The organism is Mycobacterium uberis, from assembly GCF_003408705.1.
Taxonomy (GTDB): Bacteria; Actinomycetota; Actinomycetes; order Mycobacteriales; family Mycobacteriaceae; genus Mycobacterium; species Mycobacterium uberis.
Map to the genome: position 1 here is coordinate 57672 of NZ_QAYL01000009.1, position 54495 is coordinate 112166.

The following is a 54495-nucleotide window of genomic DNA, read 5'->3' on the forward strand; positions in this document are numbered from 1 at the left end:
GTTGACCTTTGTTCCTGGGGTCGACACGACTGTGGACTAAGCGTACGCCGACGAGCGTGTCCAACATCGATTTGGTGTCGTGTAGCAGCTACCTCCTAGGATAAGAGCCAGTTAGACGCTTTTGGAGCCGATGAAATCGGCGTTAATGGCTGGGTGGCCTGTGTAGGTTCGGCGCTGTGATGGGACGTTCACTAGCTTCGACGTCAAACTGATTGAAGCATCGGTCGCGCGTGCCAACCGCCAGGTGGGTTATGACGACCCCGACGTGTCGGCTACTCTGGCCAGAGGTGTTGCTGATGTGTTCTAGCCCAAAATAGTATCCAATCGAATGGGTTCAAGTTTTTGTTTAAGCACGGCTCGGTGAACCCTGACTGGAGGGGCGTAAGCTGGGTTGATCTTGTTTGTCGGCAGCGGCCCAACGAGCTAAGACTAGGGACCGTAAAGCTCTGTTCGAGGTGTGGACGAGATGAAGCTGGGCTTATCCGCCGTGGTGGTGCTGCGGAAACGCTACTCCTTATTCGACAAGCAAGGCTAGGGCTCCAATGGTGGGTACTGGTGCGGCACCTCGGCTTCCGTGACTCTTGCGGAGATGCTGCTGACATCCCAACCCGCACTGGCGAGGGTGTTGGTTGCCCCTTGAGCCGCCTGAGACCCGTCGGGGGTCGAGTGTCCAATACAAGCCGGCACCGTGAGCGGATCCAATCTGTTTCTTCGACTGTTTGACGCTGCGGCGGATGTGGTTTCGATCGGTGGTTATTGCCGCAGTGCATGCATGGCGGACCTTGGTGCGTTACATCGGTCGGTGGCTGGTTGGTTGCGTCACTGTGGTTGCCGGTTGTCGCGGTGGTGTGGGGTGTCGGGTTGATCGTTCGAGTTGTCACTGGCCAGGTGTTTGGTCTGGTCGATAGTTTGATCGAGCACACGACTGTGCAGCCTTTTGGGCAAGCCAGCCAAGTGATGCAGCGGATGGCGGGTCGGCACCCTTGACATCATGGTCGGGTATCTGGATAACTTTGAATCCAAAGATTGCCGTATGTTGTGCTTTCTCTTGCAGCGCCGTGCGTGACTAGATTGAGCGAATGAGTAGCCCGAAGTAGAAATTCTTGACTGTCAGCAACCTCCGTTCAACGATCTGAAGGCATTTGCCAGCAACGGATTGCGGCCGTAAAATCTACGCCAAGGTGGCGGTATTCCACGACAAGCCGTCTGTGGCGGCTGAGTAACGCTCGGCGATCACGTCAATCGTCTGTCTCAACCCACCGCTGTGAATGGCAAGAAGGTCGGAACGCGAACACAGTTCACTAACCTCGACAACCTTGGGGTCGCTCAACAACGACGAAAGCAAATGTGACCCAAATTTGGACGGTAATATTGCCGGGTAAAGCCAGCGTGTGGGATACTCCTGACTCAGGAACTTGATCCAACATTGGGGCAGCCCACGGTGGGCGGTACCATCGATGATTCTTGGCAGATAATCCGGACTAGGGAGGATCGGTGGTCGGTGTACATTCACCTCGGCGATGGTCCAGTGCCAGCGTGCATGGTAAGCCAGTCATGATCCCTCAGTATCGTAGGCTGTGGATCGGCGTAGTCGGGGACAACGCCGCACCATCTGCCTCACGCATAGGCTTGACCTAATATGCGAAATACGTGTGCTGGCCGGATGGTATTTAGCTGGTTACGGTCAGATAGATCAGTACCACGTTAAGCAGGCTAACGAGTACCGCGACAGCCCAGCCAAGAACAGTTGTGGCGGGATGGTTGGTATCGTTACCCATCAGTGCGCGGTTGCTGGTCAATCTGACCAACGGACACACAGCGAACGGTATACCGAAAGACAACATGACCTGGGACAGCACCAATGAGTGGGTGGGGTTGAAGCCGAGAGCCAGGGTCACGACCGCGGGGCACAACGTGATCAAGCGTCGCATCAGCATGGGAATAGACCGCTTCAGCAATCCTTCTATGATCAAGGCGCCGGCATAAGCGCCTACCGATGAGGATGCCAAGCTGGAGGCGAGCAACCCGATCGCAAACAGTACCGCGATCGTCGCTCCCAAGGTGTCATGTATGGTGGCGTAAGCGCTCTCGATAGAAGCGGCTACCTGATGGTGCTGGAGGCTAATCGCGGCTACAAGCAGCATTGCCGCGTTCACGGTTCCGGCGATCGCCATCGCTAAGGCCACATCTAAGCGGGTGACGCGGAGTAGTCGACGCCGGTCACGGCCCGCGTGGAGGTGCCCATGCCGGTCTAGGGCAAGACCGGAATGTAGGTACACCGCGTGCGGCATCACGGTGGCGCCCATGATCGCGGCGGCCAGCAGCACACTTTCGGTGCCCCGGAAGCGTGGCAGTAGGCCGTTAACCACTTCCTTAAGCGGAGGTGTCGCGACGAAGAAACTGGCCGCGAAACCGACGGCAATAACGAGTAGCAGTCCAGTAATGACGCGCTCGAACAAGAGTTGTCCTCGCCAGTCCTTCACTGTCAGGAGCAGCAATGACACCGCCCCGGTGATCATCCCGCCGAGTAGCAGCGGTAAACCAAACAGGATGCGCAAGGCGATTGCTCCGCCGACCATTTCAGCGACATCGGTTGCCATCGCTACCAGTTCGGCCTGCACCCAAAAGGCCAACCGGAGCGGACGACTCATTTGTTGGCCGATTGCCTGAGGCAGTGACTGTCTGGTCACCAGCCCAAGCTTCGCTGACAGGTATTGCACCAGGCCGGCCAGCACATTGGCCACAACGACCACCCACAGCAGCAGATAGCCGAATTGCGCGCCGGAGCTGACGTTGGCCGCCACATTTCCGGGATCGACATAGGCGATGGCGGCGACGAAAGCCGGTCCGAGCAGATACCAGCTTGCCTTGAGCTCTGCCTGGGTGCCCTCCGCCAATGTTTTGTCCCTCGATCAGTTACCCCGCTAGGTAAGCGAGGTTAACGAACAAGTCTTGCTACGGCGAAGCGGGTTAATGCTAGTTGAGGATTGGCGCTGGGCGCATGCCGAGAGTCTAACGGGACAAGTTGACCACCACGTTGCCGGGGTCATAGCGCCCCGACCGGATGGCCAGGGGCAGATACAAGGCCGTCACGATACCCGGCGGGGCGTCCACCACCGCGGCGTGGTTGTGATCGCCCTAGAGACTGTGGGCCGATGTCCATCGCGTAGTATGGCTTGTCGGTGACTTCGATGCGGTACAAACTGCCAGGCTGAGCGGGTTGCGGCCAATCGGGATACAGTTCCTCGTGTAGCCGGGTGACGTAATTTTAAGGCCACGGCGCGCTCACCGCATGACTATCCCAGTACTTCGAATCGCACTGCTCCGGTATTAGCCCTTCTTCAGGGACGGGGTCGCAGACGTACTTCCCGGTGACCCCCTTGAGCGAAATACCCAGGCCCGCCGCAAGGCAAACTATCTAATTATCGCTCCCCACGTCAAGCTCACTACGCCGTGTTTCAGCAACATCAAGACTGCGTCGAACGGCTTACCAAACCCCCTCACATCGAACATGACAACGACGCTGTCAAGGATAGTGCAATCGATAATTTTCATACAGCGCACCTATTAGATACTTTAACAGGTGCCGGTCAATGCCGGCGGCAGCAGGTCGTTCGCAAAGCCTGGGTAGATACCAGTGACGTACAGGCTCGAATGACCTTAACGCACGGCGTCTTCCAAGGTTTTTATGATATTTCTGAGGATTATTGCCACGGATACTGCAGTAAGACAGGACCGCTGCCAGCAATGTTAATTCCGATGGTTAGTACGCGCCGCCTAGTCTTCTAAGACTTCGGACGGCCAGTTATCGGCTATCGCGTTGTAGACGGCGCATCGTGGTTCGGTGGTGAGCATTGCATCCAGATCGGTACCGGCTCTCACGTCTGTCACATCGGCAAACCCGGCAAGCTTTGCTGTGTCCTTAACCTGCCTTGATATCCGATGGCACTCAGATATCGGTGCGCTCGAACTCCGGGTTGGTTATAAACGTCCTGAGCACATGGATGCCAACGTTGCCAATGTCCAATTGGACGACGGGTATGACTGGTTCCCTAGCGGTCGGAGTTAACAGGGTCGGGATTGGTTAGGTCAAGATTTGGGAAGATGAGGCCTTCGTCGACTTTCAGAGTTTTGCCGGTTAGATGCCTGCCGGTAAATGACATCAAATACACCGACACGATCGCAATGTCGACGGGATCTTCGCTGTGGCGCATCCATGCTACCTGCTCCATGGGTGTTCGCAACGTCTCGTTGAAGGTGAGTGCATCCAACGAGGAGGTGAGGATGGACCTAGGTGAGATAGCGTTGACTCGGATGCATGGACATGGGTCCAGCGGTTGCTGGTCGAGTGTAGTGCGAAAACGTGGCTTTGGCAGTGCCGTAGGTGGCGAAACCATGTCCGGCCGGCTCATGGTGGAGCTGATGTTGATCACGTTGTCTCCGCCGGAGTGTTTGAGCATCACCCGCACTGCGGCGACGGTCGACGCGTGGGGGTGCCGACATTGAACGTGAGTGCGTCTTTGGGGTCCTTAGTCGAGGTGGTCAGCAGTATGTTCGGCATGGTCCCGCTGACGTGGTTGACAACAATAGTTTAGTTTTCCGAATGCTTCGACCGCGTGGACCAGCCAGCTGTGCGGTGCTGTCGGGATATCCCCAGGCCGCCGGCGACGGGGTGAGCGCGGCGGCTGGCGGAGAGGATCTGTTCAATGAAGGTGTCTAGTTCGGATTGCGTTCGCGATGCGACAATGATGTCGGCACCGGCCTTGGCGAAAGCCAGCACGATGATCACACTGAGGCCGCGGCCGCCACTCGTCGTGACGGCGATTTTGTCGTCGAGACGGAACCGGTCAAGGAGCATTATGGCCCTTTTCGTTATGTTGTCGGTCGGCAGGGCAGTAAGCCTTGCCGTCTTGGCCGGCGACTTTTCTAGAACAGGTTCTAGTTTGTCGTTATGGGTGTGACTATGTAACGCCTCAGTCTTGATGACCGCTCACCCTGGCAAAAGTTGACCGAAATTATGTTCGAAACGAGTGTTCTGTAAGCGCGGTGGTCGTTCCGCTGTCCATCAGCAGAACGGCTAGTCAAAATTTGCCGCAGGTAAACATTGTTAATGTAGCCTCATGGCTCCGGGGAAGACGGCTAGTTGGCGTGCCGCCGCTACTGGAGGCGGCCACATTTACGCTACCGTTAGGAACTAGATTGAAGCTCAACCAGTTTGACGCCGTGATTGGGCTCCTGGCTACTGGTGCACTGATGTTGTCGGGCTGTGGCAGCGACAACAACGCAGCTGCAGGAGGTGCAAGGACAGGCCCATCGTCAGGTCAGGTGAGTTGTGGAGGGAAGCCGACACTGAAAGCCAGCGGCTCGACAGCCCAAGCCAACGCGATGACCCGCTTTGTAAACGCGTTCGAACGGACATGCCCAGGTCAGACGTTGAACTACACAGCTAATGGCTCGGGTGCAGGGATTAGTGAATTTAGTGGCAATCAAACAGATTTCGGTGGATCAGATTCACCGCTAAGCAAGAAGGAGTACGCCGCAGCAGAGCAACGCTGCGGCTCGCAGGCGTGGAACTTACCGGTGGTCTTCGGTCCCATCGCGGTCACCTACAACGTTAACGGCCTGAGTTCACTGAACCTGGACGGTCCGACAACCGCGAAGATTTTCAATGGCTCTATCACTAGTTGGAACGATCCCGAGATCCAAGTGCTGAATGCGGGCGTCGCCCTTCCAGCTGGGCCGATTCATGTTGTGTTCCGTAACGACGAGTCCGGAACTACGGATAATTTCCAGAGGTACCTTGATGTCGCATCAAACGGCGAGTGGGGCAAGGGTGTCGGCAAGACGTTCAAAGGCGGTGTCGGTGAGGGCGCTAAGGGCAATGACGGTACGTCGGCAGCTATCAAGGCCACCGAAGGGTCGATCACTTACAACGAATGGTCGTTCGCTCAGGCGCGGAAGTTGAACATGGCCAAAATCGTCACGTCGGCCGATCCAGAACCTGTCGCGATCAGCACCGATTCGGTCGGCAAGACGATTTCCGGAGCCACGATCATTGGGGAGGGTAATGATTTGGTGCTCGATACAGTCTCGTTTTACAAGCCAGCGCAGCCCGGCTCCTACCCAATCGTGCTGGCAACTTACGAGATTGTCTGCTCGAAATACCCCGACGCCCAGGTCGGTAAGGCCGTTAAGGCGTTCCTGCAAAGCACCATCAGTAGTGGACAGAATAGCTTGGGGGACAACGGATATGTTCCTATTCCAGATTCTTTCAAGTCTAAATTATCGACTGCGGCTAATGCCATCGCTTGATATGAAGTCGTCATGGCCCCAAACTCGCTAGCGCCTGCGACCGTGATCAAGCCCACGCAAGCAGCAGTCGGTATACGTGTAGCCTGGGCCGATCGACTGTTCAAATTAGCGGCTGCCGCAGCTGGTTCAGCAATTGTGGCCGCGGTCCTGCTTATCGCGATATTCCTGTTGCTGCGTGCTGTGCCGTCGTTGCGCGCGAACCATGTGAATTTCTTCACCAGCGCAAAATTCGATACTTCCGGCGGTAAGAGCCTCGCTTTTGGTATCCGCGACCTGTTCATGGTGACGGCGCTGAGTTCGGTATGTGCTCTGGTGTTGGCCGTGCCGGTGGCGATCGGAATCGCATTATTCCTAACCCAATATGTGCCGACAAGGCTCTCACGTCCATTCAGTGCGATTGTTGATCTGCTGGCTGCGGTGCCATCGATCATCTTCGGGTTATGGGGAATCTTCGTGTTGGCACCAAAACTTGAGCCGATCGCGACTTTTCTCAACTGTAACCTGGGATGGCTGTTTCTGTTTAAACAAGGCAATGTGTCATTGGCTGGCGGTGGCACCATCTTCACCGCCGGCATCGTCCTCGCAGTGATGATCTTACCGATCATCACTGCGGTGTCGCGAGAAGTGTTTCGCCATACTCCGCGTGTTCAGATCGAGGCGGCTCAGGCGCTGGGCGCGACCAGATGGGAGGTGGTGCAGATGACTGTGCTACCGTTCGGCCGTAGTGGCGTTATAGCGGCGGCAATGCTCGGCTTAGGCCGCGCTTTAGGGGAAACCGTGGCGGTGTTGATCATCCTACGTTCGCCCGCCCGCTCGGGCAATTGGTCGCTGTTCGACGGTGGTTATACGTTTGCTTCCAAGATCGCCTCCGCGGCGCCAGAATTCAGCCAACCGCTGCCGACCGGAGCCTACATCTCCGCAGGATTCGCACTGTTCATCCTGACGTTCATTGTCAACGCAGCCGCTCGCGCAATCTCCGGCGGAAAGGTGAATGGGTAAGCTGCGATGAGCCCTCGATGAATCGTGACGTTCTTGACCAGCCGGTCAAAGCGGTAGTGTTGCGCCCCATTAGCACGCGACGGCGGATCAAAAATAATGTTGCGACAATACTTTTCCTTACCTCGTTTCTCATCGCGCTAATGCCGCTATTCTGGTTGCTGTCGGTTGTGGTTGCGCGAGGCTTCTACGTTGTCACTCGGTTCGATTGGTGGACCCACTCGTTGCGCGGTGTGCTGCCAGAAGAGTTTGCTGGTGGGGTTTACCACGCGCTGTATGGATCGCTGGCGCAGGCCGGAGTGGCCGCCATCATGGCTGTGCCGCTGGGGTTGATGACCGCGGTATACTTGGTGGAATACGGTTCCGGACGGTTTTCACGGATGATTACGTTCATGGTTGACGTACTTGCCGGGGTACCCTCGATTGTGGCGGCGTTATTTGTTTTTAGCCTGTGGATCGACACCTTAGGATTCCAACAGTCTGCTTTCGCTGTGTCGTTGGCGTTGGTTTTGCTGATGTTGCCGGTGGTGGTGCGGTCTACCGAGGAAATACTCAGGTTGGTACCTGACGAGCTGCGAGAAGCCGGTTACGCGTTAGGTATTCCCAAATGGAAGACAATTGTGCATATTGTCTTTCCCATTGCAACGCCAGGCATCATATCCGGTATCTTATTGTCTATTGCGCGCGTCATAGGTGAAACTGCGCCAGTGCTCGTCCTGGTTGGGTACAGCCGCTCCATCAACCTCGACATCTTCGACGGCAATATGGCTTCGTTGCCGCTGCTGATCTACACCGAACTCACCAATCCCGAATATGCGGGTTTTCGGCGGGTTTGGGGCGCGGCACTGACTCTGATCATTGTGGTGGCAGCGATCAATCTTTTCGGCGCGACGTTCCGCTTCCTGGCTACCCGACGGCGTAGCATGGCCCGGTGACGCCGGGAGCGTTAGAGCCTGGTCGCTTCGCTGGGCAATCGTGCGAATGCGATCCGGAAAATCCATCAGATAAACGACATCCTTGTTAGTGAGCAGGATGTTGAACCGTATTTCCGATAACAGGTCCGGCAAGTCAGAACTTTTAAGCCGCTTTCGAGCCGGCCTTCTTGGCAACAGTCTTCTTCTCGGTTGTCGTTTTCGCTGGGGATTTCCGTTCACTGGAACACGCCTTCATGCTTGCCTCCAGTTTGGTTGAGTGGGTCGGAAACATCCTCCGTCTCGTCAAGCTCTGCTAGCTGCTCCTCTACGGTAAATGCTTTTCCTCCCTAGAGCTTTGCGTCGATTAGCTCCTGCATTTGTTTCTGGTAGGTGTCGCAGTAGCTGTCCGGGTTGAACTCGTCGGCTATCAGATTCCACCGCTTGTCCTGCTATCTCGAGCTCTGTGGGTTTGATGTCAACCTTCCTATCTAGTACCGGGAAGTCAGAGTCGCGGATTTCTTCTGGCCACAGCAAGGTGTGCACCACCATCACCTCAAGCTTGCCGAAGCTCTTGACTCGCAATGCCGCTAGTCAGATCTTGTTACGCAGCGTGAAATGCATGATCGACATCCAGCCGGTTTCGGTAAGTGTCTTCGCGAGCAACACATATGATTTCGACGATTTTGAACTCTGCCCCAAGAAATACCTGCGATAGGATATCATTAAGGTCAGCGTCGTTGGCCGGGACGCACCTCAGTACCGAGATCTCGCGGCTGCACTGCCTCGGGTAGCGTGGCGGTGTCGTCGTCGGTGATCACCATTATTTAACCGTCGCCGGATTTGTGGGCCCGGGCAAGATCACCATATTCGACAACTGCGCCACACATCTCGCACACTCGCTTGTATCGGATCTGTACGTTGTCTTTAACGTGCACCTAGCGGAACTTGATGTCGTAGTCCTGGGGTGCGTGATGTACGTCTTGACTGGGACGTTCACCAGCCGAACTCGTCCAGATAGAGCGCATACAGTTAGTATGCTCACATTCTCGGTCGCATAACGACACGCCAGGACGCAACCTGCGAAAATAGTGCACTTTACCGGTGGGCAATACGCTCCTCTCCATTTTTGTTAATGCTGGGTAAAACCCACTGAAGGATAGGGTGTTATAGTTGCTCAGTCGGATAGGTCGGTACCGGTGTGGGCTATAGTTAGCGCCGACGACCGAGCCTCTACGTCCGGTGCGGCCGACAGTGAGTCAAGCCCGATTCACTGAAGACCGGTTTCGCCAGCCGGCGTCTAATGAGCTCTGTCCCTATAACGTACGGCATCCAGGACCTGGACCTTCCTGATGGCAATCCGGGCTTCGCCGGCTCTAGCGTGCCCAGCTTTTCCATGGTCACCGCAACGGTCGCCGACCCAGCTGTCAACCAAGTTCGGGAGGTCCACTCCGGTGTGGAGTTGGGATCGATCTACCGTAGATACTAGTCGCTGCGCTCGACGCAATGTTCGATGCATTCGCGGGACAGATCCTGGTTCACGATCGGTGACAGAAGCACATTGGGGTCGAAACTGACCGTGGCCGACAGCTGGTAGGCATCCGGGCAGGGCCCGCGACTGCCAAGCAGCCCAGCTCGCGTACGGCGGCGATAGATCCGGTGTACACAAAACAGCGGCGGCGTGGCAGGAGGCGTACAGGAGAGCTCCCATTCCAGGCCGAACGTGTCTGTTGCCGACCGGTCATCGGAAACTGTGACCACGGCAATCAGCGTCCTGGTAGCGTCGGCACTGTCCGGAACAAGTTGTGCGCCAGACACCTTGACGTAGTCAATGATGCGTTGGCCAAGTTCGTAATCTCCGATTGTGGGTCGGAAAATCGATGTCGCGGCCAAGCCTGAGCAGTCCGATGGCAACATTGAATGAACTGCCACTTACATGCTTGGTGGCGTCCTGGCGTTCTACGGTGTCAATCAGCGCCCCATCGACTACTAGGCCACGTGTCGTGGACTCAACTTTGTCATGTCACCGCATAGTAACATCTCGTCAATCAATTTGAAGGCAGACCTAGGGTGTGGTGAACCAACGGCATAGGCGATAGTGTCACCCGACGATGCCAGTGCGCGACAACATACGTTCATTCCATGGGTTCGATGGCGCACCAGGTGATATTGACCAAAGTGGGCAAAGTACTGTATTGCTGTATGAGGCTTGTAAAATCACCGAGCAAGACGTTCTCGATATATTATACACGGATCACTAAGCCGATGGTACACTATCTCGCCTGGCTTCCGGCGGCCTGTAAGCACTGACCCAATGTGGTCGATCAGGTTTCGTTCTTCGGAAAGCAGTTGGCGTCGTCAACGCCGGACTGGCTGTCGCACGTTAGCGTGACTCACCGGTCGAAAATCACGACCTATCTGCTTATTGGTAGTCCAGCCGCGCTGGCCTGGATCGCACAGCAGGTGCTGCTGGAGGTTCACGTGCCGCAGTGGCAGTTTGTCGGAGATCTCGGCAGATTATAGCCTGGCCCGGCAACACGATTGGTGTTCGACACGGATTCCGGTGCTGGCGTGATAAGGGCTGAGCTGGTCGAAGTGAACCACGTGGCCCGGGATCTGATCGCCAGTATTAAGAACACCTTCCCAGTTGATCCCGGCTACGTCGATTATGACGCGAAAGTTCCGGGCAGGAAAGGTGTTTTTGGATTGGAACTAAAACAGCGGTTCGAAGACCACCATTGTGCTGTACTTGCCGCGTGGCCGAGAACATCCGGCAGTAATGATGCTACGCAGTTGGGAGAAATTCGACGGTCTTGCCTTGTGTTAGCTGCGTTACGACGAGATACTTGGCCGGGTTGCTCGTGATGGTGACTTGCTGGCGCGGCTGGACACTACCCCGGAAGTCTGAACACTTAGCCCAGATCGGCTGACCAAGTAGCCAAGTAGCGCAGTATGCGCGACGTATCGAAAATTCCCGAGTTGGCTCCTTCAATGGAACCAGCGAAAACTACTATTGATCCAGGTCATACGTTCTTTGTCCAGGAGAATAACGCCCGTCGGGTGCATTACGATTTCCGGCTAGAACGAAACGGGGTCTTGGTACTGAGGCGGTGCCGAAAAACTTCCAGATACCACATCGGTGAGCCATCTGGCGGTACACATTGAGGAGAATCCACTGGACTACGCCACATTCGAGAGTGAGATTATCAAAAGGGAATGTAACACTGGCAAGTGTTTTCCTCTGGAAACCGAGAACCTATGACACTGAGAAGGTCCGTGACAACGAGGTCATCTTCACCTTGCTCGGCAGCCGGATCTCCGTGCGTTATGCATGGATTCAAACCAATGGTTACCAGTTGCTGGCGGGACCAAAAAGATTTCGCGTTCGACGAGGTCGTACCTAGGCGCGCGACGCATGGTTCGGTAATGGCGTTAAAAGCAAGTCAATGGGCCTTCAAAAACTGGGTCACCGCGTGCGAGGCGATGACTGCGTTCGACACGCCTACGATGGTACTCTGCTGCGGTCCGGTCATTGATCCGGATGGGATACGTGCTTTCCGTGGCTATCTCGTTCATATCGACGAACAAGCCGAAGCTGCCTATAGCAATAGGTCTATCGTGGGCTGAGGCCGTGTAGACCACCGCCCTGGTCCAGTGTGCAACCTGACTGGACGGCGAACGGGTGGTCGTTAATGTCTATCAGCGTTACCGCTAACTCGACCCGGAGGCCCCGCAGCTACAAATGTTGGCACTGCTAGTGATGGAGGCTCAATGGTTGGTCAAACGATGCTCTTGACCGCGAAAGCCCAACTAAAAATAAGAATAAACGAGGATGGTCCGCGCAAAACTGATCGTGTTGTCTTGGCCTTGTCGGTCGGCAGCTTTGACTTCAGGCAAGCCCGCAGCCGTGACTAGTTAAATGGGATTGAGTCATACCACCGCCTATCCATCAGCTTGCAGGTGTGTGGCAACGTCTGTGGGTTTGCCCGGGTAGGTCAAGCGGTCGATGTCCATGTCAAGTCCGTGCCATCGCCAGCCTGCGGTCATGTCCCGGACTTGCTGCTGTGCCTCCGGTGGGTCCCTGTAGATCGTACCGTAGTTCGGCGGCTAGCCGGCTGTCCGTGGCGATAAGCGCGTGTAAGGGAGCGTCGAGCGTCATTCGATGTCGCAATATACGCGCAGCGCAACACTGTTAAGCCTGGCTCCATCTGTTCCAAGCACTGACGGCGTGGCTAGTCGCGATGAGTACGTACTCATCGTGCTCGATGGTATTCGGCTAGCCGACCTCAATCATGCGGACGTGCGCCCCTACTCGTGTACTCGTGTATGCGTTCATCATGTATGCATCTATTGAGACCTGAGTCATGATTGACCGATGAGAACGAATCCGCAATAGCTTGTCGAGGCACAGATGCTGTCGCTGCGGTTGATAGCCCTGGGTATCTGTGTGGATCCGTTTCCTGTGTATCGTGCGTTACTTGTCTACGAGACAATGCCTCTACTGGGCATGCCGTTGACAGTGTTCTCGTCATTTTCTGACTGCGACGAGGTATTGCGCCACCTGTTGTCGACCAGTGGCTGGTTCAAGGCAGCATTAGCGCAACAAGTCATAGTTGCTGTTGCAGAGCTGCGACCGTTCTGGTCCTTGTCGTTTATGTTTCTAGATCCGCAGGATCCCACTCGGTTACGCAAGCTTGTCAGTAAGGCGTTCGCACAAAAGGTCGTTTCGGCGCTAGAAGAAGATAGTTATTGCACTGGTCGGATTCCCTGTTGGATGAGGGGGCTGTGAGCCGGCCAGCTTGACTAGCCGTTCTACTAGCAGTGGCTGTGATTTGTCGGCTGTTGGGATGCTGTATGAAGACGTGCCGGAGTTCGGTCGTTTCTCAGCGTTATTGGTGCAGTCAATTGACTCGATTTATTGTCATTACCGGTAGACTACCGAAGCCCACTGAGGAGGGAGTGCTAGCTGGGAGATTACTTGGAGTAGCTAGTTAAGCGTTCACGTGGCACACCCGGTGATAATTTGATCTCCAGGCTGCTTGAGCGTGGACGAATCGGGTGATCAGCTCACTGAGGAGGAGATTGTCGCAACGTGTAGTTTGCTGCTCGTTGTTGGTTATGAGACCACGATGAATCTGATTGCCAATGCGGTCCTGGCGATGTTGCGCAACCTGTCACAGTGGAGTGTGCTAGGTAACAACCCGCAGTGTGCGCCACTGGTGGTTAAGGAGATGCTCCGTTATGACCCGACAATCCACCTAATTGGTCGGGTTGCTACTGAGCGATATGACGATCGTCCAGACGGCTTTAATTAAGGGTGACAAAATGGTATTGTTTCTTGTTGCCGTCAACCGTGATCCAGCGGTCTACTCACAGCATTGAACATTTACTTTAAGCTCACACTTTTTCCTGGAAACAGTACTGGCCGGGTTGGAAACGATGACAACATTATCTGTAATCAGTGTGCGTTTCCCACAGGTGCAGCTGAACGGTGAACTAGTCTACTATCTTAACGTAGCAATGCGTGGAATATCGGCACTGCCTGTACAGGTTTGATCTGACTCTAGTTGCACACTAAGACTGCTCTCAACGAGCTTGAGGATTGTACTAACGCTCACCAATAGCCAGACTGGAGTCGTCAAAACTGCGTAAGAAAAAGCGGCTCTAAAGTGTGATAATTTTACAAAAGCTGATACTTTCAAGCTAATTTTCGTAGTGTAGTTTTATATGTGTTATATATGGCGAATCTTTGTCTCTAGCAGCTCGGTATCGTGTCCCTTAGTATAGGATCACAGGAAGCTCACGATGGCGTCGGTGACGCTTTTGTCCTCCAGGCGTTTGATGCCGTCGACAGTTTAGGTTTCCATTGAAATCGCGTAGATTTCGAACGGTCCGGTCTTGCTCTCCTTCTCGCGAAACTTCTTCACCAGAGTGATGATCCGGTCGATCTTTTCAGGGTCAGTGCCGCAACCTTACATCCAGCCGTCGAGGCTCCCCGCGCATCGCAGCGTAGTATCGGCGTGACCGCCGACCAAGATCGGGATCGGCTGGGTCGGGACCGGGTTCATCTTGGTATTGGGGATATTGTAGAACTCGAAGTAGTTACCGCTGTTAAGGCCGTGAACGATCTCACTATATTCGTCGATCAGCTTGCCACGCTTGGCGAATGGGGTGCCCATTAACTCATAATTTTCAGAATACGGTGTGGTGCTGACGTCGAGTCCCATCCGGTTGCCGATCAGCGCGGACAATGACCTCACCTGTTTGGCCACCATGGTGGGCGGTCGAACGGGAAATTTGAGGACGAAGAAGTTGAACTTTAGTGTTGACGTCATCCCACCCAATACTGCTGTTAAGACAAAGACTTCGATAGTTTCTTTGCCATAGAGGAATGCTCAGCTGCCGTCAGGTGTATACCGGTACTTGGAGTTGGACTCGGCTGAGTAGGCGAGGTTGTCGTCGATGGTTATACTACTGCAGTAGACTGTCTCGGCAGCTCGGGCCAGAGATATATAGACTTTCGTGTCAGTCAGTGACTCCGCAAATGGTGAGTCACACATGATATACTTTATCTTGCAGGGACCGTTACACCAGGTTGAAATACATTTTTAAGATGTGTTCTAAGATTGATCAACGTTCGGGCTTCCACACAGCAGGGTGCACCGGGTGAAGCTGGCTAGAGTTGGCTTTCGGGACTGATCACCGGTCCATACCGTCTTGCCCGATGATGTGAGAGTGCTGCCCCAGGCCAGTGATAACGCGACGACAATCGCCAAACCAGGTATGTCGATGTCAGTCAGAGGTGGCGTCAGCACCTGAATGGGCGCGCCGCCTCTGTCTGACACCGCGATAGTTGCTATCGCGCAGTCATTTTCGATCTGCATCAGTGGTTCTCTTCCGGCCTGTTTCAGTCCGGTATATTTCAGCACGTTTCCTATGAACATGTTGACAACCACCAACGAGACCGGGATAAGTGCCGTTTGCGATCAAGTGGTGAGCTACTCGCGGACCAGCCGGCGCGACTCGCGCAGACTGGTCAGATTCGTGAACAACTGGGAATTGGCGCGCAAGACAGCACGATGGACGAGCCGATATATGGCCTTAATTGCACTTTTCTCGGTTGAGTATATCGGCATGAAGCTGTTTGACCCCGCTGAGGCGATCACCTCGTTGGCTGCACGGTGACCGCATGCAAGCATGATTGGAACGTCAGGCTGGGTGCCGACTTCCCAGAGCATTCTGATGAAAGTTGACCACGCCGATTCCGCTGCTACTTGAAGTCCGGTGATGTCGACGATGATAGCCAAAGGCTGGTCGAGAGTGGCCCGTCATGACGTAGTTGCGCAACACCGCGGAGTTGCTAGTGTCCAACACGCCCCGGAGAGGTGACGGTCATTGATTGCTCCGCGCGTGCGGCAAAGGTCAATAAGCCCGGCGACTTGGCCACCGCGCTCACCGTTAGTTGTCCGTCAGTCCGCAACCGACTGCGGTGCGGGTGCGGACTTCTCATCAACAGCCTGGAGCGTCCCTGTTGCTAATTTGACCGAAAAGTATATTGGAGGTCATAACCCGGGTTTGCTACTCCATCCTGCCGCCTTCCTTCGGCTGCTTTCGGAACTCCATGTCCGGCCAACTTTCGTGAGGATGCCATTCTCCGGCGGCAAACCATCCAGCGTCTACTGCCAAGCGAGTGGCAGGGCGGGTCGCACAGTAAGGGGTCGGCCGCAGACTCATGGCTGTGCCACAGACCGGATGCGCATCGGGTAAGTTCCCAAGTCCCACCGGTCAGAAGCATTAACTGCTAACCACGTCGTTATCTCCTGTCGCAGCACGCACACCCACCAGAAATACCTAATTTCATGTGTATAGCTTCCTCGTCGTGTGAGCTCGATTTCAGTGTATCGGATTATCCTGATGTCAATCGCTAACAAAACCGAAGGATGACGCAACAAGCGTCAAACTATCTCGATTATGCGTCCGGGGCCTATTCAGGGGCAGTACAGCGCGTACGGTGGAGCGCCCACTCCGGCGATCGAGTGCGTGCCCCAGGGTGTTTGTTCAACGATGCGTGCGGGTGCACTGCGATCTCGCACTGTCACTGTCGCGTGTGCCGCTTGCTTGAGCGCAGTATCGGGCAAGGGATCGAACACCATCCCCTGCCAGTGGTACTGGCCGTCGATCGGATCGAGGTGGCCGGTAAGTCGTACGTGAGCTAGATGGCTGGTGCCGGCAATCGTTAGCGTTGCTGCACCATCATAGATCTTATCGTGATTATTTGCATTGCAGGACAAATCAAACGTTTTGAACGTCGGGCCAACCCGGTAAAGTTGAGTGGGACTTAGGTAGACTCGCTCGTTGAACACCTGTTGACTGCTGCGCCGGACCTCGATGCGGGTGTTGGCGGAGTGCTGTAGCAGCCCGACACATTCGGCTACGTAGCGTGCTTGCGCGCCGATGTTGGGTCCGGTTATGAAGAAGTAGTTAGGGAACCCGTGAACGGCAACCCCGAGGTAGGGCTCCGTCCCGTCCTTCCAGGCCTGCTGGATAGTCAGTCCGCCGGTGCCGACTAGCGTCTCGTCGGAGATTCGGTCGCGGATCGCAAAACCGGTACCGTAGATGATGGCATCAGCACGGTGATCCACTCCGTCGCTGGTGCGAATGCCGAGCGTGGTCACGGCTTGGATCGGTGAGCCTACCAACGTCACTGTGGGCCCAGGTGTTCGGGGTTGGGTGTGGCGGCGTAGCCAGCGTTTGGTGTGGGATGCCCATAAGGATACTTCTGGGATAATCCGGCGCGGAGCGTGCGCGAAGACGGTGACTGAGGCTGCTGATTCGCTCAGCTGGCCGATGTAGTGGCTGACGGTGGCGTCGGCGCCGACAACCGCGATGTGCTTACCGGCTGGATTAAAACTGATGTCCCACTGCGCCGAGTGGAACGATTCCCCGCGAAAAATGTTGTGTACATCTAATTTTGGTGTCCACGGTACGTATATGGACTGGTGGTTCGTGATGACGGCGTCGGCACGGAGAGTCTTGCCGGCAGCTGTTCGCAACGTCCAGCAATGGGTGTAGTCGTCGAATACCGAACTGATCACTTCGTGACCGGGTGCTTCGTCGAGGATCGCAAAGTCGGTGACGCCGGCTGCCAGCAGCTCGGCTCCAACGCGGTGCCTTTCGACTACCGCGGCGATGACGACAACGCGGTGGCGGGCCTGAGATCGGCTGGGTGTTTGGATCACAGAAACTTGCAACGTTTCCAGCCGCGACGTGAGATCGGGCCCATCAGCCCTATCTCGGTCAAAAATGTGGCCAGTGGTGCGAAACCGGCCACTTGGACGTCGTGACGGTGTGGGCTGTTACGCGCGGCCATTTGTGCCCGGTGTGGATCCAGACCTGTTCGTGCATATGGGATGGGATTGCTGAACAGGAAACGGAAGAAATAGCCACCGGTCCAGTTGATGTTCGCCATAAACCATTTGTTGAACCGTGGCATTGTCTGCATCTGCTTACGTACACCGTCGCGAGCGAACTGTATGTGGCGAGCCTCTTCGGTAACGTGAATCCGCATCAACCGCTGGATAATCGGCTGTAATTCCGGGTCGTCCATCATCTGCCGTTGCAGTGAGTCAAAGATTTCTTCGCCGATCAGTGCGCTCACCCACAGCATCGAGCCCCGCTGGAACAGCAGTGGTAGGGCGTTGATGATCATCCTGTGCACTAGCCGTGGGCGTACCGGCTTGGCGCCGATGCGTTCGATCGCTTTACCGAACATCACCATGTGCCGGGTTTCGTCGCCCAGCTCAGTTAGTTTGTAATGCGTTGACCGGCTCGTGGGATCCTCGTGCATTATAGTGCGTAACAACGCTTGATTGAGCAAGTTCTCGAACCAGATTCCGACTGACAACGTGTTGACTAATTCCTGGCGGGATAGCTCAATTTGTTGTTCGCGGGTCATCTCGTTCCACATCCGGGTGCTGTATAGGGACACCAGCCGTGGTGGCAGATAGAATTTGTCCGGGTGGAGCGGGGCGTCCCAATCGATGTCAACGATGGGCTCGTAGGACTTTTTTACGGAGCCTTTGAGTAAACGCTCGGAGAACTCCTCACGACTCGGCCCGCTTGGTTTCACCGTGGTGGTCATCGCTGATTTTCCCCTCGATTCGTGAGACGGTAGGGAGATCGCAATCGATATCCGATACCTATAGTATCGGGTACCTAAGGTTTTGACTAGGTGTTGGGGTGTTCATTTGGGTCCACTTAAACTGGGCTGTGCCGGAGGTATGTCAGGAGGCAGTAATCGAGTCGCATCCACAATTATCGGCATTGGCGCCGGAGATCCCGACTATCTGGTGGTCCAGGCGATCGAAGCGCTCAACGACACGCAGGTGTTCTTTGCAGTGGACAAAGGCGAGTTGGATAACGACCTGGTTAAACTGCGGCGGGAGATCTACGCGTGGTTCATTCGTACGGTCTGGCTATATGATTCGTCGAGCTGTCGGCCCCGGAGCGGTCAACCGATGCCAATTACCGGGAAGAAGTCTTTGATCGGCACGCATCGCGAGCACGGGTCTGGGCTTCGGCGATCGTCGCCGAATTAGATGGATGACGACGTAGGTGCTTTCCTTACTTGGGGTGATCCGTCGCTGTACGACAGCATGCTGCACATAACTTGATGACGTTGCGGCCGATGTTGGTGTCACCTAATGCTGTTATTTTGAGCATCAGTATGATGTAAAGACTCACAGTCTAGCATTGTATCCCGCTCAACGAGGCTGGTGAACCGGTTGTCATCACCACCGGTAGACAGCTGCGCAAGCATGGGTTGTCTGGCTTTGCCGTGGTGATGTTGGACGCTGAATTACTTGTTTCAGGTGTGCCTTACGGGTACGCGGGTTTAGTGGGGCGCCTACCTGGGTGCCGACGATGAGCTGCTAACTGCGGGCACGATTGGCGAGGTCGCGGCGTGTATCGTTGCGTTGCAGGCCGCCGTGCGGGCTCGGCGCAGTTGGATCATGGATATCTCGGAATATCTATTTACTTGGAGCGCAGTGATGGGGTGAGGACCTGGCTACCCGTAGATCAAGGATTTACTCAAGATCCGGAAGTTTGGTGTTAGTAACGACATGTTTTCGCTGCTGAGCGATTACTGTTATCTGATAGCGCGAGAGGGGTAGGTTGGACTGTCTCTAGCTGGTCGCGGCGCCGGAGTACGTGCCGGCAGCAACAGATTTGGCGAATATTGGTTCGACGATCAGCTCGGCCAACACAGTGGCTCTGGGCCCGACGAGAGGTGTGCTTGCCGCGGATGTCAATGAGGCGTCGATCGCGCCAGCGGCGTTATTCGGCATGCACGCTCAAGTCTATCAGGTGCTCAACGTACAAGTGGCGTTGTTCCACAATCAGTTCGTGCAATTGATGAGCGGTGGATTCTGCCAATATGCTGCCACCGAGTCCGCTAACACCTAGCCTGTGCAGACGGTGGAGCAAGACGCGCTCAATGTGATTCATGTTCCGACCCAGGCGTTATTGGGCCACCCGCTGATCGGTAATGGAGTTGACGGCCAGCCGGGTAACGGGCAAAACGGCGGGGTCGGCCAGTTGTTGTTCAGCAACGGCGGCACTGGCAGACCACCGGAAAACATGTAGTGGGCTCGGCGAGACTGAATGTGTGTTTGAATTTTCCGAGATCAAAACGTTGGTCGACTATATGGCGGCGCCACGCAGTCAGTTTGCTGGTCGGTCGTTTCGATGTTGCCGTACTTTCTGTGTTGAAAACCGTCGATCGGCCGGTCGATGCATCGAGAGGCCAGACCGTAGCCGGGGCTGGCCGGTGGAGCAAGTACCTAGGCCTGCAGGCCGACACGGTGATGCTGATCGCTCATCTGTTGCACGCGGGCTGGTTGCGGCGGTCCAACAAGCTAGCTGCGGCATCGTTCCACCCTGGAAGTAGGGCCGATCGTGCTGCGCATCTATCTGGGCATTTCCGGTAGTGTGCTCAGCTTCCACCCCACTGAGGCTAGGACCCCGAAGCGGCTAGCTGTCTGGTTGGTTGACGACCACGGAACAGGTCCCTGGACTTGCTACCCTCGGGTCGGATGTTTTGGGTATCAATGTCGAGGGGCTGGCGGGGCTACTGGCTAACAACACTGACCGGATGAAGACCGTCATCACCGGTCAGAAGATGCTCGCCGGTACAGGTGATGCCTACAGCGACGCGACTGTGCATGTTGCCAGGAGCTCACCGTTCGCCACAGCCGGGAAGCTATCGTACGTAACATGAAAACGGCAGCTTTGCGTGACGTGTATGGTGTCGATGCTGTTCGATGCCGTCAGCCGCTCCCTCAGTCAGAGGTGCTGCCATGTTTAAAGAGGAGAAGCGGTCCGGGCTATGGATACATGCATGTACCGGGTTGCCGTGCCTGATGTGCGGGGACGCCGTGTGTGAAGTATCGTTCGCGGACAAGTCTTTTCAGTACTGCCCAACGCACCAGATCGGCAGCAAGGTGCTGTCCGAACGGTGCATGTTGCGACTGCTTAAGTAGTCGATATGCTGCCTGGGTGATTCGCCGGAAAATCCTCATTATCGGCGCCAGTTCTGGCCTGGGCGCCGGAATGGCGCATTCGTTCGCTCCTAAGGGTTGTGACCTGGCACTATGTGCTTGCTGAACCGATCTGTTGGATACGGTGAAAGATGAGCTTTAGCAACAGTATCCAGTTATCAAGATGGCAGTCGCCACGCTGAACATCAATCACCATGAGCAGATTCCGAAGGTGCTCTCCGTACTCAACGCTAAGCTTGGCGGGATTGACCGCATCGTCGTTAATGCTGGCAGCGGTAAGGGTGGCCGGCTATGTTCTGGCCAGCTGTGGGCTAATAAGGCGACTATATGAGACCAACTTGGTAGCCGCCCTGGTGCAGATCGAAACCGCACTGGAGATGTTCACGAAAAGCGGCCCGGGGCATCTGGTGCTCATCACCCTTGATACTCGGCGCTAAAGGGGTACCGGGCGTTAAAGTCGCTTACACCGCAAGCAAAGTTGAAATGTGATCACTAGACGAATCGCTGCGCGCCGAATACCCAAGCGACTCGATCAAGATATCGGTGCTGGAGTTAGGTTACATTGAAACGGAGATAACGGCTAAATCAGTAAGAACAATATTTATGTTAGACAACGCAACTGGCGTTAAGGTTCTAGTCGACGCAATAGAACGTGAGCCCGGTTGAGCAGTGGTGCCATGATGGCCGTGGACACCGCTGGCACAGCTGATGATGGTGCTGCCGCCGCTGACCGAGCGATTCGCTTAGCTCACGCGCCCTCGTTCGGTCCGGTAGCGACGGACCAGCGTATCGGTGGAGCTGTCCGACTGTCGCGCGGGCGAGGCTTTGCTTGTCATTACCGGCAGCAGCGCCTTGGCTTGTGTCTTGCCTAGCTCCACGCCCCACTGGTCGAACGAGTCGATGCCCCAGATCACACCCTCGGTGAACACCTGATGCTCGTAGAGTGCGATCAGCTGGCCCAACACTGACGGGGTAAGCCGGCTGGCCAGGATCGAGGTGGTTGGCCGGTTTCCAGGCATCACCTTGTGCGGCACTACTTCTGTGGGCGTGCCTTCGGCCGTGATTTCTTCCGCGGTCTTGCCGAACGCCAGCACTTGGGTCTGAGCAAAAAAATTGCTCATTAGCAGGTCGTGCATGCTGCCGGTGCCTTCGACAGTCGGCAAATCGTCGATGGGTTGGCTGAATCCGATGAAGTCGGCCGGCACCAACCGGGTGCCCTGATGCAGCAACTGGTAGAAGGCGTGCTGGCCATTTGTTCCCATTTCTCCCCAGTAGATTTCACCAGTGTTGGTGGTGACTGGCGTGCCGTCAGCGCGTGTTGACTTGCCGTTAGATTCCATGGCTAACTGTTGCAGATAGGCTGCAAAACGTGCCAAATCATTGGAGTATGGCAGCACGGCCCGTGATTGCGCACCCAAGAAGTCCGAGTACCACAGTCCGATCAGTCCGAGCAACACCGGCGCGTTGGACTCCAATGGTGCGCTCTTGAAATGTTGGTCAACGATGTGGAAGCCGGACAGGAAGTCGGCGAAGGCCTCTCGTCCGATGACCGCCATCAGCGACAGCCCGATCGCCGAATCGACTGAATAACGGCCGCCCACCCAATCCCAGAATCTGAACATATTTGCCGTGTTGATGCCGAAGTCGTCGACCAGACGCTTGTTAGTAGAGATGGCGACAAAATGCTTGGACACGGCGGCGTCACCAAGTGTGTCGGTCAGCCAGCGCCGTGCGGCGGTGGCGTTTGTCAATGTTTCTAGCGTCGAGAACGTTTTCGACGCGACGATGAAAAGCGTTGTTTCAGGTTCTAAATCTGCTAGTTTCGCGGTCAGGTCGGCGGGATCGACGTTGGACACGAAACGCGCCGAGATCCCCGCGTCAGCGTAATGACGCAATGCCTGGGACACCATAACCGGACCTAGGTCTGAACCACCGATGCCGATGTTGACGACGGTGTTGATGCGTTTCCCGGTGGCACCGGTCCATTCGCCGCTGCGTAGTCGGTCGGTGAAATCACCCATGGCATCCAGTACCGCGTGTACGTCCTGGACAATGTTTTGGCCGTCGACGATCAGTTCGGCGTCTCGGGGTAGCCGCAGCGCGGTGTGTAGTACCGCCCGATTCTCCGAGGTATTGACGTGTACGCCGGCGAGCATTTGGTTGCGGCGTTGTTCAAGATTGGCTGCTCGGGCCAGATCGACCAGCAGCCGCACTGTGTCGCGGGTGATGCGATGTTTGCTGTAGTCGATGTAAAGGTCGCCGACCGTAACTGTGAACTCGTGGCCGCGATCGGGATCTTCGGCGAAGAACTGGCGTAGATGGGTTTTCCCGATCTCGTCGTGATGCCTGAGCAGGGCATCCCACGCCGGGGTGGCGGTGATGTCGGGGATTGCTTGTACGGAGGTCATGGTTTGACCCTAGTGTGCTTTGATACGACGGCGCAGGTAGACTAGGCAAGCGAATTTTAACCCGGCGCCTAGCACGTGCTGCAGATGTGGGTGACGTTGTCCGGGACGTTGCAGGCCCACGATGTGACCGCTGACTCTAATAATGGGTATTTAGTGGCCAAGCCGGCCTCTACTTAGTCGCAACAACAGCATTGCCAGAGCTTTACCATCGGGGCCGAGCTCGCTATAGCGTTCGATGACCTTCATTTCGCGGCTATGTACCAGGCGGGTGCCGCCGGAGGCCATCCTTACTTTGCCGATCGCTTGGGATACTTCAGCACGCCGTTTTACCGCAGCGAGGATTTGAGCGTCTAACCGGTCGATCTCTTCGCGCAACTCCTCGATATTGGTCAGTTGTGGCGCTTTGACCACTTCTGTGTTCATCTCTGTTAACTCCGCGTTCTCGTGATGTGGGGGGGGTCTGGTCTCATCCAGCATCAGGCCTCACAAAGAGATAAGCCCCGAAGCCGAAGCGGACCACGGGGCTCTGCGAAAGTAGCTAAACCACGGGTACCACTGGCCGGTACCCGTAGAAAAATCGTCGATTCAACTCGTGGGTCGAGAGCTGTGCAGGGCACTGCTTGTTGAGCACCAAATAAGTGTGCCACTTACGACAGTGTGGGTGCAAAAGCACGGCTCAAATTTTGACATTGAAAAATCGATCGTAACGTAAATAGGGTCCGGCTCGTAGCCACTACTGGGTGAAAGTTGTCAATGCTTGGGATTCCGGGCTCAGTGAGCTTGCTCCTATGCGTCCTCCTCCGGGAAGTAGTTGCGAAACGCGGTACACATACCGCTAGATGAACCTGATCGCAACGGTATTCTCGAGCAGGTCACCAAATGGCCTAAGATAGGAAATTTTACGGTAGATGGTTTCTTATTTCTGTTGTCACCTGAAGCAATATTCATTGCAGATGTCTACGGTGCGTGATCGGGTCCGATGCTTCAAGCGGCGACCGCTTAGTCTAAACTAACTAAGATTAGTTCGGTTCGGCGGCTTCTGAATTCAATTCGAGTGGCCTCGGGGGTGTGTGACTGTGTCCAACAGCGGTAACGGCAAGTCGCTAAGGCAGGACGTTCGAGTAACCAGGGCAACGATTCTATGGCCGGGTTCCTAGCGGTTTGTTCCGATGTCTTTCCAGAATGTTCGGCCAGCTTCATGCTCGGCTAGCACGCACTCCGGCGTGGCAGATCATGCGTGCCGCGTAGTCTGGCCAGTCGTTGTTTGCGGATGGCGGTAGGTTTGGGATGACATGAGTGTGCACGTGACCAATGCCAAGCCCGGCCCCGAGGCAGATCTCCTGCTTGACGGCCTCAACCCGCAGCAGCGCCAGGCGGTGGTGCATGAGGGTTCGCCGCTGCTGATTGTCGCCGGTGCGGGTTCGGGCAAAACTACGGTATTGACGCGGCGGATCGCTTATCTGATCGCAGCACGAGATGTCGGGGTTGGTCAGATTCTGGCCATTACATTCACTAACAAGGCTGCCGTGGAGATGCGTGAGCGTGTGGTCCGACTGATCGGAGCCCGGACTAGGCCGTCTATGTGGGTGTCGACGTTCCACTCGACTTGCGTGCGTATTTTGCGTAAACAAGCTTCTCTGATCAACGGCCTCAACTCCAACTTTTCGATCTATGATGCCGACGATTCGCGCCGCATGCTGCAGATGATCGGCCGAGACATGGGGCTCAACATCAAGCGTTATTCGTCACGGCTAATGGCCCACGCCATCTCCAACATGAAGAACGAATTGATCGATGCCGAACGTGCGGTGGCCAACCTATCTGAAGGTGCTGATGACCTGACCCGCACGGTTGCCGTTGTCTATGGCGAATACCAGCGTCGACTGCGGGCAGCCAACGCGCTGGACTTCGACGACCTGATCGGGGAAACCGTCGGGGTCTTGCAGGCTTTTCCGCAGATTGCTGAATACTACCGGCGGCGGTTTCGGCACGTTTTGGTCGACGAATATCAAGACACCAATTACGCGCAGTACGTGCTGGTGCGGGAATTGGTCGGTCACGATCCCGGAAATTCACCTGACGAACTGCTGCCGGGGGAGTTGTGCGTCGTCGGCGATGCCGATCAGTCAATCTACACGTTCCGTGGTGCCACCATTCGCAACATCGAGGACTTTGAGCGCGACTACCCGGATGCTACAACGATTCTGCTGGAACAGAATTACCGCTCGACACAACATATTCTGTCGGCGGCCAACTCCGTGATTTCCCGTAATTCCGGACGCCGTGACAAACGACTGTGGACTGACGCCGGCAAAGGCGAGTTGATCATTGGCTACGTCGCCGACCACGAACATGATGAGGCTAGATTTGTCGCCGATGAAATCGATGTGCTGGCCAGGCGCGGCGAGATCTCCTACAGCGATGTAGCTATCTTCTATCGTACCAACAATTCTTCGCGGTCATTGGAGGAAGTATTTATTCGTGCCGGAATTCCGTATAAAGTTGTTGGGGGAGTTCGGTTTTACGAGCGCAAGGAGATTCGTGATGTTATCGCTTACCTGCGGGTGCTGGACAACCCTGATGACGCCGTCAGCATGCGGCGCATCCTCAATACACCGCGTCGCGGCATCGGCGATCGCACCGAGGCTTGCGTGTCGGTGTACGCTGAGAACACTGGTATTAGCTTCGCTGAAGCGTTACAGGCTGCGGCCGAAGGCAAAGTACCAACGCTAAATACCCTCGCGAAGAAAGCGATCGCGGGTTTTATTGAACTGCTTGACGACCTGCGGGGTCATCTCGATGATGACCTGGGTGAGCTGGTCGAGTTTGTGCTGGAACGTAGTGGATACCGTAGGGAGTTGGAGTCCTTCACTGATCCACAGGAGTTAGCACGGCTGGACAATCTCAATGAGCTCGTAAGCGTCGCAAACGAATTCAGTATCGATCAGGCTAACACTGCTGTGCTTGAGGAGTCGCTGCATACACCTGATGATGAAGATGTGCCGGACACCGGTGTGTTGGCTGCGTTTCTGGAACGGGTCTCGCTGGTTTCCGACACCGACGAGATCCCCGAAAACAATTCCGGTGTCGTAACACTGATGACGTTGCATACCGCGAAAGGTTTGGAATTCCCGGTGGTATTCATCACCGGATGGGAGGATGGCATGTTCCCGCACATGCGGGCGTTGGGCGACCCTATTGAGCTCTCGGAGGAGCGTAGGCTGGCCTATGTCGGCATCACCCGGGCCCGTCAACGTCTCTATCTAAGCAGGGTCATAGTTCGATCTTCGTGGGGACAGCCCGTGCTCAACCCTGAGTCGCGGTTCCTGCGGGAAATCCCCCAAGAACTCATCGACTGGCGGCGCAGCGCCCCTGCTCTGTCATACAGTGCACCGGTGAGCGGCGCAGGCCGGTTTGGCACGGTGCGTCCGTTGCCGATCCGGTCAGGGGCTAGTAAGCGTGCGCTATTGGTGCTGACGCCTGGTGACCGGGTGACACATGATAAGTACGGCCTGGGTCGGGTTGAAGAAGTCTCCGGTGTTGGCGAATCGGCGATGTCACTGATCGATTTCGGCAGTTCAGGGCGAGTGAAGTTGATGTATAACCACGCCCCGGTAACCAAGCTTTAGGCCGGTGCAGCTCGTCACCCCAGCAGCCAGCATTTGGTTCGCGGGTGTAGCGCTAGCACCCCGATGGCCAGTGGCAACAGCGGAAGGGTGTGCACAATCCAAGCATCTGAGCTCCCGCGATGAATACCCTGCCGTAAAGCTAACAAGGCGGCTATCGTGGCCGGCGATGACGAGGTAGTGCCCAAGAGAGCGCCTTTGTAGCAGCATGATCATGCCGGACACGGTGGGTATGGCAGACACCGGGGCGAGAAACCCTGCCGCAATGCAAAACAAGCCGGTAGAATGGATTTTAACCAGCCGGCGATCACGTCGGCGGCCACCACCGACGTGGCCCACATGCTGACGATGCTGACCGCGCAGGCGGTGACTGCCGTCCTGCCGCTCGCCACTCGGCTGTCCGGTCGGTGCGCCTGCCAGACTTACCAGCTGACTCCCGCGAGTAGGTGGAATGCCCGCAGTAAGTGGCGAAGCATATTTAGTGGTCGCCGCATAACGTAATTACGGGAATTGGTCCTGCCGAGGCGCATTGGATAATCCTGGTTTGTGATCCGTCGTCTGGTGCAGTCACCGGGTTAACTGGTGTAATTACCGACGTAGATTCCTCGCGTGGCCAACCACGGTACGGGGTCAATTCGTTCACTGCCGCCGAGCAGCACTTCGAAGTGCAAGTGTGGGCCGGTGGAGTTGCCTCGGTTACCCATGTTAGCTATCTGGTCGCCCGCCATCACGCGCTGACCAACGCTGACCAGAGTGGTGTTGACGTGACCATAGAGTGTGACCGTGCCGTCGGCATGGCGTAGCTTGACCCACATGCCGTAGCCAGCAGTCGGGCCAGCGTCGATGACTACGCCGTCGGACACCGCAAGGATCGGGGTTCCGATCGCGTTGGCCAGGTCGATACCGGCGTGCAGCACACCCCAGCGGTATCCAAAATTTGAGGTCAATATGCCTTGTGTTGGCATCACGTAAAGCGGCTGCGACAGGCGCGCCTCACGCTGAGCACGTTCGTGGGCGAAGGCGACGCCTTTGGCGAGTTCCTCGTTGTGCACTGCGTTACTAGCCGCGGGCTGGACCACGATGACCTGGACGCCACGGGTTGCGTTGCTGACTGTTGCGCCGCTAAATGCCGATGCGTTGGCGGCCAGTACAGTCTGGGTCTTGGGGATGTCGGCATGGCTGGTGGTGGCATATACAGCTGCGATCGCTGCACCGGCGGCCATTGCCGAGATCAGCAAACGGCCCCTGGCTGCGCCGGTCAGTTGCTTTCGGTGCTGGCCGGGTTGGTGAGGTGTGTCGGTGAAGTTGGGGGCAACGTTGGAAGGCGCGGCTAGCGGTTCCGAGGTCAGGTTGTCGATGTCATGGAGATCGTCGTGCTCTGGAGCCGGTAGCACTTGCGTTTCGTTGTCGAAGCCGTAGTCATCGTTGAATCCCAGCTCGCCAATTTCGGCGAAATCCAGGTCATAAAGGGCATCGAGGTTGTCAAAGCCGTCGACGGGAATGATTTCGGTGACGTCGTTACGATAGTGCTTCAACCAGCGGTGACGGGATGAGCGCACGACTCCGGCAGCCATGCATGAGCGAATGAGACGGTGTTGGGGCAACCTAAATGTCCTCGGATCGTGACCATAACGTTATCTGGACGTTGAGACGGTATCCGCTAACAGATGCGGCTGGCAAATCAGAAACAAATTCCGTACGAAATTGTGATTTGAATCACGTTGCAGGACGACATGGTAAACCTTTGGTGACCGGTGTCATATCGGTGGGATGCGGCGTTAGCCGCCTGTTTGGTGTGCGGCTACAATCCCATCGTGTTAGTCGCCAGCTATAGCACCGCCTACCTATTGGTCAATACGAAGACAGCGAGTCCATGGATCTTTTTGAATATCAAGCCAAAGAATTGTTCGCCAAGTATGGCGTACCTGGCACAAAGGGGCGAGTGACTGACAGCGCGGAAGGTGCGAGAATCATCGCCGGCGAGATTGGTTGTCCTGTGATGGTGAAAGCGCAGGTAAAAACCGGTGGGCGAGGCAAGGCGGGTGGTGTCAAGTACGCTGCCACCTCTGAAGACGCTTACCAATATGCCAAGAGCATTCTTGGTCTGGATATTAAAGGCCACATCGTCAAGAAATTGCTGGTGGCCGAAGCCAGTGACATCCTTGAGGAGTACTACCTATCCTTCCTTCTCGACCGGGCCAACCGGACATATCTCGCGATGTGCTCGGTGGAAGGCGGCATGGAGATCGAAGAGGTGGCCTCTACCAAGCCTGAGCGGCTGGCCAAGGTCTCGGTGGACGCGATCAAGGGCGTAGACTTAGCTTTCGCCCACTCCATCGCACAACAGGGCCATCTGCCGGTTGAGGTGCTTGACGCCGCCGCGGTCACCATCGCCAAGCTCTGGGAGCTCTTCATCGCCGAGGACGCTACCTTGGTGGAGGTCAATCCGTTGGTGCGTACCCCCCCTCGCGGGGATGGTGACCCGGGCAAGATTTTGGCGCTGGATGGCAAGGTCATTCTTGATGCCAACGCCGACTTTCGTCAGCCTGGCCATGCCGAGTTCGAGGATCGTGCGGCCACTGACCCGTTGGAGTTGAAGGCCAAACAGTACAATCTGAACTACGTCAAGCTCGACGGTGAGGTGGGGATCATCGGTAACGGTGCGGGTCTGGTCATGTCGACCCTTGACGTTGTCGCCTACGCTGGGGAACAGCACGAGGGGGTTAGGCCGGCGAACTTCCTCGACTTAGGTGGCGGTGCTTCCGCTGAGGTAATGGCCGCCGGTCTGGAAGTGGTTTTGGCTGACGCACAGGTCAAGAGCGTGTTCGTCAACGTATTCGGCGGAATTACCGCGTGTGATGCCGTCGCTACCGGAATTGTAAAGGCGTTGGAAATCTTGGGTAATAATGCCAACAAGCCTTTGGTGGTGCGTCTGGACGGCAATAACGTAGACGAAGGTCGGCGCATCTTGGCTGAAGCCAACCATCCGGTAGTAACACTGGTGCCGACGATGGACGAGGCCGCCGACAAAGCCGCCGAGTTGGCTAGCGTCTGAACCAAGGCGACCTGATCTATGGCTATATTTCTGAACGCAAATTCCAAGATCGTCGTCCAGGGTATCACTGGTAGCGAGGCCACCATTCACACCGCCAGGATGCTGAAGGCGGGTACGCAAATCGTCGGCGGTGTCAACGCACGCAAGGCTGGCACTGTCGTTACTCATGAGAACAAAGACGGCCAAAGTGTCGATTTGCCGGTGTTCGGCACCGTAGCTGAGGCTATCGAAAAAACTGGCGCCGATGTCTCGATCATCTTCGTGCCACCCCAGTTTGCCAAGGACGCCATTATCGAGGCCATCGACGCAGCAGTTCCGTTGTTGGTCATCATCACCGAGGGAATTCCTGTACAGGACACTGTCTATGCGTGGGCCTACAATCTCGACAAGGGTGATAAGAGTCGTATCATTGGCCCGAACTGCCCCGGTATTATTACTCCTGGTCAGTCGTTGGCTGGCATTACCCCGGCTACCATCACCGGAACCGGTCCGATTGGTCTGGTATCCAAGTCGGGCACTTTGACCTACCAGATGATGTTCGAGCTCCGTGATTTCGGTTTCTCTACCGCGATTGGTATTGGTGGTGACCCGGTGATTGGTACCACTCACATTGACGCCATCGAAGCTTTTGAAAAGGATCCTGATACCAAAATTATCGTCATGATTGGCGAGATCGGTGGGGATGCCGAAGAACGCGCGGCCGACTATATCAAAGCCAACGTGTCCAAGCCCGTCGTCGGATACGTCGCGGGATTCACTGCGCCGGAAGGCAAGACGATGGGTCATGCCGGTGCCATTGTGTCCGGCTCGTCAGGCACCGCGGCCGCCAAGAAGGATGCCTTGGAGGCGGCGGGCGTCAAGGTCGGTAGGACCCCGTCGGAGACGGCTGTGTTGGCCCGCGAGTTTTTACTCAATCTGTAAGTTTTTACTCAATCTGTAACGGGCTGGTGCAGACCTTTCGAGTGCTGGTACCCGGGAGCGGGTGGCTTGCCGGTTAGTTGCTTTTGATGTAGCCGGCGATCTTGTTGTTGGAGCGGTACGGCAGGCCGAACAGCAACTTGGTGACCCCGGTCTGGGCCCACCACGACAGCTTGTCGGGCATTGGCTTGAAGTCGAGGGCCACAATCTACGGAACACAGTCGCGGTCAGTCGTCGCCCAAGTGTACTTCTGTAGCTTTCCCTGCTAGGCGATGCTGTAGTCACGTGGAGTCGGGATTGAGTCGTCGACGTTGCCGGCGATCCACGTTAAATTTTTCTTGATGCCTGTGGCGCCAACCAACACCGGAACGTGCGAATGCACCGGCTTGGGCCAGGTTCAACTTGGCCCGAACTTGACGTACTCGCTATCGCGGGTGTTTTCTTTTGTGTCCACAACCTTTTGTGTCCACAACGCCCCCATCGCTTGAGGTATTCGCGTAGCGTGGCCTGGCGCCGTCCGGGTGACACGCTGTTATCGGTGAGCTCGTTGGTGCTCCAGCCGAACCCGACGTCGGAGCTAGCTCGTCCGTCGGACAGACAAATGCCCCAGGGGGCGATGTTTTTCGCCAGCGTAATGGGATCATGTTCGACGGGTAGTGGCACCGCTGTGGACAGCCGAACCTGCGACGTCATCGCGCACGCTGCGCTCAAACTCACCCATGGGTCAAGGGTACGCATATATGTGGTCGTCGGGCAGCGATGCATCGTTCGTTGTTGGGTCAGATTGCCTCCCGTCGCCCGGGATGTTGGGTGTGTTCGTACAGGTAGTAGCGTGCGAAAGTCGTAGTTCTTGGCAAGGTTGGTAGCTACCGTGAGCGTGATGCCGCGGCCGCTGGTGAAAAGCGCCAGCCTGTAGCCTGTTACGAGAATTAGAACATGTTCCACCTGTGATGTGGTGGGTGAGCGGTGGTGCCGACGATTCCGGCGGCCGTCGGTGTGGGGCTAGCTGACAAGCAGGTGACCTCGGCGCGGGCGTCCCAACGTGCGCTAGCGTGGGTGATCGAACGCGTCGCAACATAAGCGCTGCCAATTTTGGGCGTTTATTCAACGGCGCCCCGTGGGAGCACAGCGTTGCAGTGTAGCAGTAGCGCTGTGACGGCACTGGAAGCAACAGGAGGATTTATGACCTACTCGTCCGGTAGTTCGGGATATCCACCCGCACAGCCCGCCGGGTCTTACCCCGGCGCCACATCTTCTTTTGCCAAAAACGACGATGGTGAGAGCAAACTCTCCCAATATTTAACGATCGCGGTGACGATACTCGGTGTGGCAGTGTATCTTGGGAATTTTGGTCCGACATTTACCCTGAGTGCCGACCTCGGTCCGGGTTCCGGTGGACGTGCTGGTGATGCTGGCACTGCGGTCGTTGTTGCGTTGCTGGCCGCCCTGCTCGCCGGGTTGGCCTTGCTGCCCAAGGCTAAGAGCAACGCTAGAATAGTAGGGCCAATCGCTGTGCTAGGGGCGCTGCTGGCGATTTCAGAGATGATCAATATGCCGGCCGGCTTTTCGATCGGTTGGGCGATGTGGTTTGTTCTGGCTTGTAGCGTGATCCAAGCGATTGCTGCCGTTGCTGCGCTTCTGCTGGAGATCGGCATTATCATTGCGCCGACACCGCGGCCTAGGTACAATTATGTACAGTATGGCCAGTATGGGGCTAAGTCGTATTACGGTCAGTCGACGGGATCGCCGCAGGTCGGACTTCACGTCCACAACCCGCAGCAGTCGCCCGCAGGATATGGGTCGCAGTACGGCGGTTATTCCTCAAATCAGGTTCCGACCCAGGCCGGAGTGCCGAGCGTGGGCGGATTCAATGCACAGCACTCGGCGCAGCAAGGACTGTCTACCCCACCCACCGGATTTTTAAGCTTTAGCCCGCCACCATCGGTTGGTGCTGACATTGGGTCGCAGGTTGGTTCGGCTCCGGTTAGTTACTCCAATCCCACTGGGAGTCAGCAGTCCTATGGCCAGGATCAGGAGTCGACGTCACCATCGGGCCCAGCGCCTGCTTGACTGGGCGTTTTCGCACCTAACCTGGGCATATGCGCCAGGAATGACACGAGTGGAAGAAAATCGGGCCGCGAGTACCCGCCAGGCGTGTGACCTGATAAGGGTCGCATTCGGCCCGGCAGTGGTGGCGCTGGTCATCATCGCCGCGGTGACGCTGCTCCAGCTGCTGATCGCCAACAGCGACATGACCGGCGCGTTGGGCGCCATCGCCAGCATGTGGCTAGGCGTGCACCAGGTGCCGACGTCAATCGGCGGCCGCGAACTGAGCGCCATGCCACTGCTGCCGATCCTGTTGATGGTGTGGGCTACCGCACGCAGCACTTCGCGGGCCACCGCCGCGTACTCGTCGTGGCTCGGTGTCCGCTGGGTTGTTGCGTCCGCGTTGGGCGGGCCTTTGCTGATAGCGGCGGTCGCGCTGGCGGTTATCCATGACGCGTCGTCGGTGCTAACCGAGCTGCAGACGCCCAACGCCTTGCGTGCGTTTACCGGCGTGCTAGTGGTGCATGCCATCGGTGCGGCGATCGGGGTGAATTCGCGGGTGGGTCGACGGGTGCTGACGGCGTTGCGGTTGCCGGACTGGGCGGGTGATTCGGTGCGCGCCGCTACAGCTGGAGTGCTGGCGTTACTAGGGCTCTCCGGCCTGGTAACGGCTGGGTCGCTGGTTGTGCACTGGGCGACAATGCAAGAGCTTTATGGTATCACCGATTCGATATTCGGCCAGTTCAGCTTGACAGTGCTGTCGGTGCTGTACGCGCCTAACGTGCTCGTGGGTACTTCGGCGGTCGCGGTCGGTTCCAGTGCCCACCTCGGCTTTGCCACGTTTAGTTCGTTCACTGTTTTCGGCGGCTATATACCGGCATTGCCAGTATTAGCCGCGGCTTCCACGCCACCGCTCGCGCCAGTTTGGGTCGCCCTGTTGATTGTCGGTGCGTCATCTGGAGTAGTGGTCGGACAACAATGCGCGAGACACGCGCTGCCTCTTATTACCGCGATGGCTAAGTTGTTGGTCGCGGCGGTTACTGGGGCATTGATGATGGCATTGCTTGGGTACGCCGGGAGCGGTCGGTTGGGCAATTTCGGTGATGTCAGCGTGGATCAGGGTGCCCTGGTGCTCGGTGTCTTCTTCTGGTTCTCGGTCGTTGGTTGGGTCACAGTGGTAGTGGCGGGTGGGATCAGGAGGCTTCCCAAACAGCCCAAACCACTACCCGCCCCGTCGACCGAAGAGCATGCCGACGCTGCGCCGGTAAATCACGTTGTGTCCATTGACGACGACCTCCATGTCGCCTTCGATCTCTCCGGAGATGACGAAACGCCCAAGGCTGAGGGTTAGCTGCATTATCGCCGAACGTGAGACTGGTTTCACGTTTGGCCAAGCATTCGCTCGTACTAAGTCGGGTAGTCTGGCTTTTCTGCGGTCGCTTGTGCGGCAGCAGGAGAAGCCAGATTACGCTCGCGGTGTGCAACCGCTCTGTGTACCTCCCAGTGCTCCGGCGCGGGTGGTGGTACTAGCATCGGGGACCGGTTCGCTGCTGGGTTCCCTGATCGACGCCGCCGTCGGTGATTACCCGGCGCGGGTGGTGGCCGTCGGTGTCGATCGTGACTGCCGGGCGGCAGAGATCGCCAAGGCGGCGTCAGTGCCGACCTTTACCGTACTACTCGCCGACCACTCCGGACGCGATGCCTGGGACGCCGCGATCACCGAAGCGGTCGCGGAGCACACGCCCGATCTGGTCGTTTCGGCTGGATTTATGAAAGTACTTGGACAGCAGTTTATTTCACGATTTATAGGTCGTATTATTAATACTCATCCAGCGCTACTCCCGGCATTCCCGGGCGCGCATGGTGTGGCAGATGCGTTGGCCTACGGTGTGAAGGTCACCGGCGCTACGGTGCATCTGGTGGATGCCGGCATCGATACCGGGCCAATATTGGCGCAGCAATCTGTTCCGGTACTTGACGGCGACGACATAGCGACTTTGCATGAGCGCATCAAGGTCACCGAACGGCGGCTGTTGGTCGATGTGGTGGCCGCAATCGCGACCGGTGGCATGAACCTGGTCGACGGAAAAGCGACGATTGGACGAAAGGCAACTATAGGATGAGCAGTGACGAATTAAGAAGGCCGATTCGCCGCGCGTTGATCAGTGTGTACAACAAAACTGGCCTGATTGACCTGGCTCAGGGTCTGAGTACGGCGGGCGTTGATATAGTCTCGACCGGATCTACGGCGAAGGTCATTGCCGATAAAGGTATTTCGGTTACTCCTATAGAAGAGCTTACTGGGTTGCCCGAAATGTTCGACGGCCGGGTCAAGACACTGCACCCGCGGGTACACGCCGGACTGTTGGCAGACTTGCGTAAACCTGAGCACGCTGCGGCGCTTGAGCAACTTGGAATCGAGGCGTTCGAACTAGTTGTCGTCAACTTGTATCCGTTTAGCCAGAAGGTCGCTTCCGGTGCAACTGTCGACGAGTGCGTCGAGCAGATCGACATCGGCGGACCTGCGATGGTGCGGGCGGCTGCGAAAAACCATCCCAGCGTGGCTGTGGTCACCGACCCACTCGGATATGATGGCGTACTTGCTGCGGTGCGTCACGGCGGATTTACCCTCGCCGAGCGTAAAAAGCTGGCGTCGATGGCATTTCAGCACATCACGGAGTACGATATCGCTGTCGCCAGTTGGATGCAGTCGACGCTGACGCCCGAGCAGCCGGCAACTGCGTTTCCGCAATGGTTTGGCCGGAGCTGGCGTCGCTTGGCAATGCTGCGCTACGGCGAGAATCCGCACCAACAGGCGGCTCTGTACAGCGATCCCTGTGCGTATCCTGGCCTGGCGCAGGCTAAGCAGTTGCATGGGAAAGATATGTCCTACAACAACTTTATCGATGCAGATGCGGCCTGGCGTGCTGTTTTTGACCATGAGCAATCGTGCGTGGCAATCATAAAGCATGCTAACCCATGCGGGATTGCAGTCTCGTCGGTTTCGGTCGCAGATGCACATCGCAAGGCCCACGAATGCGATCCGCTGAGTGCCTACGGCGGAGTTATTGCCGCCAATACCGAGGTCAGCCTTGAGATGGCAGAATATGTGAGCACCATCTTCACCGAAGTGATCGTTGCCCCCGCCTACGCACCAGGCGCCGTCGATGTGTTGACACGCAAAAGGAACGTCCGGATCTTGGTGGCATCCGAACCGTTACGTGGTGGTACTGAGTTGCGGCCAGTCAGCGGGGGACTGTTGATCCAGCAACCCGACCAGCTTGACGAGGCCGGTGACAACCCGGCGAACTGGATCTTGGCGACCGGATCACCTGCAGGACCAGCGACGTTGACGGACTTGGTCTTTGCGTGGCGTGCCTGCCGCGCGGTGAAGTCGAACGCGATCGTGATCGCCGCTGGTGGCGCCACCATTGGTGTTGGTATGGGTCAGGTAAACCGCGTTGATGCCGCCCGCCTGGCCGTTGAGCGTGGTGGTGATCGGGTCCATGGCGCGGTGGCGGCCTCCGATGCGTTTTTCCCCTTTGCTGACGGACTTCAGCTGCTGGCCGCGGCCGGCGTCGTGGCGATAGTGCACCCTGGTGGCTCTGTGCGTGACGAGGAGGTTATCGCAGCCGCGGCTAAAGCCGGGGTCGCTTTGTATCTCACCGGATCTCGTCACTTCTCGCACTAGACTGCGTGTGTCAAAATTGAGTCAATCCCGGGACTGGTGCGGCATATTGGTTGGGTGCGGGTCATGGAATAGTGCTAAACTCTCGTATTTGTTGCGACACGAGCACGAAAAATTCATATAGCTATTGTTTCTAGATTCCACGTTTGTGAAATGTCATTGACGCCATTGATAAACATTACGCGCTGATCAACAAATTGTTCGGTGCTACTTCACTGGCGTTGACAGACAAGGTATTTGGATGGCTCGTGGCTGACTTCGGCATTGATCTACTACCGGGACAACGCATCCCCCGGTGCCGCGCATCCTTGCCGTCAAGCTCTCACCTGCGCTATTTGCATCAGTCAACAGCTGGGTTAAATTGTCGCTCAGCATGATTGCGGTGTCAAAGCTGTTAGTTCTGAGCTACGGCGGATAATGACGATAAGTTGGAAGGCGACAATACCGCACTGGTTGTATGGACAATGGTGAGCTTATAATCTCGAAATTCCTGACTAATCATCTGCAATCGTCACCTGATAGCGGTGACCTCGTTAGTCGACTTATATGCAGTCCACGCTGCTGCTTTGCAGGCGTCGAACGTGGATATCCAGGATAAGTGCGGTGCGATAGGCCACTGCTGCAGTGTTATCGCCAAAATCGAGTAACCGCATTATTTTGGCAATGAGGTGTGATTTGGATGATGTGTATGTGCTTGATCGCAGTACTAAAGATGTTGTGGTTGCCGCGGGGTCTCAGTGTTCAAGAGCAACCAGGTTCAACGTCATGGCGCGAGCCAGTTTTCACCTTCGGCGGTGTTACTCACCTGGGCCAGGGTGGTAGCGTTGTGCTGCTTGGCTGCGGTGAATCCAGCAGCGGCGACATACATCCCACCAGAATGCTTACCGAAGCGGCCGATATGAGATGTGATTGGTGCTGGTCACCAGCCAGTCGATCAAGCAATCCCGACAACGTGGTCGGCGACGAGCCTACCCACTCCGACCGAGCTTTCTCAGCTTCACAGCGGTAGGACTGCCGTAACATCAGCAACGAATCGCCATACTTGGCTAGCTCATTACCCAAGTAACAGAGGACGTCAGGAATCACCCGCAACTTCTCGGCTATAAATTGCCCTTACCCGGATCAAATCCACGCTCTCGGCCTTTTTCGCTGGAGTATGGCACGAGCATTAGGCGTCGGCCAGTTATCGCCGAGTGCGTGACTAGACCGGTCGCCTGCTATCTGCGGGGCCTGCGGGCCTTGCGCTTGATGCCTACGCCGCCCCACAGCGAGAAGCCGCGGATTTTCACCATTGGTGCACCTGGTGTGCCTTGGCCTAGTACTTGCCGGTCGAAGCTACCCATCACGCCGTGTCCGCTGATCTCCACGTTGACTTCCGGTGGCAGCAAAATAGTCTGCACGCCCATCACCGAGTACGCATGGAGTTCAACCTCGGTCGAGGTGAAGTCCGCGTAGCGCAAATCCAGCACCCCGCTGCCCCACAACGAGAATGTGGTCAACTTCCTCGGCACGTTCCATCGGCCACGCCGCTCAAATCCGCTCATCAGGGCTAGCAGCAGTGTTGATGGCGCCGGATTCGGATTGCCACCTCTGCGGGCATTTACTTGCGAACCCGGCAGGTCTGCCCGCAGCTGCTCCAGTTCCTGGTATGTTGTCGCCGCATATGCCTTGGTAAGCCGTTCTTCGTAGTCTTGCAGCTCCAATCGGCCTTGCTCAGCAGCATAGGCTAGTAACTGCGCAATCTGGATGCGGTCAGTGTCTGCTGCACGCAAGGGCTCATTATGTGCGTCCTTTGCGTCATGTTGCGCTGAATTGCTCATCACCCACGAGCGTACGACCTAAAGATTCTGCTGCAATAGCAGTGCCTAAACTGCAACCTTTGCAGCGGTCGCATCGTAGGGGCCGGATGGCCCGCTCTTGCCTCGGCGATTCGCCTCGTCGACGGGTGTTGAGGTCCAATTCGGTGGGCATTTTTGCAGGAATGTGGGCATGCCTTCGCGAGTTTCGTCGGAAACAAACAGCCTAGCCGAGTCCATGGTGAACCTTTCGGCGTCGCGGTCGAATCCTTCGAGAACAGTGGCGATGGTCAGTGCTTTCGAGGCCGCAAGACCCTGCGGTGAACCGCGACCTATCTCGGCGACTAGCTACGCGATCGTGACATCAATGTCGTCAGCTGCCATCAGTGGTCAACTGATCTTTGCAGCTTAGGCGGCATTGAACGCATAGCTGGCTAAGTAGTACCGGGTGACGCAGCGGACCGACACGCAGCGGACCGGCATTTTAAGTAGTAGACCGGCATTTTAAGTAGTAAGATTAATGAGATGATTGTTGGTGCGATGTCGATCCGAGCTTTGGTCAACGCGAAGGTGCTGCGCGGAGCGCGCGACCATAGTGTCGCATGCACTGACCAGACCGAATCAGTCTGCGCGGACATGGAGATCGACTGCACCGATCACCGGTAGCGCCGCCGTTTTCTAGGGCCCGCGCCACAGTTATTTCGAATGGATCGCCGCCACCGGCTTCGCTCAAGTACGCGCCGACGCAGAACGTGCTGCCGGTGTGTCCCAGCACCACAATCCGTACCGCTGGATCAGTTGCCGCGTCTCGTAGGTCCTGGTATAGTTAGTTCATTAGTGTGTTAGAGAGTGTGTTGCGGTTATTGCAGAGAGTTCAGCGTCAACTGGGTGAAAGGATCTCCGCAGAGAGCCGGGCCGGCGTAGTCGATGGGTGCATCTATCAGTAGGGCCGAGGCAGACCCAGCGACATCGGTGCGATGAAGTTCCGCGATATATTACGACTAATCAGCGTGATATAGTGCGAATCTGGTTTAGGGTATCATGGCGGAAATGCTGTATTCCTGGGTTATCTCGTTGCTTTCATTGACTGCATAGCCTGGCTGACCACATGTCCGGCCGCTTCGGCTGCCACGTATTTCGCCATGTTGGCGGCATCGTCCTCGCTAAAGTCGTTATCGTTGTCATAGAACGTTGCGGACTTTTGCATCATCAACTTGGTGATTTATATCTTAATGTAGTTCTGTACCAACAGATATGACAGGCTCTGATGAATGAGCGCTGGTCGGGGTGGACCAGACCGGGCGGCTCTTGACGTAGTCGAAGGCCTGGTCGAGCGTTAATCATCCTATCCCTACGGATAGATCTGTATCCATGATGTGTTCAGGCTTCTGGACAGCGAAAAGCTTTGCTATTGCTCTACCTTAGTCTCCAACGAGCGCGCCGTAGGTCAGCCGTATGTCATCGAGAAAGACCTGGGATTTACATTCGGGATTGACCAACTCCATTCCGATTGGGTTGTAGGCTAAATTGGCGGCATCGGTGGTAACCATGAACAGTGTCGTGCGCAGCTTGTCGTTCTTCACCTCTTCGGTTCTGGCTACCACAAGTACCGACTGCGATTGCTCGATACAGGAAATGAAGACCTTCTGGACCTTGATGATCCAGTCGTTGCCGTCGTGTCTAGCGGTGATGGTGAATGTTATGTGCGTTGGATACATACGGTGTCTGGCTCGGTGATAGCGAATGTCATCGTCAGTGAGCCGTTGGATGATGTCGGGCAGTCAACGCTTCTTCTGATTCGTGCTGAACTTACTTATGATGGTGTCGTTGATGGCGTGTGAGACCGCCATCAGCAGCAGTGCGCTACCGGTGGCCGCTATTTGTCCCATGACTAGAGGAAGCTCATACATTCCGGCTCCACTACCGCCTTATTAATCTAGCAAGTCCATCGCGATTTATTTCTTAGGAAGATAATTCGTAGGTGTGTTGGTGAGCGAGTACCTACTCCAGGTAGTACTAGTAACCGTAGTTTGTTACCAGTGCAGCCACCGCCTTGCACAGCGCCCGGCGCTCTTAGCTTTCGATAAATCTGGCATCGGTAACGACGGATCTCCTTCTTGGTCACTTGACGGTTCGGGTGCTTCTACCCGCGCCAGGACAGTTCCAACATCGATTTATTGACTGACATTGATGTTGGGCAGAGTCGGTCTACTGGCGGTTAGCGTGGTTATGGTGTGTTCTATATGCATTGCTTTCAACCAGATCAGTGGCTGTCTTGCCGCAGCCGTTTCGCCAACTGCGGCGCCAAGCCGGATAACTTTGTCTGGCATGGGTGTAACCCGACATCCCAGTTCGACAGCCGAACGAGGGTCGAGGAACCCTGGCAGTGCGAGAAGGTGAACGGTACTGCGCGCCGAATCAAAGTATGTGTAGCGATTTTCGAGACCGTAACGTGCAACCGCGAAGCGCGTAGGTCATCCTGTTCTGGGTCGGCCAGCACAATATCGTTTACGGTGATCGAGATCAGTTGTACTGACTTGTAGCGAGAAAGCTTTAGTCCTTTTCTGGTGAAATGAGATTTGATCCGGTGCTCACGGCCCTCGTCCGTCACGATAGCCCTTGACCTGATATCCCGAAAGCCATTTCGTCAGCCGCTAGGGATAACGACGAAGACCGAGACCAAGGTGTGGTTGTACGTGGTGTCGGTGAGCACGGCAACGAGTGCCGACAATCGGTCGCAGTATTTATTATCAGCCAGCGGAGCTGATCTCTTGGCCATGCTGGGGATATCGAAAAACGTGATATCGGTGGCGCCGTCGAGGAACGCCGGATGGCGCAGTACGTTCACCAGCAACTCGCGGTTGGTGCGCACACCATGCAACCGGGCGCGGCTCAGTGCGTTGGTGAGCACCATCATCGATTGCCGATGTATCGGAGCGTAGGAGAAGACCTTGGCAAGCGTCGGATCGTAGTGAATCGACACTGTGGATCCGTCCGCGATGCCGGAATTCAGCTAGATCCCGATTCGCTTTTCCAGCGAATAAAATTCGGACCAAAACTTCAGTAGGCAGACCGTGTGTATCAGGCCGGATTGTAGTTGCTAGCCGTGCACCAGATCCTCGATATAAAGCAGTTCTTCGATCGAAGTTCATTGCGTTGGTGTGTTTTCGGCATCAAGATGGCCTTAATCGACCATCGTCAACTACAGCTCAACGATATCGAATCCTGGGGTCTATTCAGTTACTGGATGTTCAACCGTCAGACAAGTATTACTTCTAGGAAGTAGAATTAACCAGCGTAATCGGCGAGGAGATCCACCGTTCCGACGCCGCTGTAGCTGATCGTACCGGTTGCGAGCCGGGCCGCGTCGGTGTATATAGTGACGATGCTCAAACCCCAGCCGATGACAGGTGGCGACTATCCTGCGGGCGATCTCGCCCTTGTTGGCCACCGACGCTCGGGTGATTCCCGTTCGCATACATACAGAAAACGCTAAGTTTCAACTTCTCATTTATCGGACCATTGGCTATGGTGCGCAAGCATATTATTAGCAAAGTTCGCGTGTCGCACGGGTCCATCACTCCGTCGTCGTGGAGCATCTTGGACAACATCAACGGCAGCGACTCGGTTTCGATCTGGTCTTCGACGGCGGCTCGTATTGCGGCATCAGCGGCCTCGTCGACCTGCTGACCGCGGGCTTGTGCGGTCGCCCGGGCGACGATCGACAGCACGCCGGACAATTGGCACCGCCCACCACCGCCGATGTAGCTTTGAGCCAGGCGACTAGGAACCGAGGGTCATAAGTACGTCCATGCATGTCGTAGCACCCAGCTCCGTATGACGCACCAATCAGCAGTTAGATGTGCGGGACAATCGAGTTAAACACGGCCTTGATCATGCTGCTTTCTTCGTAGTCTTTGCCTGCAATCTATCAGATGGTGTTGTGCAGGAACAACAATGGTGTATTGGAGCAGTTGGCTAGCACAATGAGCCGGGTGGCTTCTTACGACTCCTTGCTGAACAACAAACCCCGCGTGTTGGCGCGGATACCGAGCGGATGTCGATGCAATTGGGCCCAGTCGTTTCGCTAGCGATGACCCCTACAGCGGTTTGTGCTCGTCGAAGTTAGAGCCGTCAACGATACAGGCGATCACGTCATGAGGACCGAACGCGATACGCAGATCTGAGGGAACGATGCTGATCAGTTCTTCGGTATCGGACAATGGCTCGGCCACCGTTCTGGGAGCAGGTCCCTGTTTGACCTAGTTTAGCCGCGCTAAAATGCGACGCTTAATGCGGATCGCGTCGAGCTCGTCGACGGCGAAGTATGTAGGCTAAAATCGATACACGGGAGTGTGTTTCAGTGCCATCAAGAGATTAGTCTTCGGACTCCTCGTCGATGGCCATCTTCTTCAGCGGCAGTCCGGCCAAAAATATCTTGGAGCATTCCTTGATTATCACCATGTGGTCGGTACCCGACTGTCGGCTACCGCATGCCCAAGTCTCCTAGGCGGTGTTTTTCGCGAAAAATGCTTGTGCGATCAGGTTCGTTTCTCACGCTAGCTGGTGCTCTACGATATGGCGGTAATAGACGTGAGCCATGTCAATGCGGCGCGCCATCTCGGCTAGCGTGTTCTGCACCATTTGCGGGGATATAAGTGAGCGTCCGCACGTCTCCCAGTTACGGAGCCGTTTCACGATGATTTCCAGGAATCTCTGTGAGATCGAATACACTTGTGTGGCATCGGCTATGTGCTCGGAGATGAATTCCTGCGCGAATCCAGTGTTCTCGGCGCTAACCAGATTAGCGACCGGCACGTGCGCGTCGACGTAACACAGCTCGGTGAAGAAGTAGTCGGACCTTGTTAGCAGGCGATGTAGGTCTTGGTGCCGTTGACGAGGTAGTGATCGCCGGTTAACACCGCGGTGATGTATAGGTGGACCGTTGCCGGGTTCGGTGATGGCCAGCGCGCCGATTAGTTTCGTCAGCCAACGTCGATCGCACGAATATGTCAATCAGCCGCGTATAACCGGACATGTTCATAATGTGGCATCACGATGCCACATTATGAACAACAGCGAAAACCCGGCCCGGTGCGCTGGCTGTATACAGCTCCTAGCAGATGATTACCTAGTCGGCGCCGTCACCGCCCACCGCTTCGGGAAAGCCCGCGTCTAACAGCCCGGCTGCCCCCGCGCAGGGGTGCAAGTTGCGTGGTAGACCATCGGTGGTCGATATTGGGCAGGGCCTCTCGTTAGCTCAACGAGCGGAACGTCTTTCGTGGCTGTTTGTGTTCCGGTGTGACCCAGGATCGCCATGACAAGCGGCTCTCCGGTATGTCGGCGTGGCGGCTACTTAGCCATTCACCCCACCCCTTAGCTTAGGGATAGAATAGCGCTTGGTAGGCGACGCCCTTGCTGAGGATGCCCTCGCCGGCGAAGTCCACCGCCCACAAGTTGGGCAGCAGGTGACGACGACTTCGACTTTAGCATTGAGGCAGTCGACGGTGCCCCACGTGCTCAGATAGGCATTGGCGGTCAACGGTGTGCTCAGCTCTAAGTTCTGTGGCTCGCGGCTGTAGGTCGTCGTCTTCGATGTGGGCAATCCAGGCTCGAATGTCGAGGCGCTCGGCCAGCGCCCCGTACTGAGTCGGCCAGCCCAGCGGGGTTGAGGTCGCTGGCGTTGTCATGAAAGTCTTGGCGCAACCACGGTTGGGGTGTTGCGTTCTATCGTGACTGAAGAACTACCATAGTTAGTTTGGCTAGATAGTCGCCGGTGACGAGGTTAGAGTTCTCAGCCGGAGAGCATGTCGCGCACGGCCGATAGCCTGTCACCATAGAGGCCTGAGCAATTCTCGATGGGGACAGCGTCGACTGCACCAGTACCAGGCGCTATGTGCATCCTCCCCGTCGGATAGACCGGCATAACCTTGGCCTTATGTTGACAGCTGAGTGAATACCCACCAGCACTGTCAAGGCACACTATCAATATCTATCAACAATATGTCTGCTTGAGGATGAGCTGTTTTGGCTAGCAGCAGGTCACCGACTAGTCTTAGTGACAATCCGTCAACCCCAACCGAGGAGTAAGTCCTAACCATGGCGACACCCAAGCACAGGATGTCGCGCGCGAACACTCGGAGTCGACGCGCGCAGTGGAAGGCCACCCGGACCGAGCTTGTTGGTGTGGTGGTGGCAGGTCAGCGACACAAAGTGCCCCACAGGTTGCTTAAGGCGGTCCGTCTTGGTCTTATCGGCCTCGATCGGCGCTAATCTCGATTCGATCCCGTTGCCACGTAACGGGGTCGAATCACGCGTTGTCGATTGGAAGATTGCGGTTCAGTACCCGGGGTGTCTCTCAGGACGCTCTCAGGCGCCGGGACGAAACTAGTTGCTGTGCGCATACTTGTCGTTGACGACGATCGCGCGGTGCGTGAGTCGCTGCGCAGGTCGCTTTTGTTCAATGGTTATTCGGTCGAACTGGCCCACGACGGGGTCGAGGTGCTGGAGATGATTGCCAGCGATCGGCCTGACGCGCTCGTTCTCGATGTGATGATGCCGCGTCTGGATGGCCTAGAGGTTTGTCGTCAACTCCGAAGTACCGGTGACGATCTACCGATCCTGGTGCTAACCGCCCGCGATTCGGTCTCCGAACGGGTTGCCGGCCTAGACGCCGGTGCCGACGATTATCTGCCCAAACCGTTCGCGCTCGAAGAACTGTTAGCGCGGATGCGAGCGCTGCTGCGCCGCACCAAGCTCGATGACGCTGCCGAGTCTGTGGCGATGCGTTTTTCCGACTTAACCCTGGACCCGATTACCCGCGAAGTCATCCGTGGACAACGCCGGATCAGCCTGACTCGGACCGAATTCGCATTGTTGGAAATGCTGATCGCTAATCCGCGGCGGGTACTTACGCGTAGCCGCATTCTCGAAGAGGTGTGGGGATTTGACTTTCCGACTTCGGGCAATGCGCTGGAAGTCTACGTTGGGTATTTGCGCCGCAAAACAGAGGCCGATGGTGAGCCGCGGCTAATTCACACCATACGTGGGGTGGGTTATGTACTAAGGGAGACGCCACCCTGATGTTCCGGTTTGCTCGACGCCGACGCACACCGTTGCGAGCCACCAGTTCGTTGTCTCTACGGTGGCGGGTAATGCTACTGGCCATGTCCATGGTGGCGATGGTCGTTGTCTTGATGGCATTCGCCGTCTATGCGGTGATCTCGGCGGCTCTGTACAGCGATATCGATAACCAACTGCAGAGCCGGGCGCAGTTACTGATCGCCAGTGGTTCGCTGGCAGCCGACCCTGGCAAGGCCATTGAGGGCACTGCCTATTCAGATGTCAACGCCATGTTGGTGAACCCGGGCCACTCAATTTACACTGCCAATCAGCCGGGTCAAACCCTTCCGGTCGGAACGGCGGAGAAAGCTGTCATCCGTGGTGAGCTGTTTATGTCGCAGCGCACTGCATCGGACCAGCGAATACTCGCTATCCGCCTGCCCAACGGCAGTTCACTGCTTATTTCCAAGAGCTTGCGGCCAACCGAAGCCGTCATGACCAAGCTGCGCTGGGTGCTTTTGATTGTCGGAGGCATCGGCGTCGCTGTTGCTGCGGTGTCCGGGGGAATGGTGACTCGGGCGGGGCTGCGTCCGGTTGGGCGTCTGACCGAAGCGGCCGAGCGAGTGGCGTGTACCGACGACCTGCGGCCCATCCCGGTGTTCGGCAGTGACGAATTGGCCAGGCTCACTGAGGCATTCAACTTGATGTTGCGGGCGTTGGCTGAATCTCGGGAACGTCAGGCACGGTTGGTCACCGACGCTGGACATGAGTTGCGCACTCCGCTGACGTCGCTGCGCACCAACGTCGAATTGCTGATTGCCTCAATGGTTCCAGGAGCGCCGCGGTTGCCCGATCAGGAGATGGCGGGCCTGCGTGCCGATGTGCTGGCGCAGATTAAAGAATTGTCTACCCTGGTAGGTGATTTGGTGGATCTCACCCGAGACGATGCGGGGCAGGTGGTATACGAGCCGGTCGACATGTCCGAGATTCTTTACCGCAGTCTGGAGCGGGTCAAACGGCGGCGCAACGATATCTACTTCGACGTTCGCGTGATCGGATGGCAGGTCTATGGTGATGCTGCCGGGCTGTTGCGTGCGGTAGTGAATCTTATGGACAACGCGGCGAAATGGAGTCCGTTGGGTGGCCATGTCAGCGTCACAATGCGCCAGCTTGACCCGTCGCACGCTGAACTGGTGGTTTCCGACTACGGTCCGGGGATTCCGCCGCAAGAGCGCTGTCTGGTGTTCGAGCGCTTCTACCGGTCGACAACTGCACGGTCGTTGCCGGGTTCGGGCCTTGGTTTGGCGATCGTCAAACAGGTAGTGCTCAACCACGGGGGTTCGCTTCACGTCGAAGATACCGTTTCGGGAGCGCAGCCTCCAGGAACCTCGATTTATGTGCTGCTACCCGGACGACCAGTCCCGGTTTCGGCGTGTTCTACGTCCGCGGTCCAGGACATCGGCGACCCAGCTGTGCAGATTTCCGGTAAGTTGGCCAATTCTCGGGATTCGGCGAACATTATCTCAGTGAACTCCCAGTCTGCGCGGGCAAGGTAGTTGGCAGTTACTGTTAAAAAGTGGCCCGTATGAGCCGAATTGTCCACATGAGCCGACTATAGAGAAAGAGCGACTTAGCGACATGACGAATCACCCGAGGTATTCGCCACCGCCGCAGCAGCCGGTATACCGTAGCGCGCCTAATCAGCCTGTGCCACCCGCGTATGCCGAAGGACAGCAGCTGTACCATCAGCAGTTCGACTGGCGCTATCAGCAGTTGCATCCGTCGCAGCAGCACCGCCGGTCCTACGAGCCCTTCAGTGGTGTGGATCCCATGTCGCGGGTTGATGGTACCGGTTCGGTCTCGATGCCCCAGATCATTCCGCCGATGCCTCCGCCCCCTAGTTCGGTACGTGAAAGACGCTCTCGTGCAGGCATGTCGGTCGTTAGCATGCTAGCGATCGCAGTGGTGTCGGCCGGTATCGGTGGTGCGGCGGCGACGGTCGTTGAGCTAGGCACGCACGTCGCGGGCAGCAACGGCGGCGGCTCGGTGACTGGGTCGGCGGCAAGCGTCCCGGCGGCGAACATGCCGATGGGCAGCGTCGAACAGGTTGCGGCTAAGGTGGTGCCCAGTGTCGTCATGCTGGAGACTGATTTGGGTCGCCAGTCCGAGGAGGGCTCCGGCATCATCTTGTCGGCCGATGGGCTGATCTTGACCAACAACCATGTTGTCGCGGCTGCCGCCAAACCAAGAGGTGGTCTTGGCGGCGGTCCGGCGCCGAAAACCACGGTGACTTTCTCCGACGGCCGCACCGCGTCGTTTACGGTGGTTGGAGCCGATCCCACGAGCGATATCGCGGTGGTTCGGGTTCAGGGTGTTTCTGGACTGACCCCGATTACGATGGGCTCTTCCTCGGATCTGCGGGTGGGTCAGCCAGTGGTGGCTGTCGGTTCGCCGCTGGGTTTGGCAGGCACGGTGACCACTGGAATCGTCAGCGCGCTCAACCGGCCAGTGTCGACGACCGGAGAATCGGGCAACCAAAATACGGTGCTGGACGCGATTCAGACCGATGCGGCGATTAACCCAGGTAATTCTGGTGGTGCGCTGGTCAACATGGGTGGTCAGTTGGTAGGTGTCAACTCTGCTATTGCTACTCTCGGTGCTGATTCGGGTGATGCACAGAGTGGTTCGATCGGGCTTGGTTTCGCGATTCATGTCGACCAAGCCAAGCGCATCGCTGACGAGCTAATCAGTACCGGCAAGGCTACGCATGCGTCGCTGGGGGTCCAGGTGACTACCGATAAAGGCACTCCGGGTGCCAAGGTTATGGATGTGGTGGCCGGTGGTGCGGCGGCGAATGCCGGCGTGCCCAAAGGTGTCGTTCTCACTAAGGTGGACGACCGCCTGATCAGTAGCGCCGACGCGTTGGTTGCCGCCGTGCGGTCCAAGGTACCTGGCGAGAAGGTGTCGCTAACCTATCAGGATCCTTCGGGTAGCAGTCGCACGGTTCAGGTCACCCTCGGCAAGGCGGAACAGTAATTGAGAGCTAACGTGCCAGTCGATACGCACTTGTACGAGCTCGGATATACGGTTGCACCTATGGAGAAGGGTGCGGAGTTGGTAGTCGGTCGGGCACTTGTCGTCGTTGTCGACGATCGCACCGCGCATGGGGACGAGGACCACAGCGGGCCGCTGGTCACCGAGCTATTGAACGAGGCCGGGTTCGTCGTTGACGGTGTGGTGGCGGTATCGGCTGACGAGGTCGAGATACGCAACGCGTTGAACACTGCAGTGATCGGTGGAGTGGACCTTGTAGTCTCGGTTGGCGGAACCGGCGTTACCCCACGTGATGTCACTCCAGAGGCCACTCGCGAGATTCTGGATCGGGAAATCTTGGGTATCGCCGAAGCTATCCGCGCTTCAGGGCTATCTGCGGGAATATTCGATGCCGGATTGTCGCGTGGTCTAGCCGGTGTATCGGGAAGTACATTGGTGGTCAACCTCGCCTGTTCCCACTATGCGGTGCGTGACGGCATGGCGACACTGAATCCGCTCGCCGCCCAGATCATCGGGCAATTGTCGAGTCTAGAGATCTAGACTCTCGTCTGTGCAGCTGTTAGCTATCTTCTTGGTCAGATGTCCGAGCGCGGTCCGTGGTTTGGGGGTGATAGCAGATCCTCCGTGCCGACATGCCTGCCGGACGGGGCCCCGTTGCTTTGGGTGAGGAGGTCGCGGATTTCGGCGAGTAGGATGATTTGGGCCCTAATTTGGTCGGTGTCGCCCTGTTCGAACTTACCGCGCTTGCGTAGCGTGGTGTAGGGTAGTACCACTAGAAAGTATACTGCCACAGCGATCAGCAGGAAGTTGATCACGGCCGACAGCACGATATTCAAGTCGATGGCCTGACCACCTCCGATGTCAATCCGCAAAGCACCAAGGTTGGTCTGTTCGTTGATGCCGACCCGGTTGATTAACGGCGTGATGACACTGTCGGTGAGCTTGGTAACCAGCACGGTGAACGCCGTACCGATAACCACCGCGACGGCCAGGTCGACGATGTTGCCTCGCGAAAGAAACTCCTTGAACCCTTTTAGCATGGCACATCCTTTCTTGCAGTGAGCATTTGCTAATCCTCCAGAACTGGAAGCTCGACAAAAACTTAACCCGTTGGCGTGATTTTGCCGCGGTTGAGTGTCGAATATCCCTAGTCGAGTATCCTCATGGTAGTCGAATATCCCTAAAATATCGGTGTACGATCGAGCTGTCGGGGGACAACGGCGAAACTGCCCCAGCCAGGCTTACTGCCCGGTCCGATGGTGGCAAGTTGGGCGACTAATAGCCCGTGAGAAGTCGGTAAGCGCTGAATCGGTCCTGTCTGCCTGAGTGGAAGGCCATGAGCTCGCTGTAACATCGCGTCGCGCACACCATCATGACGGTTGACCTGTGGCGTTAATCGACACCTGCGCAAAAATTCGGCCAGGAGGTACTTCGACGCTAAACTACCGCCGGAGTACTCTACAAAGCACTCATATGAGCTAGCTGCCCTTCATTCAACTGGGGAATTTAAGCCGGAATGTCCAAGCAGGCGAAGTTCAACGATAGTTCTATACTATAGTCAATGACGATTTTAAACCAGGACAGTCCGCGGTGTTACTGAGTCATCATGGCAGTGGCGAAAGCACTCTGTTAAAAATCGGTAGTGGCATCGAACAGTCGACCACAGGTGACATTATAATTATCAGTTTTAACGTCACCAAAATGTGTTTGAGCACGACAGAACAATTTTCCGATGCTATCATATCGGTTTTGTCCCATAATTCTTCAATCTTATATCTACTCTTATGGTCTTGCGGTGCTCGAAAATTATATTGTTTCAAGAGAGATCCGAGTGCTGTAACGAAAATCGACAAATGACGCTCGCAACTCATTGGAAAATGTATACTTAGCCGGTCGTGAAAGTTGTCCTAACTGATAATCTACTCGAGTAGCAAACGATAATGGGTAGCTATTTTTCGGGTGTTGGTACGCACTACTGCACTGGCTCTGACCGATCAATCTACAGGCAATCTCGATAAGAATATAGGGAATAAAGTGTTGGCTTTTCTGCTTAACCTCACTCGCCAAACAGGTAAGCTATTGATCACGGTCGAAAAATCCGGTAGTGGTTAATCAGACTGATCAATTTCTCTATTTCCATGGAGATAAGCTGGTTCCTGATGTAGCCTAATAAATGCGAGTGGTAGGATCGACTCAGGTCGAATTATTTAATTAGTGTGAAAAACACAAGTTGTTTGCTGATTTTTGCTTTAGTGCACATCTTGACGTTCGTGTTCGTCAAAGTACTTTACAATATGTTATCTTGATTTCCGGTACTTCCCTAGAGGTTTATCTAATGGTTCAGCCTGACGCGTTTTTGACGTTCTTACCGATGTCATCATAGGAAAAGCTACACGTTGCTTAGCCGTTAGCCGTGGTGACAAAATCGACCAACATTTCTATTCAGATATCCACAAACAGAGATAGTATTTCTTTACTCCGATGATTGAAGGATATTTGTTGACTCCCACCATGGGAAATGGTGTTATATCCTCAATAGGGATCGACATTTTTGCGTAGTACTCTTTTCATCCTGATACATGGATACAGCACGACCTTAAGGTAGCAAGCCATTCTCTTATCTGACTGAATGTGATCGTTCCGAGATTAGATGTGATGGCAGAGTATTATTTAGTACTTGGTGACAGCTTAGCACTACAAATGAAAGATGCACCCACAACTGTCTTATTCGTCGGCCTCATTACGTATTGTAGATCCAGTTACAGAACAACAGTTCTAGCTGACATTGCTATTGTTAAAAGGGTTTTTAGCATTTCTGGCAAATGTAGTCACATCGATTTGATGATCAAAGATCAAGTTACGGCGACACAGATCAGATATTGGTTGCCAATCGATGTGCGTTTAGAGGCGGCAGCTGCTCAAAATAGTATGAAACAGATGATACTGCCGATCTGATTGTCATGAGTTTGATCACTTTGCCCGTTGGCATATTTGTAATCTACAATATAGTAACGTGCAATTTTGTGCAACGCTGTCGTTTGTTTAGTGGATTGTTCTATATTGAATGTAAACCGTGCTTTGTTATTTTGGCTGGTAGTTATTTAAATTTTTTGTTACGGCACTACCCGGCAGTAGATTGAATTCCTTGTTCGGAGTTTAGCTCGGCAGGGCGTAATGAAATTAAATTCATCAACGATATTTATTCTGCTATCATGTACGTGAGATGGATTTATCAATTGAAAGTTGAAAGGATTGGTTATTTGGCCTCGTTGCTGTGTTATTAGCCGCCCTGCCACCTGCTGTAGAAGCGATGCACAGCACTCCTTGCTTTGATCCGCTCTGGAAGGCGAAGTAACCACGCTCGTACTGTGGTTGCTGGCTGCGGGATCAGGTTTAGATGGCTTTGGTGCTGTGGTGGCCGGGCAAGAACTTGGTCTTCGTGTTCGTCGGTTTCTGTGTTGTTTTGATTGCTTTTGCGTTGATTGTGGTGTCGGTGGTTCGGCTTGTGGTGTTAAGCGTAGTTCCTGCGTTGACTTGCGTGTTCGGTTTACTGGGGTAGATGGCCTCCGCGAGATGTCGTGCGCTCACTGAGCCGAGCCTCTGTCGCTATTGTCGCTTCGATGACGGCAGTCTCAGTGATTGTTGGCGTCTCGCTGATGGTGCGTTCATTTCGGCAAAAGTTCGCCAATTTTTTCGGGCTGACTTTACAAACGGATATCTATATGTTGACACCTTCCTGAGTCTCAACTTACCTGAATGATAATATGTTATATGATGCCGTTCAGATTTTGAATGAATGGCTGGGTGTACATGAGAAATTTACGAGTATTTTTTGCGCCTGTTTTTGCTCCTAATTGAGGGCAAGAGCTTGACCTGCTAGCAGTCTCAGTTGACATAATTTGATATAGTACGCAGCCGTATCGCTGGATTGGTGGTGGCGAACAGAAACTGCGGCAGCGCTTCTTAGCCGGCGAAGGAGTAATATTATCGGGATCATTAGGTATAGCAAAAAATGTACGGACTCAGCCTAGAGCGATAACGTTAATAATGGACTTGAGACCCTGAAAATTATCTGTTTTAGCGATTTATTTAGATTATATCTGAGATCAAGAGATAGTTATTGAATTAGTCAGGTGACCTATAGGTCTCGTTGGCACGATGTAGATATGACAACCATGGTGCTTTTTGGAACCAGGTAGCAGTGTCAATGGATTGCTGAATTAAACTGCACGCCACGCTCATGGGCCGAAAACATATTGCTATATCAATCTAGCCATAGTCTTAGCGAAGTGGTACTGGCTATGTTTTACTTCAGCTTCGTCGTGACAGGAGCATTACAACTGGCAACCATACAGTTGTCTTTATTGCAATGCTAGACGCTTTGATGAGTCTGGTGTTAGAATTAGGTGCATTAATTAGGCCATAGGTATTGAGCCAGAAGCAATTGTGCATATTGGTTTATTTTGAGGCTAGCAATCATTGAATGGGGGAGTTGATATGATGGTGTTGTCTGCAAGCTTTATATTGGTATGGATTCTCATTCACGTTATTAACGTACGTTCATCTGGTTGGACTTTTAGGTACTTCGGCCAGACCTTCGTGGTGACAGTGGTCGTTGCGCTGGTAATGGGTGTCTATCCCGCTTGATGCTCGGCACGGTTAAGCATTACCTCAACCATTAAACATTAAAGAAGAGTAATTTAGGATACGAAAATTATAGACTTGGTTCTTGTTACGTTTTTTAGCAATAGTAAAATGGTGACAGCGGCCGGAAAGGATTCAGAGTCGGCTACTAGATCTTTACTTGGCGTGTTGTCTGACGAAAATACGACTGGATATGCCTTGGACACCAAATCGTATGGCATTAGATTTCCACGTGACCTCGGGTCTTACGACGAGTACTAAGCGGAAATCATGGTATTGCGTTGGAAATATAATGACTGTAGGTGAGTGACTGTTTGGGTATTAGCTCATCTTTTTCTGCCGAGTCTTGGTGTTTTCCGGGAAGATAGTAGTAACTGCTGACGCATCTTTGTGATGTACTGACCAAATATATTTCAGTCTACTTCGCTGTGGGCGACATTATTAAGATCATGTTTTATACTGCGGAGAAATTTAGTCAGGAGGCGGTGAGACTGGTCTAGAGTCAGGGCACAGCTCTACGCAATGTGGTTAGAAGACCAGTATGTGTGTGAAGTAGAAAAAATTCGGTTCAGATTATTGTGAAAACGGATGATAATTACTGTTAGCTTTAGTTCGTACTCTGACTATTGTCTACCATTTTGTATGAAAAGTAGGTTATTAAGTGCCAAAAGTAAGCAACGTAGAAACGCAACATACTACTATAATTGTATAGTGCGATAAGAGACATGGAAAAAGTTAACAGTTGATAGTTATTAATTTGTTGTTAGTGGTATGATTTTGTAACGATCGAGAACGTGAATAGTAGCGCTTTGGATGTTGAAATATTTCGATTGGGACCGGTTCTGGCTACAATTTGGTAGATACGTGGATTTGATGATGTTTTTAGATTCGGGAATGTACGTTGATGGACGTTGGTTTTGCGTGGGGGTGATCTTGGTGAGGATTCTTCGGTGGTTGCGGTTTAGGCGGAAAGGGTGGTTTCGTCGTTCAAATGCTCGATGTGGTCACAGATCTGCCTGGTGAGGACGTTGATCGAGGTGGTGGTACCTCGATGGATCGTTTGACAGGTGGTGGTGTTGAAGCGAGGTTTTGGTCTGTTCTTATCTGGGGAGAGTCTAGCCAGTGTGACCATGGTGATGTCGTGATGCAAGACCGTCGCCCCTTACGGTACATGCGCTAGCCTTCACCTCATTTTGATGAAGACCAGCGCAACCCCCCGCCAGACAGTGTGCTGCGAGTCGCTACCCCAACCCCCGCACAGATACATCCCAGACACCTAGTCCCGGCCAGTATCCCAATCTACATTTACATGTAGATTCCAACAGGCCCACAATCTCCTCAGCCGCGTACCGCAACAACCACAAACCCACCGCCAAGCACGACACACCAGCCATAGCGGCAAGCTCCTTCTACAAACAA

At 55.4% G+C, this 54495-nt stretch carries 32 protein-coding genes and 17 pseudogenes (1 of these 49 cut by a window edge); 27 read left to right on the forward strand and 22 right to left on the reverse strand.

Annotated features, from left to right (window positions below; translation table 11 throughout):
• Together MUBE_RS07460 and MUBE_RS15730 are read left to right on the forward strand one after the other, a co-directional pair.
• Positions 1-40, forward strand: the end of a protein-coding gene (locus tag MUBE_RS07460; RefSeq protein ID WP_243632924.1) for a DUF1918 domain-containing protein. 125 nt of this gene lie to the left of the window's left edge; the window shows 40 of its 165 coding nt (coding positions 126-165); its start codon lies beyond the left edge, outside the window; it ends in the stop codon at positions 38-40.
• A 770-nt stretch (positions 41-810) separates the two neighbouring features.
• Entirely contained in the window at positions 811-987 is a 177-nt protein-coding gene (locus MUBE_RS15730; protein ID WP_165849759.1) for a hypothetical protein, read from the forward strand.
• Between the two features lie 683 nt (positions 988-1670).
• On the opposite strand, the gene MUBE_RS07475 is transcribed toward MUBE_RS15730, so the two are convergent.
• The 3 genes and pseudogenes from MUBE_RS07475 to MUBE_RS07485 all read right to left on the reverse strand — a co-directional run bounded on the left by MUBE_RS07475 (position 1671) and on the right by MUBE_RS07485 (position 4858).
• Entirely contained in the window at positions 1671-2897 is a 1227-nt protein-coding gene (locus MUBE_RS07475) for an Nramp family divalent metal transporter (RefSeq protein ID WP_116540056.1), read from the reverse strand.
• A 115-nt stretch (positions 2898-3012) separates the two neighbouring features.
• Positions 3013-4072 (reverse strand): annotated as a pseudogene (locus tag MUBE_RS07480) (diacylglycerol kinase).
• Positions 4053-4858: pseudogene (locus MUBE_RS07485) on the reverse strand (SDR family oxidoreductase). Before MUBE_RS07485 ends, MUBE_RS07480 begins: the two co-directional pseudogenes overlap by 20 nt.
• 341 nt (positions 4859-5199) lie before the next feature.
• On the opposite strand from MUBE_RS07485, the gene pstS reads away from it, so the two are divergent.
• From pstS to pstA, 3 genes are read left to right on the forward strand one after another with little or no spacing between them, the layout of a single operon-like run.
• Entirely contained in the window at positions 5200-6312 is a 1113-nt protein-coding gene (gene pstS / locus MUBE_RS07490) for a phosphate ABC transporter substrate-binding protein PstS (protein ID WP_116540090.1), read from the forward strand.
• Positions 6313-6354: 42 nt separating this feature from the next.
• A complete protein-coding gene (gene pstC / locus MUBE_RS07495) occupies positions 6355-7311 on the forward strand; it encodes a phosphate ABC transporter permease subunit PstC (RefSeq protein ID WP_243632925.1) in 957 nt (318 codons plus the stop codon).
• Positions 7312-7328: 17 nt separating this feature from the next.
• Positions 7329-8243: a phosphate ABC transporter permease PstA gene (pstA, locus tag MUBE_RS07500; RefSeq protein WP_116540058.1), complete on the forward strand. Its 915-nt coding sequence runs from the start codon at positions 7329-7331 to the stop codon at positions 8241-8243.
• A gap of 142 nt (positions 8244-8385) precedes the next feature.
• Here the strand turns inward: pstA and ku are convergent.
• Positions 8386-9258: pseudogene (gene ku, locus MUBE_RS07505) on the reverse strand (non-homologous end joining protein Ku).
• A gap of 264 nt (positions 9259-9522) precedes the next feature.
• Here ku and MUBE_RS17700 point away from each other — a divergent pair.
• Positions 9523-9708, forward strand: a complete 186-nt coding sequence (locus MUBE_RS17700) for a hypothetical protein (protein WP_243632926.1) — start codon at positions 9523-9525, stop codon at positions 9706-9708.
• On the opposite strand, the gene MUBE_RS17705 is transcribed toward MUBE_RS17700, so the two are convergent.
• Positions 9705-10151 carry a carbohydrate kinase family protein gene (locus MUBE_RS17705; RefSeq protein ID WP_243632927.1) on the reverse strand — a complete coding sequence of 149 codons (447 nt, stop codon included), beginning with the start codon at positions 10149-10151 and terminating at the stop codon, positions 9705-9707. The genes MUBE_RS17700 and MUBE_RS17705 overlap by 4 nt on opposite strands.
• A 384-nt stretch (positions 10152-10535) precedes the next feature.
• Here MUBE_RS17705 and ligD point away from each other — a divergent pair.
• From ligD to MUBE_RS17720, 3 genes and pseudogenes are all read left to right on the forward strand, one after another.
• Positions 10536-12015: pseudogene (ligD, locus tag MUBE_RS20145) on the forward strand (non-homologous end-joining DNA ligase LigD).
• Positions 12016-12630: 615 nt separating this feature from the next.
• Positions 12631-13008: a cytochrome P450 gene (locus tag MUBE_RS17715; RefSeq protein ID WP_243632928.1), complete on the forward strand. Its 378-nt coding sequence runs from the start codon at positions 12631-12633 to the stop codon at positions 13006-13008.
• Positions 13009-13264: 256 nt separating this feature from the next.
• Positions 13265-13534, forward strand: a complete 270-nt coding sequence (locus MUBE_RS17720; RefSeq protein WP_243632929.1) for a cytochrome P450 — start codon at positions 13265-13267, stop codon at positions 13532-13534.
• Positions 13535-14011: 477 nt separating this feature from the next.
• Here MUBE_RS17720 and MUBE_RS07530 read toward each other — a convergent pair.
• The 4 genes and pseudogenes from MUBE_RS07530 to MUBE_RS07545 form a co-directional block, all read right to left on the reverse strand.
• Positions 14012-14779, reverse strand: a pseudogene (locus MUBE_RS07530) (LLM class flavin-dependent oxidoreductase); the annotation flags it as partial.
• A 116-nt stretch (positions 14780-14895) separates the two neighbouring features.
• Positions 14896-15729 (reverse strand): annotated as a pseudogene (locus MUBE_RS07535) (STAS domain-containing protein).
• A 478-nt stretch (positions 15730-16207) separates the two neighbouring features.
• Positions 16208-17470, reverse strand: a complete 1263-nt coding sequence (locus tag MUBE_RS07540) for a DUF4873 domain-containing protein (RefSeq protein WP_243632930.1) — start codon at positions 17468-17470, stop codon at positions 16208-16210.
• Positions 17455-18360 (reverse strand): AurF N-oxygenase family protein, encoded by a 906-nt coding sequence (locus MUBE_RS07545; protein WP_116540061.1) that lies wholly within the window; start codon positions 18358-18360, stop codon positions 17455-17457. Before MUBE_RS07545 ends, MUBE_RS07540 begins: the two co-directional genes overlap by 16 nt.
• Positions 18361-18499: 139 nt before the next feature.
• Between MUBE_RS07545 and cobF the strand changes: the two are divergent.
• From cobF to MUBE_RS07570, 4 pseudogenes are all read left to right on the forward strand, one after another.
• A pseudogene (gene cobF, locus MUBE_RS07550) lies at positions 18500-19279 on the forward strand (precorrin-6A synthase (deacetylating)).
• A 130-nt stretch (positions 19280-19409) separates the two neighbouring features.
• Positions 19410-19844 (forward strand): annotated as a pseudogene (locus MUBE_RS20725) (PE family protein); the annotation flags it as partial.
• A gap of 43 nt (positions 19845-19887) precedes the next feature.
• Positions 19888-20761, forward strand: a pseudogene (locus MUBE_RS17725) (DNA-formamidopyrimidine glycosylase family protein).
• Positions 20762-20777: 16 nt separating this feature from the next.
• Positions 20778-21526 (forward strand): annotated as a pseudogene (locus MUBE_RS07570) (SDR family oxidoreductase).
• Here the strand turns inward: MUBE_RS07570 and pgi are convergent.
• Both pgi and MUBE_RS07580 read right to left on the reverse strand, forming a co-directional pair.
• Positions 21523-23187 carry a glucose-6-phosphate isomerase gene (pgi, locus tag MUBE_RS07575; protein ID WP_116540064.1) on the reverse strand — a complete coding sequence of 555 codons (1665 nt, stop codon included), beginning with the start codon at positions 23185-23187 and terminating at the stop codon, positions 21523-21525. The pseudogene MUBE_RS07570 and the gene pgi sit on opposite strands and share 4 nt — an antisense overlap.
• Before the next feature lie 150 nt (positions 23188-23337).
• Positions 23338-23664, reverse strand: coding sequence for a chorismate mutase (locus MUBE_RS07580; RefSeq protein ID WP_116540065.1), 327 nt, complete (start codon positions 23662-23664; stop codon positions 23338-23340).
• A gap of 815 nt (positions 23665-24479) precedes the next feature.
• Here MUBE_RS07580 and MUBE_RS07585 point away from each other — a divergent pair.
• Positions 24480-26816 carry a UvrD-helicase domain-containing protein gene (locus MUBE_RS07585; RefSeq protein WP_116540066.1) on the forward strand — a complete coding sequence of 779 codons (2337 nt, stop codon included), beginning with the start codon at positions 24480-24482 and terminating at the stop codon, positions 26814-26816.
• 282 nt (positions 26817-27098) lie between these two features.
• Positions 27099-27314 (forward strand): hypothetical protein, encoded by a 216-nt coding sequence (locus tag MUBE_RS15740; RefSeq protein WP_165849761.1) that lies wholly within the window; start codon positions 27099-27101, stop codon positions 27312-27314.
• Between the two features lie 74 nt (positions 27315-27388).
• On the opposite strand, the gene MUBE_RS07595 is transcribed toward MUBE_RS15740, so the two are convergent.
• A complete protein-coding gene (locus MUBE_RS07595) occupies positions 27389-28387 on the reverse strand; it encodes a M23 family metallopeptidase (RefSeq protein WP_116540067.1) in 999 nt (332 codons plus the stop codon).
• A gap of 299 nt (positions 28388-28686) precedes the next feature.
• On the opposite strand from MUBE_RS07595, the gene sucC reads away from it, so the two are divergent.
• Positions 28687-29868, forward strand: coding sequence for an ADP-forming succinate--CoA ligase subunit beta (sucC, locus tag MUBE_RS07600; RefSeq protein ID WP_116540068.1), 1182 nt, complete (start codon positions 28687-28689; stop codon positions 29866-29868).
• An 18-nt stretch (positions 29869-29886) separates the two neighbouring features.
• A complete protein-coding gene (gene sucD / locus MUBE_RS07605) occupies positions 29887-30789 on the forward strand; it encodes a succinate--CoA ligase subunit alpha (RefSeq protein WP_116540069.1) in 903 nt (300 codons plus the stop codon).
• 73 nt (positions 30790-30862) lie between these two features.
• Here the strand turns inward: sucD and MUBE_RS07610 are convergent.
• Positions 30863-31716, reverse strand: a pseudogene (locus tag MUBE_RS07610) (LLM class flavin-dependent oxidoreductase).
• A 252-nt stretch (positions 31717-31968) separates the two neighbouring features.
• Between MUBE_RS07610 and MUBE_RS07615 the strand changes: the two are divergent.
• The 4 genes from MUBE_RS07615 to purH are packed head-to-tail and all read left to right on the forward strand — an operon-like array spanning position 31969 to position 36523.
• Complete coding sequence (locus MUBE_RS07615) at positions 31969-32856, forward strand: DUF5336 domain-containing protein (protein WP_165849768.1); 888 nt, start codon at positions 31969-31971, stop codon at positions 32854-32856.
• A 40-nt stretch (positions 32857-32896) separates the two neighbouring features.
• Positions 32897-34183: a cell division protein PerM gene (locus MUBE_RS07620; protein ID WP_243632931.1), complete on the forward strand. Its 1287-nt coding sequence runs from the start codon at positions 32897-32899 to the stop codon at positions 34181-34183.
• Positions 34155-34955: a phosphoribosylglycinamide formyltransferase gene (gene purN, locus MUBE_RS07625; RefSeq protein WP_116540071.1), complete on the forward strand. Its 801-nt coding sequence runs from the start codon at positions 34155-34157 to the stop codon at positions 34953-34955. The genes MUBE_RS07620 and purN overlap by 29 nt, the downstream gene beginning before the upstream one ends.
• Positions 34952-36523: a bifunctional phosphoribosylaminoimidazolecarboxamide formyltransferase/IMP cyclohydrolase gene (purH, locus tag MUBE_RS07630; RefSeq protein ID WP_116540072.1), complete on the forward strand. Its 1572-nt coding sequence runs from the start codon at positions 34952-34954 to the stop codon at positions 36521-36523. Before purN ends, purH begins: the two co-directional genes overlap by 4 nt.
• Before the next feature lie 1214 nt (positions 36524-37737).
• Here purH and MUBE_RS07635 read toward each other — a convergent pair.
• The 8 genes and pseudogenes from MUBE_RS07635 to MUBE_RS17730 all read right to left on the reverse strand — a co-directional run.
• The gene (locus tag MUBE_RS07635; protein ID WP_116540073.1) at positions 37738-38340 is read right to left on the reverse strand and encodes a DUF1707 SHOCT-like domain-containing protein; all 603 of its coding nucleotides are present in this window, start codon (positions 38338-38340) and stop codon (positions 37738-37740) included.
• Positions 38341-38475: 135 nt separating this feature from the next.
• Positions 38476-39257, reverse strand: a pseudogene (locus MUBE_RS07640) (enoyl-CoA hydratase-related protein); the annotation flags it as partial.
• Positions 39257-40377, reverse strand: a pseudogene (locus MUBE_RS07645) (acyl-CoA dehydrogenase family protein). The pseudogenes MUBE_RS07640 and MUBE_RS07645, both read right to left, overlap by 1 nt.
• 202 nt (positions 40378-40579) lie before the next feature.
• Complete coding sequence (locus MUBE_RS07650) at positions 40580-40927, reverse strand: hypothetical protein (protein ID WP_116540074.1); 348 nt, start codon at positions 40925-40927, stop codon at positions 40580-40582.
• A 90-nt stretch (positions 40928-41017) separates the two neighbouring features.
• Positions 41018-41670: pseudogene (locus tag MUBE_RS20150) on the reverse strand (ATP-binding protein); the annotation flags it as partial.
• Positions 41671-41795: 125 nt separating this feature from the next.
• Positions 41796-42789 (reverse strand): annotated as a pseudogene (locus MUBE_RS07665) (carboxyl transferase domain-containing protein); the annotation flags it as partial.
• A gap of 84 nt (positions 42790-42873) precedes the next feature.
• Positions 42874-43580, reverse strand: a pseudogene (locus MUBE_RS07670) (acyl-CoA dehydrogenase family protein); the annotation flags it as partial.
• 203 nt (positions 43581-43783) lie between these two features.
• Positions 43784-44218: pseudogene (locus MUBE_RS17730) on the reverse strand (acyclic terpene utilization AtuA family protein); the annotation flags it as partial.
• Positions 44219-44415: 197 nt separating this feature from the next.
• Here MUBE_RS17730 and rpmF point away from each other — a divergent pair.
• The 5 genes from rpmF (at position 44416) to MUBE_RS07695 (ending at position 48972) form a co-directional block, all read left to right on the forward strand.
• Positions 44416-44589 (forward strand): 50S ribosomal protein L32, encoded by a 174-nt coding sequence (gene rpmF / locus MUBE_RS07675; RefSeq protein ID WP_116540077.1) that lies wholly within the window; start codon positions 44416-44418, stop codon positions 44587-44589.
• A 123-nt stretch (positions 44590-44712) separates the two neighbouring features.
• Positions 44713-45399: a two-component system response regulator MprA gene (gene mprA / locus MUBE_RS07680; protein WP_116540078.1), complete on the forward strand. Its 687-nt coding sequence runs from the start codon at positions 44713-44715 to the stop codon at positions 45397-45399.
• Positions 45399-46934: a sensor histidine kinase gene (locus MUBE_RS07685; protein ID WP_116540079.1), complete on the forward strand. Its 1536-nt coding sequence runs from the start codon at positions 45399-45401 to the stop codon at positions 46932-46934. The genes mprA and MUBE_RS07685 overlap by 1 nt, the downstream gene beginning before the upstream one ends.
• 82 nt (positions 46935-47016) lie before the next feature.
• Positions 47017-48414 carry a S1C family serine protease gene (locus MUBE_RS07690; RefSeq protein ID WP_116540080.1) on the forward strand — a complete coding sequence of 466 codons (1398 nt, stop codon included), beginning with the start codon at positions 47017-47019 and terminating at the stop codon, positions 48412-48414.
• Positions 48415-48474: 60 nt separating this feature from the next.
• Entirely contained in the window at positions 48475-48972 is a 498-nt protein-coding gene (locus MUBE_RS07695) for a MogA/MoaB family molybdenum cofactor biosynthesis protein (RefSeq protein WP_116540093.1), read from the forward strand.
• 35 nt (positions 48973-49007) lie between these two features.
• Here the strand turns inward: MUBE_RS07695 and mscL are convergent, their stop codons facing one another.
• On the reverse strand, positions 49008-49472 hold the full coding sequence (gene mscL, locus MUBE_RS07700) for a large-conductance mechanosensitive channel protein MscL (protein ID WP_116540081.1): 465 nt from the start codon (positions 49470-49472) through the stop codon (positions 49008-49010).
• A 2366-nt stretch (positions 49473-51838) separates the two neighbouring features.
• Here mscL and MUBE_RS15745 point away from each other — a divergent pair.
• Positions 51839-51991 carry a hypothetical protein gene (locus MUBE_RS15745; protein WP_165849764.1) on the forward strand — a complete coding sequence of 51 codons (153 nt, stop codon included), beginning with the start codon at positions 51839-51841 and terminating at the stop codon, positions 51989-51991.
• The last annotated feature ends 2504 nt before the right edge of the window (positions 51992-54495 follow it).

Bases quoted from the DNA above. Each gene is read 5' to 3' on its own strand.
- pstA (WP_116540058.1), top strand. From the start codon at position 7,329: ATGAATCGTGACGTTCTTGACCAGCCGGTCAAAGCGGTAGTGTTGCGC.
- MUBE_RS17700 (WP_243632926.1), top strand. From the start codon at position 9,523: ATGAGCTCTGTCCCTATAACGTACGGCATCCAGGACCTGGACCTTCCT.
- MUBE_RS17715 (WP_243632928.1), top strand. From the start codon at position 12,631: ATGCTGTCGCTGCGGTTGATAGCCCTGGGTATCTGTGTGGATCCGTTT.
- MUBE_RS07545 (WP_116540061.1), bottom strand. From the start codon at position 18,360: ATGACCACCACGGTGAAACCAAGCGGGCCGAGTCGTGAGGAGTTCTCC.
- pgi (WP_116540064.1), bottom strand. From the start codon at position 23,187: ATGACCTCCGTACAAGCAATCCCCGACATCACCGCCACCCCGGCGTGG.
- MUBE_RS07580 (WP_116540065.1), bottom strand. From the start codon at position 23,664: ATGCTGGATGAGACCAGACCCCCCCCACATCACGAGAACGCGGAGTTA.
- MUBE_RS07585 (WP_116540066.1), top strand. From the start codon at position 24,480: ATGAGTGTGCACGTGACCAATGCCAAGCCCGGCCCCGAGGCAGATCTC.
- MUBE_RS15740 (WP_165849761.1), top strand. From the start codon at position 27,099: ATGGATTTTAACCAGCCGGCGATCACGTCGGCGGCCACCACCGACGTG.
- MUBE_RS07595 (WP_116540067.1), bottom strand. From the start codon at position 28,387: ATGGCTGCCGGAGTCGTGCGCTCATCCCGTCACCGCTGGTTGAAGCAC.
- sucC (WP_116540068.1), top strand. From the start codon at position 28,687: ATGGATCTTTTTGAATATCAAGCCAAAGAATTGTTCGCCAAGTATGGC.
- sucD (WP_116540069.1), top strand. From the start codon at position 29,887: ATGGCTATATTTCTGAACGCAAATTCCAAGATCGTCGTCCAGGGTATC.
- MUBE_RS07615 (WP_165849768.1), top strand. From the start codon at position 31,969: ATGACCTACTCGTCCGGTAGTTCGGGATATCCACCCGCACAGCCCGCC.
- MUBE_RS07620 (WP_243632931.1), top strand. From the start codon at position 32,897: ATGACACGAGTGGAAGAAAATCGGGCCGCGAGTACCCGCCAGGCGTGT.
- purN (WP_116540071.1), top strand. From the start codon at position 34,155: ATGACGAAACGCCCAAGGCTGAGGGTTAGCTGCATTATCGCCGAACGT.
- purH (WP_116540072.1), top strand. From the start codon at position 34,952: ATGAGCAGTGACGAATTAAGAAGGCCGATTCGCCGCGCGTTGATCAGT.
- MUBE_RS07635 (WP_116540073.1), bottom strand. From the start codon at position 38,340: ATGAGCAATTCAGCGCAACATGACGCAAAGGACGCACATAATGAGCCC.
- rpmF (WP_116540077.1), top strand. From the start codon at position 44,416: ATGGCGACACCCAAGCACAGGATGTCGCGCGCGAACACTCGGAGTCGA.
- MUBE_RS07685 (WP_116540079.1), top strand. From the start codon at position 45,399: ATGTTCCGGTTTGCTCGACGCCGACGCACACCGTTGCGAGCCACCAGT.
- MUBE_RS07690 (WP_116540080.1), top strand. From the start codon at position 47,017: ATGACGAATCACCCGAGGTATTCGCCACCGCCGCAGCAGCCGGTATAC.
- MUBE_RS07695 (WP_116540093.1), top strand. From the start codon at position 48,475: ATGGAGAAGGGTGCGGAGTTGGTAGTCGGTCGGGCACTTGTCGTCGTT.
- mscL (WP_116540081.1), bottom strand. From the start codon at position 49,472: ATGCTAAAAGGGTTCAAGGAGTTTCTTTCGCGAGGCAACATCGTCGAC.